This is a genomic window from Eubacterium sp. CAG:156 (assembly GCF_000434315.1).
Lineage (GTDB): Bacteria > Bacillota > Clostridia > Lachnospirales > Lachnospiraceae > Eubacterium_U > Eubacterium_U album.
In genome coordinates this window covers 1-57,671 of record NZ_FR878187.1, presented here as the reverse complement: position 1 = coordinate 57,671, position 57,671 = coordinate 1, and the positions used below count along the sequence as shown (strand labels likewise).

At 32.4% G+C, this 57,671-nt stretch carries 43 protein-coding genes and 1 riboswitch (1 of these 44 running past the window's edge); of the genes, 2 read left to right on the top strand and 41 right to left on the bottom strand.

The features are described 5' to 3' along the window. The 7 genes from ABMA45_RS09760 to ABMA45_RS09730 all read right to left on the bottom strand — a co-directional run. Nucleotides 1–112 carry the 5' portion of an OPT family oligopeptide transporter gene (locus tag ABMA45_RS09760; RefSeq protein ID WP_022089702.1) on the bottom strand. The gene continues 1,835 nt to the left of window position 1, outside the view, so only the first 112 of its 1,947 coding nucleotides appear in the window; the start codon lies at nt 110–112; its stop codon lies beyond the left edge, outside the window. A 171-nt stretch (nt 113–283) separates the two neighbouring features. Continuing rightward, nucleotides 284–2,326: a YgiQ family radical SAM protein gene (locus ABMA45_RS09755; protein ID WP_022089701.1), complete on the bottom strand. Its 2,043-nt coding sequence runs from the start codon at nt 2,324–2,326 to the stop codon at nt 284–286. Nucleotides 2,327–2,342: 16 nt separating this feature from the next. Further along, complete coding sequence (locus tag ABMA45_RS09750; protein ID WP_022089700.1) at nt 2,343–4,769, bottom strand: DUF4125 family protein; 2,427 nt, start codon at nt 4,767–4,769, stop codon at nt 2,343–2,345. A 27-nt stretch (nt 4,770–4,796) separates the two neighbouring features. Then, a complete protein-coding gene (locus tag ABMA45_RS09745) occupies nt 4,797–5,636 on the bottom strand; it encodes a metal ABC transporter permease (RefSeq protein WP_022089699.1) in 840 nt (279 codons plus the stop codon). Next, nucleotides 5,636–6,325 carry a metal ABC transporter ATP-binding protein gene (locus ABMA45_RS09740; RefSeq protein ID WP_022089698.1) on the bottom strand — a complete coding sequence of 230 codons (690 nt, stop codon included), beginning with the start codon at nt 6,323–6,325 and terminating at the stop codon, nt 5,636–5,638. Before ABMA45_RS09740 ends, ABMA45_RS09745 begins: the two co-directional genes overlap by 1 nt. A gap of 15 nt (nt 6,326–6,340) precedes the next feature. Then, on the bottom strand, nt 6,341–7,405 hold the full coding sequence (locus ABMA45_RS09735) for a metal ABC transporter substrate-binding protein (protein WP_347996138.1): 1,065 nt from the start codon (nt 7,403–7,405) through the stop codon (nt 6,341–6,343). Nucleotides 7,406–7,486: 81 nt separating this feature from the next. After that, entirely contained in the window at nt 7,487–7,906 is a 420-nt protein-coding gene (locus ABMA45_RS09730; protein ID WP_022089696.1) for a Fur family transcriptional regulator, read from the bottom strand. A gap of 354 nt (nt 7,907–8,260) precedes the next feature. Here ABMA45_RS09730 and ABMA45_RS09725 point away from each other — a divergent pair, with 354 nt between their 5' ends. Next, nucleotides 8,261–8,797 (top strand): hypothetical protein, encoded by a 537-nt coding sequence (locus ABMA45_RS09725; protein ID WP_347996284.1) that lies wholly within the window; start codon nt 8,261–8,263, stop codon nt 8,795–8,797. A 151-nt stretch (nt 8,798–8,948) separates the two neighbouring features. Here the strand turns inward: ABMA45_RS09725 and ABMA45_RS09720 are convergent, their stop codons facing one another. From ABMA45_RS09720 to ABMA45_RS09580, 29 genes are all read right to left on the bottom strand, one after another. Further along, entirely contained in the window at nt 8,949–10,262 is a 1,314-nt protein-coding gene (locus ABMA45_RS09720; RefSeq protein ID WP_158562624.1) for a HEAT repeat domain-containing protein, read from the bottom strand. 310 nt (nt 10,263–10,572) lie between these two features. Further along, nucleotides 10,573–12,306, bottom strand: coding sequence for a proline--tRNA ligase (locus tag ABMA45_RS09715; RefSeq protein WP_022089693.1), 1,734 nt, complete (start codon nt 12,304–12,306; stop codon nt 10,573–10,575). A 144-nt stretch (nt 12,307–12,450) separates the two neighbouring features. After that, nucleotides 12,451–14,166 carry a S8 family peptidase gene (locus ABMA45_RS09710; RefSeq protein WP_022089692.1) on the bottom strand — a complete coding sequence of 572 codons (1,716 nt, stop codon included), beginning with the start codon at nt 14,164–14,166 and terminating at the stop codon, nt 12,451–12,453. A gap of 283 nt (nt 14,167–14,449) precedes the next feature. Beyond that, entirely contained in the window at nt 14,450–14,809 is a 360-nt protein-coding gene (locus ABMA45_RS09705) for a DUF2304 domain-containing protein (RefSeq protein WP_022089691.1), read from the bottom strand. Nucleotides 14,810–14,812: 3 nt separating this feature from the next. Further along, on the bottom strand, nt 14,813–15,502 hold the full coding sequence (locus ABMA45_RS09700) for a glycosyltransferase family 2 protein (protein ID WP_022089690.1): 690 nt from the start codon (nt 15,500–15,502) through the stop codon (nt 14,813–14,815). A 32-nt stretch (nt 15,503–15,534) separates the two neighbouring features. After that, a complete protein-coding gene (locus ABMA45_RS09695; RefSeq protein ID WP_347996283.1) occupies nt 15,535–16,770 on the bottom strand; it encodes a nucleotide sugar dehydrogenase in 1,236 nt (411 codons plus the stop codon). Next, nucleotides 16,745–18,952: a glycosyltransferase family protein gene (locus tag ABMA45_RS09690; protein WP_022089688.1), complete on the bottom strand. Its 2,208-nt coding sequence runs from the start codon at nt 18,950–18,952 to the stop codon at nt 16,745–16,747. The genes ABMA45_RS09695 and ABMA45_RS09690 overlap by 26 nt, the downstream gene beginning before the upstream one ends. A 217-nt stretch (nt 18,953–19,169) precedes the next feature. Beyond that, on the bottom strand, nt 19,170–20,711 hold the full coding sequence (gene clpX, locus ABMA45_RS09685) for an ATP-dependent Clp protease ATP-binding subunit ClpX (protein WP_022089687.1): 1,542 nt from the start codon (nt 20,709–20,711) through the stop codon (nt 19,170–19,172). Between the two features lie 337 nt (nt 20,712–21,048). Next, nucleotides 21,049–22,671 carry a S1C family serine protease gene (locus ABMA45_RS09680; protein ID WP_022089686.1) on the bottom strand — a complete coding sequence of 541 codons (1,623 nt, stop codon included), beginning with the start codon at nt 22,669–22,671 and terminating at the stop codon, nt 21,049–21,051. Between the two features lie 239 nt (nt 22,672–22,910). After that, a complete protein-coding gene (locus ABMA45_RS09675) occupies nt 22,911–24,224 on the bottom strand; it encodes an LCP family protein (protein WP_022089685.1) in 1,314 nt (437 codons plus the stop codon). Nucleotides 24,225–24,239: 15 nt separating this feature from the next. Further along, entirely contained in the window at nt 24,240–25,265 is a 1,026-nt protein-coding gene (galE, locus tag ABMA45_RS09670; protein WP_022089684.1) for a UDP-glucose 4-epimerase GalE, read from the bottom strand. A gap of 15 nt (nt 25,266–25,280) precedes the next feature. Beyond that, on the bottom strand, nt 25,281–26,534 hold the full coding sequence (locus ABMA45_RS09665; RefSeq protein WP_022089683.1) for a CdaR family protein: 1,254 nt from the start codon (nt 26,532–26,534) through the stop codon (nt 25,281–25,283). Continuing rightward, nucleotides 26,491–27,387 (bottom strand): diadenylate cyclase CdaA, encoded by an 897-nt coding sequence (cdaA, locus tag ABMA45_RS09660; RefSeq protein ID WP_022089682.1) that lies wholly within the window; start codon nt 27,385–27,387, stop codon nt 26,491–26,493. Before cdaA ends, ABMA45_RS09665 begins: the two co-directional genes overlap by 44 nt. A 37-nt stretch (nt 27,388–27,424) precedes the next feature. Continuing rightward, the gene (locus ABMA45_RS09655; RefSeq protein WP_022089681.1) at nt 27,425–28,399 is read right to left on the bottom strand and encodes a hypothetical protein; all 975 of its coding nucleotides are present in this window, start codon (nt 28,397–28,399) and stop codon (nt 27,425–27,427) included. After that, nucleotides 28,399–28,833, bottom strand: coding sequence for a hypothetical protein (locus ABMA45_RS09650; RefSeq protein WP_022089680.1), 435 nt, complete (start codon nt 28,831–28,833; stop codon nt 28,399–28,401). Before ABMA45_RS09650 ends, ABMA45_RS09655 begins: the two co-directional genes overlap by 1 nt. A 162-nt stretch (nt 28,834–28,995) precedes the next feature. Next, nucleotides 28,996–29,952 carry a glycosyltransferase family 2 protein gene (locus ABMA45_RS09645; protein WP_022089679.1) on the bottom strand — a complete coding sequence of 319 codons (957 nt, stop codon included), beginning with the start codon at nt 29,950–29,952 and terminating at the stop codon, nt 28,996–28,998. A gap of 64 nt (nt 29,953–30,016) precedes the next feature. Then, entirely contained in the window at nt 30,017–31,054 is a 1,038-nt protein-coding gene (locus ABMA45_RS09640) for a leucine-rich repeat domain-containing protein (RefSeq protein ID WP_022089678.1), read from the bottom strand. A gap of 29 nt (nt 31,055–31,083) precedes the next feature. Continuing rightward, on the bottom strand, nt 31,084–31,923 hold the full coding sequence (locus ABMA45_RS09635) for a polysaccharide deacetylase family protein (RefSeq protein ID WP_347993910.1): 840 nt from the start codon (nt 31,921–31,923) through the stop codon (nt 31,084–31,086). 91 nt (nt 31,924–32,014) lie between these two features. Further along, nucleotides 32,015–33,076 carry a leucine-rich repeat domain-containing protein gene (locus ABMA45_RS09630; RefSeq protein ID WP_022089676.1) on the bottom strand — a complete coding sequence of 354 codons (1,062 nt, stop codon included), beginning with the start codon at nt 33,074–33,076 and terminating at the stop codon, nt 32,015–32,017. A gap of 534 nt (nt 33,077–33,610) precedes the next feature. Continuing rightward, entirely contained in the window at nt 33,611–35,749 is a 2,139-nt protein-coding gene (locus ABMA45_RS09625) for a hypothetical protein (RefSeq protein WP_022089675.1), read from the bottom strand. A 63-nt stretch (nt 35,750–35,812) separates the two neighbouring features. Beyond that, complete coding sequence (locus ABMA45_RS09620) at nt 35,813–37,987, bottom strand: hypothetical protein (protein WP_022089674.1); 2,175 nt, start codon at nt 37,985–37,987, stop codon at nt 35,813–35,815. 15 nt (nt 37,988–38,002) lie between these two features. Next, nucleotides 38,003–39,406, bottom strand: a complete 1,404-nt coding sequence (locus ABMA45_RS09615) for a glycosyltransferase family 2 protein (RefSeq protein WP_022089673.1) — start codon at nt 39,404–39,406, stop codon at nt 38,003–38,005. Then, on the bottom strand, nt 39,403–40,488 hold the full coding sequence (locus ABMA45_RS09610) for a HEAT repeat domain-containing protein (RefSeq protein WP_022089672.1): 1,086 nt from the start codon (nt 40,486–40,488) through the stop codon (nt 39,403–39,405). Before ABMA45_RS09610 ends, ABMA45_RS09615 begins: the two co-directional genes overlap by 4 nt. Before the next feature lie 1,324 nt (nt 40,489–41,812). Beyond that, entirely contained in the window at nt 41,813–44,830 is a 3,018-nt protein-coding gene (locus tag ABMA45_RS09605; protein ID WP_022089671.1) for a hypothetical protein, read from the bottom strand. A 142-nt stretch (nt 44,831–44,972) separates the two neighbouring features. Further along, nucleotides 44,973–47,363 carry an HD domain-containing phosphohydrolase gene (locus ABMA45_RS09600; protein WP_022089670.1) on the bottom strand — a complete coding sequence of 797 codons (2,391 nt, stop codon included), beginning with the start codon at nt 47,361–47,363 and terminating at the stop codon, nt 44,973–44,975. An 18-nt stretch (nt 47,364–47,381) separates the two neighbouring features. Beyond that, entirely contained in the window at nt 47,382–47,747 is a 366-nt protein-coding gene (locus ABMA45_RS09595) for a hypothetical protein (protein WP_022089669.1), read from the bottom strand. A gap of 16 nt (nt 47,748–47,763) precedes the next feature. Further along, nucleotides 47,764–48,393 (bottom strand): hypothetical protein, encoded by a 630-nt coding sequence (locus ABMA45_RS09590; RefSeq protein WP_022089668.1) that lies wholly within the window; start codon nt 48,391–48,393, stop codon nt 47,764–47,766. Nucleotides 48,394–48,563: 170 nt separating this feature from the next. Continuing rightward, entirely contained in the window at nt 48,564–50,234 is a 1,671-nt protein-coding gene (locus ABMA45_RS09585) for a polymer-forming cytoskeletal protein (protein ID WP_022089667.1), read from the bottom strand. A gap of 77 nt (nt 50,235–50,311) precedes the next feature. Further along, nucleotides 50,312–50,397, bottom strand: a riboswitch (cyclic di-GMP riboswitch). Nucleotides 50,398–50,544: 147 nt separating this feature from the next. After that, nucleotides 50,545–52,302, bottom strand: a complete 1,758-nt coding sequence (locus ABMA45_RS09580; protein ID WP_022089666.1) for a 1-deoxy-D-xylulose-5-phosphate synthase — start codon at nt 52,300–52,302, stop codon at nt 50,545–50,547. Between the two features lie 272 nt (nt 52,303–52,574). Between ABMA45_RS09580 and ABMA45_RS09575 the strand changes: the two genes are divergently transcribed. Next, the gene (locus ABMA45_RS09575; protein WP_022089665.1) at nt 52,575–53,027 is read left to right on the top strand and encodes a MerR family transcriptional regulator; all 453 of its coding nucleotides are present in this window, start codon (nt 52,575–52,577) and stop codon (nt 53,025–53,027) included. Nucleotides 53,028–53,141: 114 nt separating this feature from the next. On the opposite strand, the gene ABMA45_RS09570 is transcribed toward ABMA45_RS09575, so the two are convergent. The 5 genes from ABMA45_RS09570 to ABMA45_RS09550 form a co-directional block, all read right to left on the bottom strand. Next, the gene (locus ABMA45_RS09570; protein ID WP_022089664.1) at nt 53,142–53,498 is read right to left on the bottom strand and encodes a P-II family nitrogen regulator; all 357 of its coding nucleotides are present in this window, start codon (nt 53,496–53,498) and stop codon (nt 53,142–53,144) included. Between the two features lie 123 nt (nt 53,499–53,621). Next, nucleotides 53,622–54,863, bottom strand: a complete 1,242-nt coding sequence (locus ABMA45_RS09565) for an ammonium transporter (protein WP_022089663.1) — start codon at nt 54,861–54,863, stop codon at nt 53,622–53,624. Between the two features lie 330 nt (nt 54,864–55,193). Continuing rightward, nucleotides 55,194–56,114: a thioredoxin-disulfide reductase gene (trxB, locus tag ABMA45_RS09560; RefSeq protein ID WP_022089662.1), complete on the bottom strand. Its 921-nt coding sequence runs from the start codon at nt 56,112–56,114 to the stop codon at nt 55,194–55,196. A gap of 17 nt (nt 56,115–56,131) precedes the next feature. Beyond that, nucleotides 56,132–56,332 (bottom strand): hypothetical protein, encoded by a 201-nt coding sequence (locus ABMA45_RS09555; RefSeq protein WP_348030250.1) that lies wholly within the window; start codon nt 56,330–56,332, stop codon nt 56,132–56,134. A 160-nt stretch (nt 56,333–56,492) separates the two neighbouring features. Beyond that, on the bottom strand, nt 56,493–57,671 hold a 1,179-nt coding region (locus tag ABMA45_RS09550; protein WP_348030248.1), incomplete at its 5' end, for a tyrosine-type recombinase/integrase.

The window sequence follows — 57,671 nt, the reverse complement described above, 5'->3', positions numbered from 1 at the left end:
CTCCACCAAAGATTACTGCTAAAATAACACCAAGAATAACAGATGTCACTGTAAATTCAGGCACAATTTTGTCTGCAGGAATAAATGGTTTAAACTCATTCTTTTTTTCCATGTTTTATCTCCTGTTCTTTTTTTTATAGCAAAGCTATAATATCAGATGATGATACTAATCTCATATATCATGCATCTTTATATATATATTACTCGAAACTATAGTATACTAAAAATTCATTAAACAAGCCACCTGTTTTATTGTTTTTTATTACTTTTATTTACATTTTTTTTACTTTTTAGTGCGGTTTTTATTTTTTTTTGGTGATTTTATACTGTTTTTTAATGATTTTTTATTACTTTTATCTAATTTCTTTATTTTATCCCTATTAGTATTTTTACCATTTGAGCTGTTATTATTTTGTTTTTCACCTTTTTTGTTTCTTAAATTTCTGCTATTTGTACCCTTATCATTCTTTCCACTATTTTGTCTTTTATTTTTATTTGCACCATTCTTACCATACATCTGTTTTTCCTTAGAAAATTGTCTTGGTCTGATAAGACATTCTGGTCCAAATCCAATTAAATCTTCTCTGCCTGCTATTTGCAACGCTTCCTTTACCAATTCATAGTTAGCAGGATTTCTATATTGCATTAATGCTCTTTGCATTGCTTTTTCATGTGGATTTTTAGGCACATACACCGGTTCCATTGTTCTAGGGTCAACTCCTGTGTAATACATTACTGTTGACATTGTTGACGGTGTTGGATAAAAATCCTGAACCTGTTGTGGATTATAATTTATATCTCTTAAATATTCTGCAAGTTTTACTGCCTCTTTCATATCTGAACCGGGATGAGAGCTCATAAGATAAGGAACTACGAACTGATCTTTCCCTGCAGCTTTATTTAATTTCTTATATTTATCTATAAATTTTTCATACACAGCATTCTTTGGCTTACCCATTTTCTGTAAAACTTTATCCGAAATATGCTCAGGTGCAACCTTTAACTGTCCGCTAATATGATAATCTACCAATTCCTTAAAAAACGTATCATCCTTATCTGCAATAAGATAGTCAAATCTTATTCCTGAACGTACAAATACTTTCTTTACTTTTGGCAGACTTCTTAATTTTCTAAGAAGCGACAAATAATCTTTATGGTCTACATTTAAATTCTTACAAGGTTCCGGGAAAAGACACTGCTTATTTTTACATACGCCACATTTTAACTGTTTTTTACATGAAGGATGTCTGAAATTTGCTGTAGGTCCTCCTACATCATGTATATATCCTTTAAAGTTTGGCATCTCAATTATTTTTTTTGCTTCATTTATAATTGATTCATGACTTCTTGTCTGTATAATTCTTCCCTGATGAAATGTAAGTGCGCAAAAGCTACATCCGCCAAAACATCCTCTACAACTTATAAGTGAAAACTGTATTTCCTGAATTGCCGGAATTCCACCCATTCCTTCATACATCGGATGATAAGTTCTCATATAAGGCAAATCATACACATCATCCATTTCCTGCTGAGTTAAAGGCTCCTGTGGTGGATTCTGTACTACAAAATTTCCATTCGGATATTCCTCTACTAAAGTTTTACCATTAAATGGGTCAGTATTCTCAGACTGAATTTTAAAACTCTTAGCATATTCTAATTTGTCATTTTTCATATCTTCATAAGTTGGAAGAATAATCGGTTCATATACTGAATCTAAATTCTTTGTCTTATATACTGTTCCCGGTATAAAAGTAATGTCATTTACGTCTAAGCCACTATCTAAGGCATCAGCTATCTGAACAATAGATTTTTCACCCATTCCATAAGATATGAGATTTGCCTGACTATCTAACAAAATAGACCTCTTAAAACTATTACTCCAATAATCATAATGAGCCATTCTTCTTAAAGAAGCTTCAATTCCGCCAATTATAATTGGCTTATTTTTATATGTGTGACGTATAAGATTACAATATACTACCGTTGCATGGTCCGGTCTTTTTCCGATTTCACCACCCGGCGTATATGCATCCATTGTTCTATGTTTTTTAGATACATAATAATGATTAACCATAGAATCCATATTTCCGCCCATTACTAAAAATCCCAGTCTTGGTTCTCCTAATATGTTAATACTATTATCATCTTTCCAGTCCGGTTGTGAAATAATTCCAACTGTATATCCGTGAGATTCTAAAACTCTGCTTATTATTGCGTGTCCAAATGAAGGATGGTCAACATACGCATCCCCTATTACATAGATAAAGTCTAACTGCTCTATTCCTCTGTCTATCATATCCTGTTTTGATACCGGTAAAAAACTCATACTTTTATTCCTTATACTAATTGTTTTTCTCTGCTTCATCTAACGATTTATAGCCTGACAGTAAGGCTGTATTTTTTATTGTCATTTCCGCAAGATTTTTGCCTTCTTTTGCAAGATTAATTACAAACTGCCCATACAATTTTAATAATTTTTCTGAATATGTCAACAACTCACCTTTTAAATATGTTTCATAAGATGTGTTATATAAATTATCAGAATCGCTGGTTATGTCTCTTGCATTGTTTGCAAGTTTTGGATATTCTTTTGAAAACTCTTCCATCCAATCAACCTGAATCTTTGCAATTTCATCCACAATTTTTCTTGTCTGCTCTGTTTTTTCAGGAAGCTTATCTGCAAATTCAGCATATTCATCAGGTGCAGTGCTTTCCATCATCCTTGCATATTTTTCCGTAATCATATTCAGACCTTTTTCTTTATTTTCCGTCCACAACTCAAGTATGCATGAAAGCATTTCATTTGTCCATGTCAAATACTGGCTTTTACGCATAATGTAAAACATTGGGAAATTATTTTGACATTCTGCTCTTCCGCCTACATTTTGTACTTTGTCAAATGCTTCAAACTCCAAATCTATAATTTTATCTATTACTTTTTCTCTGTCAAAGGCGTTTTCTTTATTTTTCAAAGTCAGATTCTCCATAATTATTCTTGAATAATTATTTAAAAATGTTGTTGTGCAACTGCCTTCTTCGATAATATTTTGTTTAATAAGCTGCTCTATTATCATCTTGCTGATTATTTCAATTGCTGCAACTTTCATATCATTTTCGTTCTTATCACGACTTGAATATGAATAATCTTTCCAGTTTTCTCTTTGGTCAGGCAAGTCAGCTAAAGCCTTTAATACCGCAGATACCTCCGGCAAAATTTCCAGTTCTTTCATTCCCTTAAGCATCCATTTGTAATATGGAGCATATTTTCTGTTAAGCAAATAAACAATTTTCATTGTATGTTGCATAAATTCTGAAATACAAATATTCGCAGTAACAAAATCTTTTCTTGCCATTGCCCTTTCGTAATTACTCTGACCCGTCTGTGCCATTGCAGCCAATTCTCTTGAAATTTTAACTCTTCTTACTGTTTCCGGAATGTTCGCGAACTCACTTCTTATTGTTGAGAACTTATCTTCATTATCCTTAAATACAGCTCCATTAGTTACTGTCGCTAATTTGTAATCATCAATTTCTATCCATTCTCCTACAGTCTTTGGTGGTAACTTATATCCCGTATATTTTTCATAAAAATCACCTATTTTTGATACGCCACATCTTCCATCAGCTGTTGGTGTTTTATATAATTTTTCATTTTCACTTAAGAACCCATATTTTTTCATAAATTCTTCTTCGTGTTCAGAAATTATTTTTTCATATTCTTCTTCTAATTCTTTGCCTATTGCATCATATGTAGATGTGCTAACCCACATACAAAAACCTGCACCAAAATCATGGTCTCTTGAATATTTGTCATCGAATCCAAACCTCTCCGAGCCCTCACCAACAAGACCTACTGCGATTTTATTTTCGTAGTCAGAAAATTTTTCGTGAATCATCGGTTCTCCATATGTCTCATAAAATTTTCTGCTTAATTCAATTCCATTTTCTATTTTATCTGAATCTAAATTTGTATGAACTCCTAAAATACTGTAAATCTGTCGTAAATTATCTTCTGTTATTTTATATGCAGTTCCTTTGCCCATATTAATTCTTATCTCATCTAAGGCTTCCTCATATAATTTGGCTGCTGTTTCATATTCTCCTATCTGAGCTTTTAATGATGCCATCGCTGATAAAGCAGCACTGTAATGAAAATCTTTTACCTCATCCTGCCTAAAAAGTGCTAATGCTTTATTCAAATGTTTTACAGCTTCATCAATTCTTCCTAACTGAACCAAAGATGCTCCAAGATTAGAATGTGTAACTGCCACCTCTATTCTGGAATCGCTTAGTTGTTCAATAATACACAATGCCATTTTCAAATGCGCTACTGCATTTACATAATCTCCCATTTCCTGATATAGAAGGGCTATATTGTTATTTATGCTTGCCATTCTAAAATCATTTGGTTCAATATTTTTCTCATAAATTTTCATTGCCTCATTGTAAAACATAAGCGACTGTTCAAGTTTACCTGCAGCACGATGGGCATTTGCTATATTTTGCAAAGAAGTAGCATAATCAACCGTTCCTTCAATATTCATTTCTTTCATTAAAGAAAGGCACTGGTTACAGGCTTTTATAGACTTGTCATACTGACTTGTATCTCTGAAGAATCCCATCATTTCATTTAATATGGTAAACTGAGCTGATTTGTCATTTTCTTTTTTTGCATTTTCCATACTTTCGTTTAAAAATGGCTCTACCTCATCTATCGCCTTTTTTGCAAATAATTTATCTAACCCATTTAAAAATGCCTGAATATCCATAGCTCGTCCTTTCCTTTCTTTTCTATTTTATTTACTATATTTTCTCAATCGAATTACATTTAATATATTTCCAACAATAATGAACGCAACAAACATAATTAAATTTGCCACTACTACACTTGCACCTGCCGGTATTGATAATACATATGATGCAATAAGTCCTGCAATAAAATTAATCATCGCTATTACAGCTGAACATATTGTTACACTTAAAAAACTTTTATATACTCTCATTGATGTAAGGGAAGGAAATATTATTAAGCTTGAAATAAGCATCGCTCCCATCATTTTTACACCTATTACTACTGTAACTGCTGTAAAGATAGAAATCAATGTATTATAAAAATTTACTGTAACTCCTGAAGCTTTTGAAAAATTTTCGTCAAATGTAACTGCGAATATTTTGTGATAGCAAAATACAAATACTGTTAATACGATAATCGAAAGTATTACACTCATTTCCACATCATCTTTTGACATTGCAAGAACACTTCCGAACATATAACTGTATACATCTGTGCTTAAACCTGTTGTAAGACTTGTAACAATTACACCAATTGCAAGTGCTGACGCTGAAACAACTGCAATTGCCGCATCACTGTGCATTTTTCCATTTTCAGCCATTCTAAGAAGAAAGAAGGCTGCAATAATTACTACAGGTATCGAAAATTTTATTGGTGCAAATCCGCATGCTACCGCAATTGAAAGTGCCCCAAATGATACATGAGATAATCCGTCTCCAATCATTGAATATCTCTTTAATACAAGACTCACTCCTAAAAGTGCAGCACATAATGCCACTAATAATCCACCTATAAATGCCCTTTGCATAAATGGATATGACATCATTTCTATAATTACTGACATTATTCATTACCTCCTAAAAAAGCATCTGATGTATTTGATTTTTCATATTCTTCTACAGTTCCGTAAAAATATTTCTTTCGTCCTAAATGCAATATTTTATTAGCATAATTTACTGCATTTTCAATATCATGTGTTACCATAATTATCGTAACATTGTCTTTCACATTTAATTCTTTTATTAATTCATACATTTCCTTTGTTGCTGTAGGATCAAGTCCTGTAACAGGTTCATCTAAAATAAGTACATTGCTCATTGCACATAATGCTCTAGCTAAAAGTACTCTTTGCTGTTGCCCTCCTGAAAGTTCTCCGTAACATGTCTTTTTTAAATTAGTTATCCCAAGTTTTTCCATATTTTTCATTGCTTCCTGTCGGTCTGCTTTTGTGTAAAATGGAATTTTTCTTTTATTATTTAAGTTTCCGGATAATACAACTTCCCATACACTTGCCGGGAAATCCTTCTGTATCATTGTCTGCTGCGGAAGATAACCAATCTTTCCTTCTTTTAAATTCATTTTTCCTTCAAGAGGTTTTATAAGACCAAGAATTGTTTTTACTAATGTACTTTTTCCTGTTCCATTTTCACCTACAATACACACATAATCTCCTTTATCAATTGTAAATGATAAATTCGATGTAACTATTTTATTCTCATAACCTAACGTTACGTTTTCACATTCAAATATCATATCAATCCCTGCTCTCTATTTTTTTAATACTTCAAGATTTTTTGTCATCAGGTCTACATAAGTAACTCCACTTTGAAACTGTTTTTCCGTTATATTATGACAACTGTTAAACTCATATGCCTTTGCTCCTGTGTCTTCGCATATTGTATTTGCCACTGCCTTACTGCTTAATTCCAAATAGTAAACCTTATTAATTTTATCTTCGTTTATTTTGTCTATAAGAAACGCTATTGTTCTTGCACTTGGCTCTGTGTCTTCGGCACATCCCGGAAATGCTGCATAATAACTTAATCCATATTCTTTTGCAAAATATAATAATGGAAATTTGTCTGCAAATATAATTTCTTTTTTGTCCATCTTATTTACAATTTTCCTTATCTGTGTATCAATGTTTTGTATTTTTCCTATATATTCATTCGCATTTGCTTTATATATTTCTGCATTATCAGGGTCAATCTTTATCATTTCATCACATATATACCCAACCATCTTCATTGCATTTACAGGTGATGTCCAAATATGCTCATCGTATTCTTTGTCATCATGTGAATGTTCACTTTCTTCGTCATGTGACTGTTCACTTTCTTCGTCATGTGAATGTTCATTTTCTTCATCATGTGAATGCTCACTTTCTTCACTATGACTATGCATTTCTTCACTATGGTCATGGGAATGCTCATATCTCAAATCCATTCCTTCTACCGTTTCTTCTTCCATAACATCAACATAGTCCATCATTCGCATAACTTGTTCATCATTTGACAATGCCCCTAAAACAGAGTCAACCCATGTTTCTAAAGTGCCTCCGTTATATATAAACAAATCCGCATCTTCAATTTTTATTATGTCTTTTGGAGTTGGTTCAAAGGAATGGCTATCTTGTCCCGGTGCCACTGTCATTGTTATAGAAATTCCATCTACTCCTTTTATAACTGCTCTTACAAAATCATAATATGGAAATAATGTAGTTACTATCTTTATTCTTGCATCATCCTGTGGTTCTGTATTCTGTGTAGCTTTACATCCGTTAAACGATACTGCCACAATTATAGATAAGATAATTGTTAATATTTTTTTCATTTTCATTAATCTGCTTACCTGCTTTCCGGCTTTTTTATTAGATTCAATAATTCTTTCTGCCTTCCGGTTTTTTATATAACTCTATTTATCTGACTTTTGACATTTTTCACATTTCCCATAAAATACAGTCTTTTTAGGATTTATTCTGAAATTATGGTCATCACCAATATGTCTGTAAATTTCTTCTAAATGATGGCATTCCATTCTTGTAACTTCCCCACATTCTTCGCATTTTATGTAAAATCCATCTTCAATCTTTTCTTGAGGATTCAAATATTTATAGCATGCTCCTGCCTGTCCTTCTACTTTTAATCTTGTTACAATTCCTGCCTCTTCCATTTTATCTAAATGTCTGTATATTGTAGTCTGTCCAACTGAGTAATTATGTTCTTTTAAGTAATTCCATATATCGTTAACTGTTACATAACCATTAGCATTTGTCTTTATACAATCCATAATGGCACTTTGCTGTTTAGTTTTATAATTTTTATTTCCACTCATTTTATATTCCTGCCTTTCAGAAAATATATATATTTGGTACATTATATTATCATCCAATTTGAAAATCTTTTTCATTTTACTCTTATTTTTTGTTTTAGTCAACGAATTTGAAAATCTTTTTCATTTTGTCTTCGTTTTTTTCGTGTTATATTTTGAAGTATAATTTGCTATCTTGTAATTTAATTTGATGCCAGGGCAAAAGTTCTTTCACTCACTCATAATCAAACTTATGTGAGCTTAAACTTTTTGACCATGACATCTTTAATATGTTATAATCTTTATTAAGTTTTGGCGAAGTGTTATTTATTTAATAATTCTTCACCGACCTGTTACTAAATGATATGAGGTGATTTTATGCGATACGTAAATCTCGAGGCTAATATGCCCTTAAACACTTTGGTAAACCGACTAAAAAAAGCAGAACATTATAATGACGAAGAGCCTTTCGGATATTGGTCTATTGAGACATTTGAAGGTAAAGAACCAGGTGTTCATGTTTCTTATGATGAAGAAAAGAAAAAATTATGCACTTATTACATAAGTGGCAATGAACAAAAGGATTTTATTACATCAATCAACAATGTTTTTACTGGTAAGATTATCGAAAAAGATGGTTTATGTTTTATAAAAGGATTTACTTTTATGTCAGCAATTTTTAATATTGTTGTTATTTTATCCATTGTATCTTTATTGCTAATGTTTTGGTTTATGGATAAGAATCCTAACATAATGATAATTGGAGTAATTTTCTTCATATACTTTTTGTTCGTGAAGGAACACTATAAAGAAAATGGGCGAAAAATTATTTATTTCTTTGGCGAATGTACTCAGAAAAAACAAAAGAAGATTAATCCTAATAAGAAAAAAGGAAAATATGCCAGAAGAAGATAATTTTATAACAAAAAAGGATTGGACCTATATAAATTATAGAATCAATCCTTTTTTAGTTCATTATTCTTTTATATTTATGCTATGGAATTTCGAAATTTTCAGGAAAAGACCACCAAAACAGATTACCGTTGCCAAATAATAACTTCTTGTTTTATTCATCCCAATCTCTTTCTATCTGTTCAAGTACTTCATTAATTTCAGAAATAACTGAACATTTAGTCTCAATTTTCTTATGTTCAATTAATGTTGTACGTATCACTTCTTTATTACTATCATTTACAATTTCACTTAAGTTTTCAACTACTGTCTGTCTGTTTTGATATCTTTTTGAATTTAACATTGATAATAAATTCGCTAAATATTCTTCTATACCTAAACTATATAAAACACTAAATATATATATTCTCGCAAACTCAACTTTTTCATTTAACAATCTACGTTTCAAAAATTCAATTAAATCATGCTGCTGATTTATCTCAATCGCTACATCTCCCAATGATGCTATTGCATATCCTCGTACCAAACCACTTGTATCTTTTTCTCCTATATTCTTTAGTAATTTATAGGTTTTTAAGGATTTACCATTACATAATGAATCACATGCTTCCATTCTCACAAATAGATCATTATCATGAGCTAATCGTTGCAATATTTTTTCTCCTTCTTTCAAATTCGAATTAACTAATACTCTAGCAGCGAAACCTCTATTATTACAACTTCCCTCGACTGAAATCTCTTTCAATCTACAAAAATCTTTCTCATCAATGCCTTTCTCATCTGACTTTTCCTTTAAATCAATTAAGAATATTTCCTCAATTATATCATTAATTCTATAAATTACTGACCCCGCTGTTTCAACTTTCTTATGCTCTAATAAGGCTGTAATAATCTCATTTTTATTGCTATCATCAAAAATTTCATGTAAACTTTCAACTACCGAATGTCTATTCTCATATTTTTTTGAATTAAACATAGATAATAAATTTTTCAAATATTTCTCTCGTCCCAATTTATATAAAGCAGTATATGTATTTATTCTTGTAAACTGAACTTTTTCCTTTATTATCCTTTCTTCCAAAAATTCAATCAACTCATTTTCCCTATTAATTCTATTTGCAATATTTTCTAATGACAATATTGCATATCCCCGCACCAAACCACTTGTATCTTTCTTTGCAATTTCTTTTAACAGATTATATGTATCAACAGATTCACTTATGCACAATGAATCACATGCATCTGTCCTTACCAGCCAATCATGGTCTTTAGTTAATCGTAACAATATCTGTTCGCCTTTTTCATCACTAGACTCTACTAGAGTTTCTGCAACAACAGCTCTAATATAGGCATCTTCATCATAAGATAATTCACTTAATATACTATAATCTTTTTCATCAAAATCTTCCACGTATGATTTTTCTTGTAGATATGTCAACAGCTCACATTTTTCTTTAAAATTCATCATTGTTCCTTCCTCAACCATTAGAATTTCATTACATTCTCCTGTAAAAAAATCCCCAAACAACATCATATTGAAATGTCAGATTCTATCTGATACATCAATCTGGTTCTGTTCAGAGATTAAGTCATTTATTAATGTTTTTCACAATACAATTTATCATTTATTTTAAATTTATTGTATCATCAACTATATTAATTCACAATAAAAAAAGTAAAATGTAGCATAGTAGCTATAATATAAAAAAAGGTTAAAATGATGTTATACATCATTCTAACCTTTTTAATTACTAACAATCAAGTTACATTTCTCAATGCTATTTTACATGTGAATAAATCTGTTCTTTTAACTGTGCAATAATGTTTTCAACTTCTGTTACTGCATCATCTGTAGGTGTCTTCTGCTGAATGCTCTTATCTCTTGTTGAGATTTCTACAACACCTTCTCCCATATTTCTTGGACTTACTACAACACGTACAGGCACTCCAAGTAAGTCAGCATCTGCGAACATAGCTCCCGGTCTTGCTTTTCTGTCATCATATATTACTTCAATGCCTTTATTCTGAAGTGTTTCATATAAATTATCTGCATAAGCCTTACATTCTTCATCATCACTTCTTAAGCAACAAATGTGTACCTGCCATGGAGCAATTGTAATTGGCCAGATTGGTCCGAAGTCATCATGTCTTACTTCGCAAATTGAAGCTGCCATACGACCTACACCAATACCATAGCATCCCATGATAGGATACTGTGTTTCTCCATTTTCATCAGTATATGTAAAGTTCATAGCCTTTGAATACTTTGTTCCTAACTGGAATATATTACCAACTTCAATTCCTCTTGAAATTGTAATTGTTTTCTTTCCACACTGTGGGCAGATTCCACCTTCGGCAATTTTTGCCAAATCATAATATTCAACATCTCCACAGTCTCTTTCAACATTAAATCCTGTATAATGAGTGTCAACTTTATTAGCACCTGTTACAAGATAATCAATTCCTTTTAATGAACTGTCAAAGAACACAGTTACTTTATCAGAAATACCAACAGGTCCGATAAATCCTGCTGTTAATACACTGTCATCAACAATATCAGCCGGATGAATGTCACAACCTACTACCTTTGTAAGTTTAGCTTCATTTATATCTAAATCTCCTCTTATAAACGCAACAACAAATGTGTCATCTTCATTTCTCTGATATACAACAGCCTTTGCAGTATTTTCTGCAGGTATTTTTAAGAAATCACAAAGTTCTTCTATTGTTCCTGCATGAGGTGTTGAAACTTCCTTCAATTCTTCTTTTGGAAGTTTGTTTTCATTTTCTACAATTGATTCTGCTGCTTCTACATTTGCACTGTATCCACATTCAGGACAAATTGCTATTGAATCTTCCCCTGCCGGTGTAAGAAGCATATATTCATGAGAAATATTTCCACCCATCATACCTGAATCAGATTTTACAACTGCTACTTCAGGAATTCCGCATCTTGCAAAAATTCTGCAGTATGCATCATAGCACTTGTGATAGTACTGTTCCAAATCCTCCTGTGATGTATGGAATGAATATGCATCTTTCATTGTAAATTCACGTACACGGATAAGTCCTGCTCTAGGTCTTGCCTCATCACGGAATTTTGTCTGTATCTGATAAATCATAAATGGATATTTTGCATAACTGTTAGCGTATTCTCTTACTAACTGAACTGATGCTTCTTCGTGTGTCATTCCAAGAACCATCTTACTTCCTGTTCTGTCTGTAAATCTTAAGAGTTCTGAACCTACACTTTCATATCTTCCTGATTCTTCCCAAAGACTACCCGGTAATGCAACAGGGAATAAAACTTCCTGTCCATCAATCTTATCCATTTCGTCTCTGATAATTGCTTCTATTTTCTGTGAAATTCTCTTCATCGGCGGAAACTGTGAATAAATTCCATTTGCTACATTTTTAATATAGCCTCCTCTAACCATAAGTGCATGACTGTCAATCTGACAATTTGCAGGTCTTTCTTTAAATCTGTCGCCAACTAATTTTGATAATTTCATCGTTCTCTCCTTCACTAATGTAAATTCTGGCACAATGTGCTATGTCTTTAACTGCTTTATTTTAATATATATTTATAAAAAAATCAATGGGAGAGAACAGTTAGTACACTTTATTCTATGGGTGATGAGAATTAGTATACTTTATTATTTATTTCTAAGTATGCTAAAGGCTTCATATACATTTACTTTACCATATCCCCATTCTTTAGATGGATAAACTATGTTTCTATCCCTTATTGCCCCTCTTATTAAAAAGTTTTTTATATAATTTGTTTTCATTTGAGTTTCATTTTTTTCCACTATTCCCCACTGCATAAGTTGTGCACAGTTTCCTGCAACTAAAGCTGCTGCAACCGATGTTCCTGACTTTCGCACATAATTATTGTTTATTCCGGGTCCATAGACATTTACACCAGGTGCAGTAATATCCGGCTTAATTTCATTTGTTCTGGTAAAACCTCTGCTTGAATCTGTAAATAACGCATTTGTCATATTATCATATGCCGCTACCGTTATTGTAGCCTGAGTTGTCGAAGGAACTGTCAAAGTTATATCAGGATTTGGTTTTAAGAAATATGTTTCTTTGTCTATAAATTGCTTTATGGGAAGCCAGATATTGTAATCACCTTCTAATATATTATTTCCATATACCCTGATTATCCACACTCCGGGCGTAGGGTCTATAAATCTCATAAATATTAGTTCAACACCACCGCCTGCTTCAACAAGACTATAACTGATATCTATTTTACTTTTTTCAAGCAAAAATTCTACCGTATCACTTTGCCCTACTCTTGCCGGAATCCTTGATATCATTTCTCCCGAAGGCGAAATAAAAGCAACCGATATTATATCCGGTGAATTTCCCCAAAGTTCCATTGTAAATCCATTTGTTCCTTCGCCCACCCTAAGTTCTACATCTTCATATTCTTTATTTAACACGCTGCCTTTATAATGAAGTCTTGCATTTCCTTCATTTCCTGCGCAAGTAACTACGCAACATCCAATCATTTCACCCAAATCATTTAATTGTTGGGATAAAGCTGAACCTCCGGACCTTTGACCACTTCCTGTACCTAAACCTAAAACCAAAACAAGTGGTTTGCTTTCTCTTCTTGACAGATTTCTCAAATATGTCACTGCCTGCATAATATCATTTTCCTGATATACATCCTGAACATTTTCCTCTATGAGATAGAAATCCCTAAGATATTTCTTTGCTTTTTTTAATTTTACAACCGCAATCTGACTTTCATTTGCTGCACCAATAAAATTATTTTCCACATCCTCACTTCCACATGCCACTCCTGCCATAAATGTTCCGTGCCCCTGTGTATCTTTAGTTGGAACAATCGAATACGGATTTTCACTTTGCAATGCCCTGTCAATATCTTCCCTTGTATACTCACTCCCAAATTCTATTCCTTGCGGGTGAGTTCCACTCTGATCACTTTGATCCCATATAGATAAAATTCTCGTCCTACCCGTAACATTTTTAAATATGTCATTTGTATAATCAATTCCGGTATCTATAAAACCAACTATTACACCATTTCCTGTTAAAGATGTGCCTCTTACTCTTTGCAGTCGCAATGCTCCCGTTGCTTCGACTGCAGACGTATCCATAAGTCCAAAAAGTTTGGGAATTGCAATATATGTATCCTCACCCACACTTATCGGATTTATTTCAGATAATGGATAATATATGGCGGAAAATTTATACCCTATATCCTGTATGCACAAATCTTTATATTCCTGCCGTGCTTCATTTTCCCTAAATCCAATCTCTATTATAAAATCAGCATAATCTTCCGATATAATTCTTTCCGCACATTCACTCATCATATTTTCTGATGCCATTGCCTAATGGCTTTGGTCATCTTCCTCTCCAATATTATTTTATAAAGTATATGATTATTTTCTCTTTAAAATTCAATCTATTGTATATTTCACAAAAGCTATTTTTTATTTTTGCTCAATAAAAAAATATCAGATAGTGACCACACTCACCGTTCGGTTATAAACTTTGATTTCCCATGCCTGGCAAGAAACAATTTCTTCTTTCACACTTGGCGGGGAAAAAAAAGAATTCACATCAGCATATACCAACACGAATTCTTTTTATTGTGATTAATTTTATTTATTATTTTAATTCATTTTTTTCTATTGAATCTAATTTTTTATTTAATATTCCTACCATCTGTGTTAACTTTCTTACTCGAACAGCTAATCTTGAAACTGTTGTTGTAAGTACAAATATTAAAATTAATGCAAATACAAATCCACATAAGAAAATCATATTTACAGGAGAATATACTCCCATTAAATCTGATATTTTTGCTATTGCATCAGGAATCCAGACTAAAATTATAAGTCCTATTAACACAATAAACCATGGCAATGATAATTTTAAATCAAGTTTTCTCTTTCTGACCATATTATATATAATGCAAAACAACAATAAAAATACTACTGTCATTACAATCTGTAAACGAATTGTCATATTCTACCTCCACTTCTCAACCAAAATTGCTATGGATACTTTTATCATATAGTATACCGAATGTCTAACTGATGAAAGTGATGAAACGCCTTCTGCTCTCTCTCTCATAATTACCGGAACTTCTTCAATCTTTCTCTTATGTCTTATAAGACGAACCGTACTTTCCGGTTCCGGATAATCTATAGGATATTCTTTGGCAAACATTTCAATTGTTCTTCTGTTACACATTCTCATACCTGAAGTAGGGTCTGTTATTGTCTTTCCTGTAAGCAAATGAATTAAAAATGTGAAATATTTTATTCCTACTCTTCTGATAAACGATGACTGAAATCCTTCTTTTTCAATAAATCTTGAACCGATTACCATATCACATTCATTTTTCACAAGATAATCTGCCATCTCATTTAGGTATGCTGCATCATGTTGTCCATCTCCATCAAACTGTACTGCTATATCATATCCATTCTGAAACGCATATAAATATCCGGTCTGTACAGCTCCACCAATTCCCAAATTCAATGGAAGATTAATTACCTTTAATCCATTCTCTACACATACATCATAAGTATTATCTGTTGAGCAATCATTTACAACAATATAATCAAAACCCTGTGCATTGTCTTTAATATCTTTTACAGTATTTACAATACTGTCCTTTTCATTATATGCAGGAATAATTACCAATTTCTTCATGCATCTTTCTCCTTTAATTTAAATACTACCACTTAATCTCTGAAATACAAATCTCTTGTATAAACCTTATCTAAAACATCCTCAAGATCATTATTAAATCTATTTGCAACTATAACGTCACATTTTTCTTTAAATTCATTAACGTCTTTTATTACCTCACTGTTAAAGAATGTTTCTTCTTTTAGCGTAGGTTCATATATAACGACTTTAAGTCCTTTTGCCTTTATTCGTTTCATAACACCTTGAATAGATGACTGTCTGAAATTATCAGAATTTGCCTTCATTGTCAACCTGTAAATTCCTACAACGCCATTCTGGTTCTGTGGAAATCCTGCTTTTTTAAGTATTTGTTCTGCAATAAAATCTTTTCTTGTGTTATTTGCTTCTACTATTGCTCCAATAATGTTATTAGGGACATTCTCATAATTTGCCAAAAGCTGTTTTGTATCTTTTGGCAGACAATATCCACCATATCCAAATGACGGATTGTTATAATAATTTCCGATTCTTGGGTCAAGTCCGATTCCCTCTATAATTTGTTTTGTGTCAAGTCCCCTAACCTCAGCATAAGTATCAAGTTCATTAAAGAATGATACTCTAAGCGCTAAATATGTGTTAGCAAATAATTTGACAGCCTCTGCTTCTGTAGGTTTTGTAAACAAAACGTCTATATTTTCCTTTAATGCTCCTTCCACAAGAAGTTTTGCAAATGTGTGTGCAGCTTGTTTTATTTTTTCATTATTATCAGGTGCACCAACTATTATTCTTGAAGGATACAAATTGTCATATAATGCTCTTCCTTCACGCAAAAATTCCGGTGAAAAAATTATATTTTCCGTATCATATTTTTTTCTGACACTCTCTGTATATCCTACAGGCACTGTTGATTTAATTACAATTATAGCATCCTTATTTACTTTAAGAACGAGTTCAATTACCTGTTCAACTGATGAAGTATCAAAATAATTTTTATCCGGGTCATAATTTGTAGGTGTTGACACAATGACAAATTCAGCATCTTTATAAGCGTTTTCACCATCTAGTGTAGCTTTTAAATTTAATTTCTTTTCTGTAAGGAATTCCTGAATTTCTTTATCTACAATAGGTGATTTCTTATTATTAATCATATTAACTTTTTCTTCAATCACATCTACAGCCACTACGTCATTATGTTGTGCTAACAAAACTGCATTTGATAATCCTACATATCCTGTTCCGGCTATTGCTATTTTACTCAAAATCCTACTCCTTTTTATTTTCCAAATCATAACTGATTTCTTTTGCTCTCGCATCAAATGTATGATTTCTTAATACAATCTTTTTACCTTTCCCTACAATTTCTTTTCTCTCATCTTCATGAGTCAAATAATAATCAATCTTATTTTTCAAATCTTCCCTGTCTCTATAAGTCACCAGACAACCCTCAAAGTATTTATGAAGTTGTGGCATATCATCACTAATTATAAATGCCCCTGCTGCCAATGCATCAAATATACGATTAGATATTATACCATTATCCTTCATGTCATCCCAATGGTCATTTAATAATATTTTTGCATCGTGATAAGCCTGTCCAACCTGCTCATTTGGCATATACTTCGCTTCTACATAATCTTTAACAGGAAATTCATCCCATCCATCTCCATAAACTGTAAGTTTATGTTCTGTAGGAAGTAAATCTTTAAGTATTGTTCTAAATACATTTCTTGAATTTCCAACAAATAAAAGCTCGTATTTCTTTTCTGCCTCTTCATTAACATTAGTCATAACTTCCGGATCAGTACACTGCATAAGTGTTTTTACCGGAACTTTTATTTTTTCCTTTAACTGTTTTTCAATTACATCAGAAGCTGCATAAACCATATCAAAACAATTATACTCTTCTACTTTTACTCTGTCAGGGTGTGAAATATTCCACATAATTGAATACTTCTGTTCTATCTTAGGATAGCATGCATATTTTCCTCTAAGAACAATTGAATACGCATTACGACTTCTCTCATACCATTCATCTCTTGTCTTAACAGTGCAATGATAACCGAGTTTCTCTAAAGATTTAGCAAGTGCTAATGCATAATGATAATCTCCCCAATTATAAATTGCTTCTGTATTTGGCATTGATCCACATATGTCTATTCCCTTTGGATCAACATAATCATTAATTTCATATACTAAATCCTTAAATTTATCAGCATCTAATTTATCAAATTTTTCTATAGGAACTATTATAACACTATCTCTTGTATCTGTATAATCAGAGCTCTCTGTATTATTTGTTCCATCTACAATGACATCAGTATAGATTCCTACTGCATGAGGTAATTTCTCTGCTTCTAAATATTCTACATCATAACCTTTATCACTTAATGATTCGCCTAAATCTCTACACTTTTCATCATTTTCAGGTTCTATTATTGTAATCTTTAATGGATTTTTTGTAAAAATATTATTTTCTTCTATTTTATCCTTAATAACCTGTCTTAGCAAATAGCTCTGCCATACGCATTTAAATACCTTTACATTCTTTCTTATACGCTTTAAGTCCTTTGTTTCATCATCATACAACTTGTTTTCCGTATCACAGAAAAAAGCATTAGATGTAGGAATATAATAATTCTTATACCCTTTGTAAAATCCATGAAGGCATAAATCTGTACTTTCGTAGCCTAAATTATATTTTCTGTCAAAAGGTCCGATTTCATTGAACACTTCTCTGCTCACTAACATCATCGCCCCTGACACTGCTACTCTCTCTTTTATTTCTTTATCCGCTTCACATATTTCTTTTTTATTATCCACATCAAATGGTTGCATAAAATATGCATCTTCAAAAATTGAGCCTTTAATTTCTATTCCTGTACTTTGAATACAGAAACTATTGCCACTATTTTTATTATCTTTTGGCATTGCAGGATATATTAATCTTCCCGACACAATACCTGCCTGCGGTAAATTCTGATAAGCATATAACAATTCATCTAGCCATCTGTCTGAAACAATTACATTATTATCAAGAAATACAAAGTATTCACCCTTTGCTTTCTTTACGCCGGCATTATTCATCATAGAAGTTGTTATTTTCTTTTTATTATTAACAACTGTTAAGGCCATTTTCTTTTTCCATTTTTCAACACATTCTGTCAAATGTCCATCTGATAATGCATCAACGATAATAATTTCATAATTGTCATAAAATTTGCATTTTTGCAAAGATTCTATTAGCTCTTCAAGTTTTTCAGTTTCTCTATTGACAATTATTATGGAAACTAATGGTTTCCCTTTTATTCCCCTGTTAGGAAGTTTTTCTATGTCTGATTTAATTACTTTAAATACTTCTTCTTTTCTTTCATTTTCTTTGTCATTTAAATCATCATCATTTAAATCTAACGCCCATTCTAAGCTATCCTGACCATTTATTATGTTTTTAAAAACAGAATATATATTTTTCACAATAACATCTCCTACCGTTTTCCTCTCATGTCCCTATGTTTTGCTTATATTAACATATGGGTTGCAGATTGTTCTAAATTTACACTCTCATAATCCTACCCATCATATAATAAACTATCAAACATTTATTTTTATTGCATAATTATTAAAATAAACTTAATAAAATAAATCTTCTAAATATTATGTCTATAATTTAATCATTTTGTTCAAGTAATTCCTATCCTCTGAATCCAATTATAGGAGCACCTTTCTTTTCTATGCATTCCTTTGTCACAGTAACTGTTCCAATATTATCATCTTTTGGAATTTCGTACATAATGTCTAGCATGAAGTCCTCAATAATAGACCGCAAAGCTCTTGCTCCTGTATTTTTATTTATCGCTCTTGCAGCTATTTCTTTTAATGCATCTTCTGTAAATCTTAAATCTACTTCATCTATAGCCAGCAACTTTTTGTACTGTTTAATTATAGCATTTTTTGGCTCTGTAAGTATTTTTACAAGCATTTCTTCTGTCAAACCTTCCAATGTAAATATTATTGGAAGACGTCCAATGAATTCCGGTATCATACCAAATTTTCTCAAATCTTCATTTATTACTTTAGATAATATTTTAGCATCTTTATCATATTTGTCTTTCAAATCAGACATAAAACCTATTGTTGCCTGCTTGTTAAGACGTTCCTTAATAATATCTTCCAATCCCGGAAATGCACCGCCACATATAAATAATATATTCTTTGTGTTTACTGTTGCTAAAGGCACCATTGCATTTTTACTTGTTGCTCCAACCGGCACCTCAACTTCACTGCCTTCTAGCAATTTTAACAATCCCTGCTGAACAGATTCTCCGCTTACATCTCTATTTGTTGAATTCTGTTTCTTTGCTAATTTGTCAATTTCATCAATAAATACAATTCCTGTCTCAGCTCTTTCTACATCATTATCTGCTGCTGCCAACAATTTAGAAAGTACACTTTCTATATCATCACCAATATATCCTGCCTCAGTTAATGATGTTGCATCTGCGATTGCCAAAGGCACATCTAATATTTTTGCCAATGTCTTTACAAGAAATGTTTTACCACAACCTGTAGGTCCTATCATAAGCATGTTTGACTTTTCAATTTCAACATCATCCTGTATCGTGTTAGCAACTCTCTTATAGTGATTATAAACACCTACTGACATTACTTTTTTAGCATAGTCCTGACCTACCACATATTCGTCTAACTGCTCTTTAATTTTATGTGGAGCAGGCAAATTTGCCAAATCTATAGTCTTAACTTCTTTTTCTTCTGTTTTTTTCTTTTTCTTTAATTTCTGATTTTTTGGAATTTCTCTATTAAAATCATCACTTGTAACCATTCTTACATTAGGCATTTTTAATAATTTTTCCAAATCCTCTTCACTTATGTTCACATTCATACCATTTAATCCGCCAAATCCCGGGAATCCTGCTAATCCATCATTCATTGTATCAAAACTTCTCTGCAAACAATCTGTACATACATATATGTTTCCCGGCATTGATACCATCTTTCCTGCACGGCTCTCAGGTCTTCTGCAGACATAACAAATTTTTTCATCTTCATCTTCATTATCATCTTTGTCTGTTGAAGTTGTGTCTTCTTTTTTTATATAGTCTTTTTTTGTTTCATTAGTATTGTCTAATGATTCATCTGTCGTTTCTTTATCATTAATGATTTCTTCGTTTTCTTTTATATTCATATCTTCTTTTGTTTCAAATTCTTTATCCATGCTGTTTTCCTTTCAGTTATCACCATAGTACTTTATATAATTTCAGGGGCACCCCAACTTTGATTCTACCCAATATTCGCATATCGTGGGATAGTCTTCCCGCTTTTTGCTCATATTGGCGCGGGTCCTAAGGTCTTTCACCCACTTATGAGCAAGTTCATGTGGGGTTAGCCCTTTTGACTCAGGCATTATATATCTGATTCTTTTAAATCTTGTAACATATTATCACAAAACCATATGCTATGGCAATTTCTTTGAATAAACGACACCAAAAAGCCCATAGAATTGTTTTAAAACAAATCTATAGGCTTCTTATTCACTCTTTATAGTCTATATATTATTTTGTTGTCTGTTCATTTGCTCCGGCTTCGCTTGAAGAACTTAATGTTAAGCTTACATCTTTTTCTTTATAATCTCTTCCGTCTCTGTATGCGACTTTTACAGTAACTGTTTCTCCAGCTTTATAGTATTCCAATATACTCTGTAAATCATCCATTGAATTTACTGTCTGACCGTCAAATCCTACGATTACATCTGTTGCTACGATTCCGGCTTTTGCTGCTGCTGCACCGTCTGTTACTGCGTATACATAAACACCTTCCGGCATTGAATACTGTTCTACTGCATCAGATGTTACAATATATCCCTGGATTCCAAGATATCCTTTTTCATCTGATGAAACCTTTGTTCTTGTTTCTCTCTGTTCCAAATTATTAATAATATCTGTTACTGATGAAATTGGAATTGCAAATCCCATTCCTTCTACGCTTGCTGATGAAGATGTAGAACTTGATGAATATTTAGCTACGTTAATTCCGATTACTTCACCTTTTGCATTAATTAAAGCTCCACCACTGTTACCACCATTAATTGCCGCATCTGTCTGAAGTAATTTCATTGTATTGTTATTATCAAATGTTACTTCTCTATCTTTTGCACTAATAATTCCTGATGTAACTGACTGACCATAGCCTAATGCATTACCAATTGCAATTACACCTTCACCTACTGTTACTTCATCTGAATTCCCAAGTGTTGCTTTCTTAATTGTTTTTAAAGTTGATTCCTTAATATCTGATAATTTAATTGCTACTACAGCAACATCTGCCTTTGTATCTGTACCTTTTACACTACCTTCAACTGATTCACCATCTACAAACTGAATTGATAATGAATCTGCGCCCTCTACTACGTGGTTATTTGTAACTACAAGCAATTCTGTGTCTGTCTGTTCTACGATAATTCCTGAACCTGCTGACTGTTCTTCATATGACTGTCCATTGTTATTTCCATCATTATTTCCAAAACCATAACCATAGAAATAACTAAAATTATCATAATAATTTGATTGAACTAATGTAGTATTTGTAATAGCTACAACTGAATTCATAACGTCTGAAACAACATCAGATACATCTGTTATTACAACTTTTCCATCTGAGCCTGAATTTGTATCTTCAATAACATCTGTTGAGCCGACACTAGGAATATCTTTATTATCTGCTGTTGTTGTCTTTTTGCTGCTGTTATCTGATGATAAAATGTTATTTGTATTATTACCTTTTCCAGCAATAGAACCTGTTATTAACGAAACTCCTACAGCTAAAACAACAACCACACCTGCTATACATGAAATTAAAATTGCAGTCTTATTCTTTTTTGGCTTTTTGTTGTTATCATTATAGTTATTATAACCATTATTATAATTGTTATATCCTGAATTTGAATTATCATATCCGTTGTTCGAATTATTACTCTGATTATAATATGAATTATTTCCACTATTGTAATATGAACCCTGACCATTGTTGTTTGTGTTGCCACTATTATAATATGAGCCACTTTGTTCACTATTACTATTTCCGTTTACGTTACCATTTGTTTCATTGTTACTATTTTGATTATCGTTTACAGTTTCCTCTGTCTGGTTGCTGTTAACATTATTTTCTTCATCGTACATATTGCTTTCCCCTTTCTGTACACATTCTTTGTAACGTCTATCTTTATTACAAGTAACAGTTTAGTTTTAATTTGTGATGTTTTTGTGTTCCCTTTGTTAAAAAGTTTTGAAATCACAGCAATTTTTGATACCAAAGTCTAAAAGTCTAAGCCACATGGGCTTGCTCATAAAAATAGCCGAAAAGTAAATAGTTACACATTTGCTCTCTAAAATACTTCTCAGCTATTTTTTATATTTCTTTAATGAAATTCTGTATCGCCACCATCATCGTAATCATAAAACTCTTCTGTCTGCGATTCCTCTTCATCTGTACTTGTTCCACCCATCTCTGTAGGATTATAACCTGTAGAACTTGAAGAAACACCTGTCTGGCTGACAATACTACTGTCTATTTCTTCAACAGTTGAAGTTGGCTGATAATTTTCTTCTCCATAAAGGAATTCATGCAATGCTGTTACATTCTGGCTTAACCCCTGTGGTAAAACATAACTTGTATTATCTATTGTTCCTGTTGTAAGTTCTGATGGGAATCCTTCACTTCCACTCAATGAAAAGTCAAAAATGATTGGTAACATTCCTACTATCTGATCAAAATCAAAACTTGTAGAAATTATCTTTTCTTTCTTTGTATTTCCATCTAAAACAGTGTTTATCATCTGCTGAAGTTCACTTACACTTGCTTTTTTAGCTCTGTCTACTAATTTCATAATAACAGAACGCTGACGTGCAGCTCTTCCAAAGTCATCCCTTATGGCTTTACCAGTGTCCGGATCATAAAATGTTGCCTTACGGATTCTACAATATGTAGTGGCCTGAATACCATTCAGCTTTATGTTCTTTCCACTTTTGGCTATAGGCTTTGCATATTCTCCTGTAGTACTGATTGTACTCTTCATATGATGATTAAGCTGATTAACCTCATCATCTGTAAGATTAACTTTAATTCCACCAAGAGTATCTATTATCTTTGCTACACCGGCAAAATTAACAGTAACGTAATCTGTAAGCTGTAAATCCAAATTTTTATTTAAAGTATTAATAGCTCCTTCAGCACCACCAACTGAATATGCTGAATTTACTTTGAAATATTTATATGTTCCATCGCTATTATATATTCTCAAAAATGTATCTCTATAAATAGACACCATCTTTACTTCACCTGTAGTATTGTGAACACTTACAATTACCATTGAATCACTGTTTGTACCCTCGTCAAACTGACTTGTTCGTGAATCAATTCCAAATAAAATAAAATTAGTATATTCTTCAGAATAATTGTATTGAAGATTATTTGTTTCTACTTGATTCTTGTTAAAATCACCATCAAATACACTTTTATCATAAGATTTGCTTCCGAACAATTTTATTATATTTTGTCCTACCGGTGTTTTTGTAAGTCCTTCAACAATTGCTCCTTTTACAGCTGGCACAAACATTACCGTGCCCATTAAAATAACACATACTGCAAACAGTACTTCAAAAAATATCAGGACCTTCTTTAATCTTGATAAAGACCTTAACTTCTGCTGCTTTGTTTTATTTTTTGAACTCATTTGTATTCTCCAATATTATACTCCCTTATATCCATTAGGGTTTTTCTTTTGCCAATTCCATGTATCTTCACACATTTCCTTGATTCCATATTCTGCTTCCCAGCCTAACTCTTCTTTTGCAAGGGATGCATTTGCATAACATTCTGCAATATCTCCAGGTCTTCTTTCTGTTATTTCGTAAGGAATCTGTTTTCCACAGGCCTTGCTGAAGTTCTCAATAACATCTAATACACTATATCCGATTCCTGTTCCTAAATTATATGCCTTAACACCTATATCAGGACATTTTTCTAATTTCTGAATTGCCTTTACATGTCCCTTTGCCAAATCAACTACATGAATATAATCTCTTACGCCCGTACCATCTTTTGTAGGATAATCATTGCCAAATACGTTTACCTTTGGAAGCTGACCTGTTGCTACCTTTGCAATGTATGGCATAAGGTTGTTTGGAATTCCGTTAGGATCTTCTCCAATTTCTCCACTCTTATGTGCTCCAATTGGATTGAAATATCTTAATAAAAGAATGTTCCATTCTTTGTCAGCAACATAGAAATCTCTAAAGATTTCTTCCTGCATAAGTTTTGTTCTTCCGTATGGATTTGTTGCTGAAAGTGGGAAATCTTCAGTAATAGGTACTGTAGCCGGGTCACCGTATACTGTAGCTGATGAACTGAATACAATATTCTTTACCCCTTTGTTTCTCATCACATCGCACATATCTAATGTACCTGAAATATTATTTCTGTAATATTCTAATGGTTTTGCAACAGATTCTCCTACTGCCTTTAATCCTGCAAAATGAATTACTGCAAAAATCTTATTTTCATCTAAAATCTTACCTACTAATTCTTTGTCAGCAATATCTCCTTCATAAAATTTCAGGCTTTTTCCTGTAATCTTCTGAACTCTTCTTAAGGATTCTTCTGATGAGTTAGACAAATTATCTAAAACAACTACATCATATCCTGAATTTAATAATTCAACACATGTATGACTTCCAATAAATCCTGCTCCTCCGGTTACTAATATAGTACTCATAATCAAGTCCTCCATTTACTTCTTCGTAACTTTTACCTTTACAGACACTTTGTTCTTTAATGTTGTATTATTAGGTACCGTCAAAGAAACATCAACTGTTTTATTTGAATTAATACCTTTTAAATTTACAACTGCTTTAATATCATCTGGTGTAACTTTATCAAGTTCAGACTTAAGCCCTGTAAGCGATACACTAATTGAGTCACTGGAAATTTCTGCAATATATCCGCTTTCAATATTCTGTAATGATATGTCACTTTTGTTTATTTGAAATTTTTTTGTTTCCAACTTTTCAACTTTAACTGTTATTGTTGCAATAGCATTTGCCGAATCTGACACACTTACACCATCCGGTAAATACTTATTAAGATTTACTTCGACGTTAACCGTATCTTTTGCTCCATCAACAGAGATATCCTCTTTCGGAACTTTGATTGATTCTAGTGAATCTATCAGACTGTGCTTACCAACAAGCGTAACTTTTTGTGGTTCAAATTCTACCCCTGTAACTTCATATCCCTTTGCCGGTTTACCACTATATTCAACATCTACAGGAATTGTATTTCCCTTTAATACTTCAATACTTACTTTTGTCTTATTATAGTTCTTAGTTACATTAGTGTTTTTAATTGTATTTCCATTTTCATCATATAATTTAATTTTATATTTTTCTTCAAAACTCTGGCTTGCATTAGAAACATCTACGATAACTTTTGCTTTGTCAATCTTATGCTGTACTGATTCCGGTGCCGTTACAATAATATTATTTCTTGAGTTGCTATACCCTCCTAAATAATATCCCTTTGCAAGTTCTCCTGTAATTTCTACTTCCACAGGATACTGCTCGTCCACTAAATCTTCAACATCTACTGAAACTGCTTTTACTGACTGATTAACAATTGAAATCTTATTTTCTACATTTTTCTTATTAGCTGAAACTTCTACCTGAACTGAATTGGCAACTGAAATTTCATCTAATGGTGCAACAGCCGTAAAATCATCTGAACTCAACTCTGAAATTACGGATCTCTTTCCGGTTATAGTAACATTTAATGTTAATCTCTGGTCAACTTTATATACTTTATTCTGGTCTGTAATGGCTTCCTCATCTGTCAAATTTATTGGGATTCCATATATTGTTATTGTTTTAGTCGGGTCACTTAAGTTTACAACGGCAAGCCATATAAGTGCCGCGATAAAAACAGCCGCAATTTTTAACATAATATTATTTGTTATTGATTCTCTCAGTTTTTTCGTCACTGACTTCATTGCGCCTCCACCCTTTCTTCTTTTTGCTCTTTACTTCTTCCTTCGCCTGAACTTTTTTAAGTTCATTTTTCAAAGTTGCTGCATCTGCATATCGAATAAGTTTTCCATCTCTTGCAATAGAAATACTTCCTGTTTCTTCAGATACAATTACAACAACACTGTCAGATACTTCACTGATACCAACTCCGGCTCTGTGTCTTGTACCTAAATCTTTACTCAAAGATGTGCTGTTTGACAAAGGCAGATAACAAGTAGCTGCTGTGATTTTATCACCATCAATAATTACTGCTCCATCATGAAGCGGAGTATTCTTTTCAAATATATTAATGAACAACTGTCTGCTTATATCTGCATCAAGTCTTATTCCTGTTTCCTCGTATTCAGTCAAATCCTGCTCTTTTGCAATTACAATTAAGGCTCCTGTTTTTACTTTAGCAAGGTCGACTGTAGCTCTCACAATTTCTTCAATTGATCTGTCACTAAATCTATCATCGCCTGTATTACTTCCAAATTTAAAATATCTGGAAATGACATTTTTCTTACCTAATTCCTCTAATGCCTTTCTAAGTTCAGGCTGGAAAATGATTATAATTGCTATAATTCCAACACTTAACGTCTTATCTGCTATCCATAATATGGTCGTAAGGTTAAACAGTACTGCCGCAAACATAAACAGTACAATAACTATAATTCCCTTAAACAAAGTCCATGCCCTGCTTCTTTGGAACCATATCATAATGTAATATACAAGAACAGCAATAATAAATATTTCCACAATATCACTTGCATAAATCTTAGGCATTGTCAAATATTTGTCAGAAAAAATTCCTAAATATTCTTTTAATATGCTCATTTTATCACTCCTCTCTCATTACATTAACGTACAAATGTTAATTTTTATTGCTCTTTTTCTTAATTTTATTTTTATTGTGTTGTCTTTGGGCATTAATACGTTTTACATTCATCTCCGGTTCCGCAACATTAAGCTTAGGAACTGCTTTTACGTAATAATAATACTCATCATCTTCAAACTGTGTATGTTCAACTCTTGTATAATCCACAGAAAATACAAAGAATTGTAAAATAACTGCGATTACCAATGACAAGGCTGTTCCTATAACAAGCCATAATATTGAAACTTTTGTGTTTAATATTAAACTTCCTACAAGTAACGCTACAAATTCAACTGTTCCACCTATTAATATTGCTTTCATCCAAGCGTGGTCAATTGACTTTCTTCTAATCGCATAAACAATTAATAATACTATAGCAAAAACAACAACAGTTAATATCATTTCTTTATTTCCTGTTATCATGGAAACTACTGTTCCGATTCCTGCTGTAGAAGCTTTATCGGACGATATATTACTTATCGCTGTTTCATTTGTTTCAACTACATTTAAAATATAATAAACTATTGTTCCAAATGATACTGATACTATTGATGCAGGCGAACACATTAATCCTGCCACAATAGGTATGACATATGGAACTCTCAGGTAGAATGCTATAGGTATAAGTAATATAAATATCCCATCTCTTGATGAAAATCTAAAAAATAATAAGAACATTATTATCATTAATACCAATACTACCACTGCAATTTCTAACGTCAAAGCATACAAATTAACAATCACCATACCTGAAAATACAACTACAATTAATGACCATGGTACAAATGAAAGTACTATTGCTGCCACTAACAACATAAGCTGGTTATCTAGTATCTCTAAATATCCTATATGACTATTTATAAGAGTAAAGGCAACAAATGTAACTAAGAACTTAATAACAGGTCTTACCAAAGCTCCGTGTTCATTATAAAAATTTACTATCTTATCCTTTAAAACTAAAAAACCTGTCACTATTCCTCACCTCTCTCTTCCATGCTATTTATAATAGCGTCATATTCTTCTTCCTGAATCTTATGTAATACTTTTAATTCTCCATTATATTTATTAAGATTCTCTCTAATGGCAGAAAATTTCTTTGAATAATAAATATATGTAAATATCATATATACAACCGTAATTAAAATATAAAACATTACAATTAAAATCACTACTGCCATAAATGAATTCGTTGTCTTTAATCTTCCAATAAATGCATCAGCACTAAACATAAGCCATAAAGCCAACATCAGTGCATAGGCAATCGTTACGGCAACAAATGATTTAATCATCTTAATTGCCAAATAGTCGCTTCTATAATATTTACTATATTTTATCTCTGATTTAGCATTCTTCTGTTCATATAATGCTAATTTTGTCATTATGCTTATTTTTTCATTATTTAACATATAACTCTCCTAAATTTGAGTAATAATATCCACGATAAAATCGCCTACAATTATATCATAGTGACAAAATTATAACAACCTTCCTGTCATAGAGAATTTATATTGAGAATCTGTATATTGTTACATTTTCTCCTTCCCTTAGACAAAAAGGTTGTTATTTCATCATTTATCTTCTTCTGTTGTCTCACTAATTATATATCTTGGTCTTGCCTTAACTTCCATATATATCTTTCCTATATATTCGCCAAGAATTCCCACACTTATAAGCTGTACACCGCCTAAAAAACATATTATGCTTGTCATACTTGCCCATCCTGCAACGCCATTACCTATGAAATGTACAATCAACGTCCATATTACTCCAATAAAACTTATTATTGAAACGAACATTCCAAGCGACGTTATTAATCTGATTGGCTTAATTGAAAGACTTGTTATTCCATCAATCGCTAATGCCAACATCTTTGATAACGGATAATGACTGTCTCCTGCAATTCTTTCATTTCTTTCATAAAATACACTTGTACTTTTAAACCCTACTAATGGGAACATTCCTCTTAAGAAAATATTTACCTCTTTAAAATTCTTAAATTCTTTAAGAACTCTATTCGATACAAGTCTGTAATCAGCATGATTGTATACAGTTTCTACGCCCATCCATTTAAGGAACTTATAAAATCCCTGTGCAGTTGCTCTCTTAAATACTGTATCTGTATCTCTCTTACTTCTGACACCATATACAATCTCACAACCATTCTGATATTCTTCTATCATTTCATTCATTGCATTTATATCATCCTGTCCATCGCAGTCAATTGATATAATCATATCGCACTTATCAATAGAATACATCATTCCAGCCAATACTGCATTCTGATGGCCCCTGTTTCTGCTCTGGCAAATTCCCTGATAATGTTCATCTTCTTTAGATAACTGCTTTATTATATCCCAAGTCTTATCTTTACTTCCATCATTTACAAATAAAACCCTGCTTTTATCATCAATATATCCAATCTTAATAAGTTCATATATTTTATCTAAAAAAAGCTTGCTTGTAATTGGTAAAACCTCTTCCTCATTATAACATGGTATTACTATGTTTAATATTGGTTTATTCATTCCCTCTTCTCCTATTATTATTTTGTCATTAAAATATACCACATTATTCCATTATAAACAACGACTAGTCTGTTGGTATTTTCCATATTTCATATATATTTGGCAAACCAATTTTTGTGCTTCTAAAAGTCATGTCATCATATTTTGTATCTTTAGATTTGATTACTACCGTATCGATTGGATTACCTGCAAACGCCACACTTCCTATTTCTTTAACACTTTTAGGTAAGACCACAACATTTAATTTCATTTGGGCAAAAGCATGTGATCCTATTTTTTCTGTTCCTTCTTTTATTTCTAAATTACTAACTCCGGTTCCGCAAAAAGCTCCATCTTCTATTTCTTTTACGTATGACGGAATAATTATACTTTGTGAAAAACTGCTACATCTCCAAAAAGTATATAGAGGAACATACCCCAAATTATAAATAAACTCAATATTGTTTACTTTTTTCAAATTTGAATCCTCAATAAAAACGCTATCTTCCATCTTTCTTAATCCATTTGGTAAAGTTACTTCTTTTAACTGATGCAATTTCCCAAATGCACTTTTCCCTATTATTTCTACTCCATTACCTATATTTACTGATGTTATATATTGATTAACCTTTGTTTTCTCATCTAATATTCTAAAACAGTTCTTTTCTATTTTTTTCACTACTTTTCCTTCAATAAATTCAGGAATATTTACTTTAGAATTATCACATTTGTACTTAACAAGGCTTACATATTCATCTCCATTTTCGTTGCAGATAATATATTTATACTGTCTTTTCATAGGTATTTTATTTTTTACCGTAACCTTTATCGTCTTATCTTTTTTATATTTTCCCTGTCGTTTAACATAAACTGTTACATATGTACTTCCTTTTTTCTTTCCCTTTATAATCACGTTTTCACTACTTTTTGTTGCACTAACGATTTTTTTATTTTCTGTAACAATCTTATAACTTTTCTTTTTATCTAATATAGAGCCTTCAAATCTCATATTTCCTTTTTCAATTGTATATTCTTTATCATATTTAGTATCTGTTCCTGCATTTATAGGAATACACGGAACCATCATACATAAAAACAACATTATAAAAAATCTTTTTTTCATTGTCGTTTCCTCCTCTGTTATCTTTTAATTTACTTTATATCCTGTAACTTTCCAAATTTGTATCCCATGTCTTCCCATTTTTCTAGTAATTCATCTAATATTTCTCCATTCGTTGATGATGTGTTATGGAGAAGAACAATTGCTCCGGGATGTACTCTTGTCAATAGTTTACTAAATGCTTCTTCCTTAGTAGGCTGTGCATCCGTATTCCAATCTACATATGCAAGACTCCAGAAAAATGTTTTATATCCTAATTTCTGTGCCATTTTCAAATTATCAAAACTCAATTTTCCCTGAGGAGCCCTATAAAATCTAGTCATCTCTTTTCCTGTTATTTCTTTAAATTTATCAGACACCATTGAAAGTTCTTTTCCAAATTGTTCTTCTGACATTCCTATAACATTCGGATGATTAAATGTATGATTTCCTACGTTATGGCCCTCTTTTACCATTTGTTTTATCAAATCTTCGTTTTCATTTATGAAATGCCCTACTACAAAAAAAGTTGCCGGTACTTTGTGTTTTTTCAATGCCTTTAATATCGCCGGAGTATTTCCATTTTCGTATCCACAATCGAATGTTAAATACAATATTTTTTCATCACTCTGCGCCATATAATAAGCATCATATTCTTTTAGAGTATCTGCTGATTCCGTTCCTGTTGGTTTTGTTCCTTCAGCACCAAATCCTAATCCCCAATCGCCTGCATTTGCTACAGTTACGCTTTTCTTTGATATAATTCTGTCTTTTACCACCCCTATTCCTACACCAACAAAAAATGCTTCTGTAAATATAATTGCTACCGCTACACACTTAATAAATTTTTTCATAGTCAAATACCATTTTGCCATTATGATTATTTCGTACATTATATGCATTTAACCTTCTCACAATTGGCAAAAATCCTATGCACAATCTTTTATAAATTATACATAGGATTTTGTATTTTTATCACTATTTTTATTTGTAAATAACTTTTACATTTTTATCAAAAGCTGTAGTGCCAACACGTATATCCCCTGACTTAATAGTTACGGTTTTTAATTTACAGTTCTGAAATGCCAATTCACCTATAATTTTCATGGATTCAGGAATTTCTATCTTTGTTACATCAGAAGATGAAAATGCTCCCTGATCAATTATTTCTACGCCTTCCTCTAATATTACTTTTTTTACTCCTGCTCCATCAAACGCATATCTGCCTATTGTTTTTACATTTCCCGGAATAACTAATGGCTTATCGAGATCTAATGCTGATGAAAACATTCCGTCAGGAATTATTCCAAATTTAAATATAACGTTAAAATTTAATTTTTTTAATTGACCACATTCCTTGAAACTTAGACCATCTAACGTTTCTAAAGTCTTTGGCAATCTGATTTCTTTTACATTTTCCATCAACCTTACTACGCACTGTACATATGTAATTCCGTCCTCAATATATAATTTTTCAATATCTTCCGGTACACTTATTCCACTAAATTTGTCTTTTGATTTCCTATCTGTAAGAAATACTGAATCATCTAATTTTTTTACAGGTATTCCATTAATATAAGCCGGAATTGTAACATCTGTCTCACATCCAATATATCTTAAATCACTTATATAATCTGCCCCTGTCTCATCAGTTTTCACTGTATAAGTAAATTTATCATCTATCGGTATTTTTTTCTTTATTGTAACCTTACACTTTTTCAGAATAATTTTTCTTCCTTGTTTATCAGTTTTATATTTTGTGATTACCACAGTTCCTGTTTTTTTGCCCTTTACCAACCCATACTTGTTGACTGTTGCTATTTTAGGATTGCTGCTTTCCAGTTTATTTTTTTTACTATAAACAGTATAAAATCCGTATTGTTTTAAGCTTGCTCTGTTTCCCTTACCTATAACGATTTTATCTTTAACCCATACATAACTCTGTATGTTTTTCACTTTCTTCGCTGCGTATGTATTACCTGAATATAAAATAATTAAGCTTAACATTATTAAAGTATATGTTATTATTTTCCTCGTTTTTTTCATAACAACCTCCTTAATCCGGTATGCTTTTTGCAATTAATGGTGTTCCGTTTGCAAATATGTATAGTTTTGCAGTTGCTCATTTTTATCAAATATTCTTTTATAGTTTTATTAGGAGTTTTTGTTAAGAATTATAATTAGATGTTTTTCACTTCCCTTTAAAACCAGTATTCAAATTTTTATATAATATATACTAGTTACATTTTCATATTAACATTTCATATTATTTGTGTCAATTAAGCATTGTATATTTTGTATATTTTAATATTCTTTATATTTAAATTTTTGTTTAATCCATACTAATCTGCATTAACAAAAAAACATTTGCACAATATTCTATTTAAATTAAGAATAAATATTTGTGCAAATGCTTTTTTATTAAACTATTCTATTTATTTTTGTTTTAAATTTTGTTTTTCACTTAAATATATGCATATTTTATTAAACATTGCATAAACAAAACAATCTATTACAAAACTGCATATATTTAATATGACATCATCTGTATCAACCGAACGATAATTTATTCCAATAGCATTATTTAACCTTTTTCAAATACTCTTTCAGTATTTCATATGACTTTTTCAGTCTTGTGTGATAACTACTTTGTTGTTTTTCTTCAAATGGAATTGATTTTAATTCTATATTATCACCTGTTTTTCCAATACCCATATTTATTTCTTGTACATCTGTAAAATTAATACTCCCTTCACTATAGAAGTCATTAATTACGGTACCTTGTGTACTGTTCATTACATTTAATAAATACCACGGTATTCTAAATTCCATTGTATTATCTGCTATATAATAGTCTGCTGTGTTATCAAATTTATCACTGTCAGGGTCCGTAATTCCTGCTTTCAATAGTCCACTCTCATAAAATTGAGGTTCGATGGTTTTATTGTCATCAGGCAAATACATTTCATTACTAGTAAACATTTGAATGCGAACATACTCTCCTGAATTTTTTACTGAATAATCATTGTCAAAATCAAACACTCCTTTACTGTAACCGTAAATATAATAAAACGTACTGTAATATGCATCTGTAAGAAGTCTTGTTTCTCCATTTTTGTCTATTTCCAATATATAGTCTGTATTTTTGTCAAATGCAATATTTCTTGTATTATCTTTCTGACTTCCTACACCCAATGTTGAGATAGGAACATATATTTTTCCATCCGTTTTGCTTTTTAACTGCACAGCCAAATACAAATAACCTTCATCATATTTTGAATATAATTTGTACTCATCAGAGTCTATAATATTTTCACTATCTGACCATTCATCTAATTTTCCATCTATTTTACATATCTGATTTTCTCCCGGTTCTACTGCCACAATTCCATAGCCCTGCTCTGCCGACATAACATTTGGTGTGCGGCATTCAGGATTTTCAGGTGCATATTTCACTGTGTTCCATGTTTGCTTAAACCATTCTTCCTGCCATGAAAAAATCATACCTCCGGCATAACCTGATTTATAAATTGAAGTCAATAGATTAGTCAGATATTCTCCCTGCTGCTTTTCTGTGAGTCCACCCTGATTGTATCCTACTACACTTTCATGAGCAATTCCTCTTGAAGTTGGAAGCCCCACTTCAGCGACCATAACCGGGACTGTATATTCTTTTTTCAAATCAATCAAATAAGCTTCATACGGATTACTTTGTCCATTTGAATCTTTATAATCAACATATTCTTTTTGATGATTCATAAATTCCGGATAATACGGATATATGTCAAGCGCTGCAAATAAACCTGCTTTATATGATTCATTTGACTTAATATTTTCAGTGTTAACCGATACGCTGTCTTCTTCCTCAAACGGCTCATTACTATGTTTTAGTGCATCTGTTGTCTGCCAGTTAAGAAACGCTACAGGTATCTGCGTTTTATAACTTTGTGTTTCGTAACTTATAAGTTTGTCTCCCATTTCACATAGAAAACTTTCAAATGGTGTAGCATCATTTGTATTTTCCAAATACTCTCCAAAATACGCTTCCCTATCCGTGTGGGAATTTGTATTCTGAACAAATTCTGCCGGCCATTCAAGTCCTAAAATATATCCTGCAACATATTTTGATATATCATTATGATATACTGCATTTTTAATATTTCCATACGAAGTATAATCACTATTTCCATGTATTATATCTATTGTTTCAGTTATGTTTCTCTCAAAAGCATCTGCTACTATGTTATCAGCATCCAGTGCATCTGCCACATCGTACAGATAATCTTCATTAAACCATATTCCCTGAATAAGATATAACGGGCTTTCTGCTTTTTTGTTGTAATCGTAAAATGCCTGATAAAAATCCGGATTCATTATTGTAAATACTTTCACTGTATTTGCATTCATTTCACTTATCTGTTCAAACCATTCCATATAAGTTTCATAACTTACATCCGGATTGTTTAAATTAGTAGTAGCCAGAGTTAGTCCCATATTTACACCCTTAAGAATCACTCTGTTCCATTTCTTATTATCATTGTGATAAAAATAGTCTCCCTGCGCTACAAACTCTATGTTGTTGCCGTTCGTGTCAACATTTTCAATTGCTGTTTCTTTATCAGGGACTATATTTTTCTCACTTTTATTATCATTTTTTGAGCAGGAAACCGTAACTGTCATCATTGCAAATATCAACATTATTGATACTATTTTTTTCATTCAAATACCATATAATCAATATAACTTTAATTATATTTCCTTTCTTACTTATATACTTAACACCTAGTCATTATATTTTTTCAATTTTTTCTGAAGCACATAGTATGCCGGTTTTAATCGTTCGTGGAAAGTTGGTGTTGTCCATGACTGATAATCATAAGTTCCTGTCAATTCTATGTTGCCTGATTTTCCAAGTCCTACTGTTATGCCATTCAAATCTGTTGGTGTAATACTTTGTGCCGTATAAAAATCATCCATTATTTTCTTTGATGAAGGGTCCATGACATTTAATAACTGCCACGGAATTTTTATCTCTAATTTTCCATCTTTATAAATAAAATCTGCTAACGACTGGTAATCATCTGATGTAGGATTTGCATTGCCATAGGTAAGCTTTCCTGTTTCAAATGATTTAAATCCTACTTTTTCTTTCGTTGTTGGAATTTCTAATTCATATCCATAACACATATTCATCGGAATAAATTTTCCTGTATTTTTCTGTTGCAAATCATCAGTAACATCAATCATTCCATATTGCACTCCATACTGATATGTGAATGCATCATAATACTGATCACAAACAATTCTGCTGTTATCTTTCCCATTAATTGAAATCACGAAATCAGCCTGCTTATCAAATGTAATACCTGCATCAGCATAACTATCATTTCCCTGATTATTTTTTATATCTATCGGTATATATAATGTATCTGAATTGAACTTGTAATCCGATGTATCCACCATAAAATATACATACTTTTCATCACTCTTCATATACAATTTCCCTAAGCTGTTTTCAACTATAGGAGTATCATTACCCCATTCTGATACATCACCATCAACATAACTTATGCAGTTATCTGTTCCCGGGTCAAATGTCATTAAACCAAAGCACTGTTCTGTTGTCTGAGGATTTGACCAGAAAGGTCTTTCATCTGCAATGTCAAAATTAACATTATTCCAAGTTCTTTTAAACCATTCATCCTGCCATGTAAACACCAGACCTCCGGCATAATTACATTTGTAAATAGAGTCAAATAAATCTATTAAAATATCACCCTGTTTTGTTTCATCTATTTGTCCCTGATTATATCCCATAACACTTTCATGCCCCATGCCTCTTGAAGTAGGCACACCAAATTCAGCAACTAAAATAGGCATCGAATGTACAGATTTTAAATCTTTTAAATAAGCTTCATAAGTATTTACTTTTCCACTGTCATCGCGGTATGCCAAATAATCTCTCTGATAATTCAAAGAATCCGGATAATATGGATAAATATGATATGAAAGATACATTTTAGATAAAAATGTGTTCTTATATTTTACATTTTCAAAATTTACTGTTACTGAATCTTCATCCGGATGTGGCTCATCTTCATGAGTAAGAGGGTCAGTTGTAACCCAGTTTGAAAAAGCTACAGGTGCCTGCCATTTATACTCTTTTGTTTCTCTTTCAATTACTTTATCTCCAACCTCACAAAGAAATGCTTCAAATGTTGAGGCTCCCTGTGTGTACAAATAATCTCCGTCATAGTTTATGTTATCCGGATTTGAAACATTTGTATTTTCGACTAATTTAGGGTCCCATTCTATACCAATAAGCCATCCTGCAAGCCATCTTGAAACATCAGCAGTATATGTGCCCGAAGCATATCCTGAACGTTCAGGCAAAGTGATATTTCCATGAATTATATCCACCATATTTAACGCATCTTTTGTAAATTCTGTTTTTATTTTTTCATTTTCCGCATAAACATCACCATATGTTTCAATATCTTCTTCGTCCATCCACACACCCTGAATCAGATATAACGGATCATCATTATCAATATTGTAATCATATAATGCTCTGTAAAAATCAGGACTAAGTGCTGTATAAACACGTATTACATTTGCATTCATCTCTTTTATATATTTAAACCATCTTAAATACGTGTCATATGATATTGTCAAGTCTCCCGGGAAAAGTCCCGGTTCAGTAGCACCTATATTTACTCCTGTAATAAATATCTTTTTCCATTCATTATCTTCGTAATGATAAAAATAATCTCCCTGTGTTCTAAAGCTATAGTTTATATTATTTTCACTTGCACATTCAAAATCTAATTTATTCTGTGTATTGTCACTTTTTTCAAATGAAAATCTGTTAATTCCTATCACCTGTAGCCAGCCCATTTGCACCATAAAAGCCAGTACAAGCAATGTTGAAATAACGGAAATTATTACTTTTTTCATATGCCATCCTTTCCATTAATCCCCTACTGTTTTACGCTTTATTGAACCCCATCTGTTTTTAAGCTTTTTATATTTAATCATTCCTTCTACTCTGAAAATTGTAATAGCCTGACGGTATCCGAAATTTTCCAAAATACCATAAAGTGCAAGCTGTACGCATTGTTTTGCTGACATTACGCCTCTTTTTGTGTACTGTTCCAATATAAGTCCGCCAAAAGAAATCATAATTCCAAGCATTGATGCCATGAGAAAATACATTACAAAGAAGAATATGTTAAGTTCTCCCATGATAAGTGAAAATGGAATAATAAAATATCCAAAAACTTCTACCACAGCACCTAACAATTCAAAAAGCCAATTATATGGCACTGCCATCATTCCTATCCATTTATATTTAGGATTAAAAATTAATTTCTTGTAATGAAGTAATGTATCCATAAGACCAACCTGCCAACGTCTTCTCTGCGTTCTTACGTCATTTAAGCTCATCGGTCCCTGTGTCCAGCAAATTGCCTGTTCCACAAATTTGACTTTATATTTAATCTTGTTTCTTAGCATATATTCGTGAATTCTGACTACAATCTCCATATCTTCACCAATTGTATCTGTCTTATATCCACCCACATCTATTACAACCTGTTTTTTGAACACACCAAATGCCCCTGAAACAATAAGCATTGAATTTGTCACTCCCCAGCTTGTTCTTCCTGCTAAAAATGATCTGAAATATTCTACAGTCTGAAATCTTTCTATTGCTTTTTCAGGCAAATTGTAAGATTCAAATATTCCATCTTTGATTACACCACCATTTGCAATTCTTACAAGTCCTCCGGCTACTACTGTTGTAGTATCCTTAATAAATTCATTTCCAAGCCTTAACAAAGAATCTCTCTCTAATCTTGAATCTGCATCAAGACAGGCAAATAGCGGATATGATGACGCATTTATACCTGCATTTAAGGCATCTGATTTTCCACCATTTTCCTTATCAACGTAAATCAGATTTGGATATTCCACATTGTAATAAACATTTCTGACCTTTGCTGTTTCAAGCGGTCTCATATGCGCACTTTCTATTGGGTAAAGTTTAAAAGCTTCAATCATTTTATCATGGGTTTTATCCTTTGAGCCGTCATTTACGACTATTAGTTCAAATTCAGGATAATTAAGTTTCATCAGAGATTTTACATTTTGTACAATGTTATCTTCTTCATTATATGCCGGAATAATTAGAGATATCGGAAGCAGATTCTCGGAATCTTTATATTCCATAAAGTCTGATGATTTACCTATCTTTACATCTTCCCTGATTTTTATAAATGAAATAATTATCTGTAAAATATAAATACAGGAAAGAAGAATTGTATACCCCATACAGAAATAGTTAAAAAACAAAATAAAATTTCTTATTATGTTCAATTCTTTTCCTCCATGTTAAGTACCTTATACAGTGAATATTTCACTGCTTCACTTGCGTATCTGTCGTATCCCTTTATTACACTTTCAATGTGTTCAAGAGAATAATCCATTTTAATTAAAGACTCAGCAGCTGTCTGTCGAACCCACCATTGTTCATCCTGAGTTGCCTGTTTAACTGCTTCTATAGCCTCATCAGTATTAAGATTGCCTAATGCCTTTACGGCAAATTCCCTAACTACCCAGTTTTGGTCTTTTGACAATCTTATTAAAGTTAAAATATGTTCTTTTTCAGCGCAAAAGCACATTGCTTTCGTCGCCGCAATTTTTATATTTATATCAGTGTCATTTGTACACTCAAGTACATATGGCACCAATTCTTTAATCTTATATTTTCCTATACTTTTTATAACTGTTGCTTTTAAATACGAATCTCCCTTTTCAATCAAATCCTTTGATATTTCATACAAATCACCTGTATATCTGTCAATAACTTCATTAATTACTCTGTATGAATATTTATAATCATCCTGAAAACCTAATATAAATTCTTCAACTCCCTCTTTATCTCCTAATGCTGCAAGTGAATTACCTGCTGCATATCTTAACTGTCTGTTTCGACTCTTAAGCAATTCTCTTATTCCCTCTATGTCATTTGCTGCCCCTAAAGCTGCTAATCTTTGGCATGCATAACATTTTTTTACTACATCATTTTCTTTAATCATATTTTCGTAGTAAGTTATAGGGTTTACTTTTTCTATTATTTTCCCGATTATTTTTTTGTCTTTTTCGCTCATTTCTTCATACTTTTCAAGACTTTCCATAAAAACGTCTGTAAGTATCTCCATATAGCTATCATCTTTATCTACAAGATTTACTAATTCATTTATTTCGCATTCCCAAGCGGATTGAGTTGGTGCACATATTATCGCCTCGAGAATTCTTCTGCATCTTGCTTCTTTTTTATTTAATTTTGCTTTGCTTTCTTCTTGATTGTCTGCAAGTAAATACAGCCACAGAAGTTCTGCGCATATTAGTAATATGCTTAAGAAAAATATCATTACTAAGAATAGTTCAAAGCGCATATCCACACCTCCTTTTTTCTTAATGCCCTACACTACGCTTTCACTTGTGGAGTCCTGTTTAGTTTATCTCTAGGACGCTTTCGCTGCTTGTGGGGCCCTGTTTAGTTTATCTCTAGGACGCTTTCGCTGCTTGTCCCTCGTAACGGTTCTGAAACTCCAACGCATAGTTTTTGCAAAACTATGCGCTGTCGTTTTGAACCGACGGGGACAAATGCCCTATCGATAAACTAAACAGGTTTCACAAACTACGAAGTGTCTGAGTGATAAACTAAACAGGTTCATCTAGCAGTGAAGTGTCTAACTATAAGCTAAACAGGTTTCACAAGCTGTAAAGTGTCTGAGTGATAAGTTAAACAGATTCCTCTAACGGTGAATTGTCTAACAATAAACCGGACAGATGTCCCTAGCGATTAATCGCCTGAGTTGTAAGCTTTACAGTTTTCTCTAATTTTCTACGCAGTTCTATGAATGCGTATCCTACCTGCTTTTAACCATAGCCTGGTTTTATTAAACTACATCATCCATGCTTATACTCATAACACAATCCTATAAAGCTCTATTTTGCTTGACGCTATCTATCCAACAAAATTCTATAAACCTTATTCCACTTGACGCTATCTACCCAACAAAATTCTATAAAACCTTATTCCGCTTGACGCTATCTACCCAACAAAATTCTATAAAACCTTATTCCGCTTGACGCTGGTATAGACATAATTAAAATAAAGGGCATTTGGCGCCGTCGGTACGAAACGACAGCGCATAGTTTGGCTTAATAGTCAAACTATGTGATGGAGTTTCAGTACCGCTACGAGCGACAAGCAGCGAAAGCGGTCTTTATTTTAATTATGTCGTATATAGCTACAAGCAGCGAAAGCAATCTTTATTTTAATTATGTCGTATATAGCTACAAGCAGCGAAAGCAATCTTTATTTTAATTATGTCGTATATAGCTACAAGCAGCGAAAGCAATCTTTATTTTAATTATGTCGTATATAGCTACAAGCAGCGAAAGCAATCTTTATTTTAATTATGTCGTATATAGCGACAAGCAGCGAAAGCGACCCAACAAAATTCTATAAAACCTTATTCCGCTTGACGCTGGTATAGACATAATTAAAATAAAGGGCATTTGGCGCCGTCGGTACGAAACGACAGCGCATAGTTTGGCTTAATAGTCAAACTATGTGATGGAGTTTCAGTACCGCTACGAGCGACAAGCAGCGAAAGCGGTCTTTATTTTAATTATGTCGTATATAGCTACAAGCAACGAAAGCGACCTTTATTTTAATTATGTCATATACAACGGCAAGTAGCGAAAAGGTTAATTATAGCTTTTGAGATAAGCTTGGATTGTTCCAAACGAACCTTTTCGCTCAACCGTATAATCCACCTCTTTCCAAGTTTCATACTTATAAGTCTTATATCCAACTGCATCCTTTGAAAGTGGGAAAATATATTCTGTATCTCCACTTTCTCTATTACCAACAAATAATGACGGAATAAATCCATTTGTGATTGTTGTCTTATATTGAATTCCATCAAACGGTGTTTTCTGTTCAATTACAACTCTTTGTGACGGATCAGTTACATTTAATGCTGTCCATGGAATTCTAATTCTAACATTTGTACTTCCTATAAAAAATTGTGATGTACTTGTTGAGAAGTTGCCATATGTCAAGTCCATTACCTTTGTCCAATTGCCATCATAACTTTCTGTAGAAGATACTGTCTCCTGACCTCTTGCATATGATGAGCATACATATAATGCTGCATCTTTCGCACTGGTAATTTTTATTATATATTCCATTCCTGATAAACTATTTGCAAAATATCCTTTATTATAAAAATATTCTCCGTTGTTTCTTTCGTAAGTATCTAATCCTACAATAAGTTCATTTGCTGTATAATCTATTTCTTTTTCTAACGCAACCGTCACATATAAATATTCAGGATTTACGCTTAACTGCATTTTTCTCATTACTTCGAAGTCTTTTAACTCAAGACCGACATCTTCTTTTTCTTCTGCTTTCACTGCAAGAATTCCTGTTGTCTGTGCAGGATCTCCCAAATCATGCCAAAGTGGGTTATTTGTCAACGGTACAATTGATGCCTTTGCTTCATCTGAAACTGCTGACCATGAATCATTTAAATCAGAAATTATTCCTCCCATGCATCCATTAGTAAGAATTGCATCCAACATTCTGACAACTATTTCTCCCTGCTGCGTTTCATCCAATCCTGAATAAATGCCATTTGTCGCATATATATTTGCATTTGTAGAAATTCCAAATCCGTCTATCATAAGTCCATATGGTGAAACTTTTTCTTTCACGTATTCAACGTAGCTTCCATAATTAAAATTACCCTGAGAATCAGTAAATCCAACAAATTTATTAAGGTTATTATTTAAAATATTATCTGTCACATTTAACTTGGTTGAAACATAATAATACTGCTGTACATCCTGATTTAACTGTAAACTGCTTAATTTGACAACTCCATTGTAATTGTCTTCATTCCAAAACGCACTTTCAAGATTTTCAACATTTACATGCATTCCGACCGGAACTAATCCGCCATAGTTTTCACTACATTTTTTATAAATATAGTCCAGACGTTTTGCATATAAACTTCCTATTCCTTCCATTGATGAAACATAATTTCCATCGTATGTTTCACCCTGATTGCTTAATGTCTGCAATTCTTCACCTGATGGCGATATATCTAAAACATATGACAAAAGATACTCTGACACATCATGTCGATATTTTAAAATATCTTCCTGCCCTTCATCAGTTGAATCATTCTTGGTTTCACCATTTCCGTGAATTGAACTCATAATTGTGTCGATTGTTTTTTGCCATTCTTCCTGTGTATCTGCTACCATACCTTTTATAGTCTGAATAAGATATAATTTATCATCGCTGTTCTGGTTAATTTCAAATAAAGCCCTGTAAAATTCAGGTGGTGCAAGTTCATATACTCTAACGGTATTTACTCCCATTTCCACTGCCTGCTCTAACAGTTCTTTGTAATATCCGTAATTTCTTGTTGCATTAGCACTTCCCGGTTCATCAAGATTTACATTTACCGCTTTTAAATTAAGGTTTTCATAATCATCATTTTTCTTAATCTGAAATTTGTTTTCATTTACACGGACTGCAAGTTGTTTTTCATTTTCAGACTGTTTTTCATTTTTCTCATCTAATCCCTTATAAGTATCTTTCAAAATTTTCTTCATTAATGGATTGTAAAATTTCCAATAAAATTGGTTAAGGTCTCCTTCTTTATCAAATGATAAAGCTTTGAAAAATTTGTCTGCTGCTAGAAATCTATATATTCTGCTATCACTTGTACAGTCATTAAAATCTCCTGCAAAATAGTAAGTGTCACCGCTGTTATTACTTCTTTTTCTTATTATTGCCGCAAATTTATTTGTAGATGAAATTTCCTTTATCTTTTCCATTCCTGTTGCATTTACATTAATTTTAAAATTTGCAATAGTATCCGTTCCATTTTCTGCTTCAACTAACTCAAACCAATTGTAAAAATTGCTTTTTTTAGAGCCTGAAAATTCTTTTTTAAATTCATCACTTATACTTATGCTTACTAAATTTTTGCTTTTAAAATCTGTCTTTTCTTCTAAAACAATTATTTCGCCTTCTGATGATGCAAGTATAAGCCCCGGACCTGAGAACTGCCATTTCACACCATACTGATTTTCATATGTAGACGGTGCCCATTTAGGCACATCTGAAAAATCATTTAAATCAACAACATATCTTCCGCTCCATGATGTTGTTGTAAATCCAAACATTGATTTGATTTCATTGCATACGGTTTCGTCTGTTGTTGAGCCTAAAAGTTCGGTTTCAGCTACAACCGTTCCGCCTGTACTATAAGTAAGGGAAACTATGTTCATATCCTTCGATGAAAGCCCTGAATATTTATTGTCATATAATTCAGAACCATAAACATCAGCCAAATATAGAAAATCCGGCACTTTATCAAAGTCAGCTAGCTGATTTTCTCCTGTGTATTCCCCATTTTCATTTATCTGTGGTCCAAAATAATCCTTTTTATAGTTATATTTTTTTCCATTTGATTTAACATATTTTTGTTGATTTAAAAGCCAGAAAAATCCACTATGTTTTCTATAATACCTGTCAGTCTGATTTACTCCCTGTCCATCTGTCGCAGGAACAGTAGTATCCAAAACAGCTATGTTCATTTTCTTAGCCGGCTTTACAATCCATCCTATAAAAGAAATAGCCAAAACCAACAAAATTATTAATGGTATTATAAGTAATAACTTTTTCTTACCTTTTGTCTTTTTCATTTTATCCCTTTCAATTCAAAACCATACTGCTTATACCTGTAGATTTAAAGCTATGTTATCATTATCTTTGGTAATTTAGATCTGCATTATTCCCATATAAATTTTATACGGTTTTCGTATGTTTTTTCATACACTTTATCTTCTATCTATACTTTTGTCTTGCAGTCTTTGATACTTCAACTGCTTCATCAAATACTTTATCAAATACTTTAACTATTGCCGGGTCAAATTCAATTCCCGATTTTTCTAATATATATTCTCTAACCTTTTGCGGTGGCCATGCTTTTTTATAAGTTCTTTTTTCCATTAACGCATCAAATACATCTGCCACTTTTACAATTCTTGCATACAAATGAATATTTTCGCCTGAAAGCCCTAAATATCCTGTTCCATCATAATTTTCATGATGTTGATATGCTATTACTGCTGCGGCTTCCATAAAGTCACCACTGTTTTTTGACAAAATGTTATATCCATATACAACATGTTTTTTCATTATTTCATACTCTTTATCAGTCAATGGTTTATCTCCATTTAATATATCATTTGGAATTGCTATCTTTCCAATATCGTGAGCGATAGCCGCCATAGAAATAATACGTGTTTCTTCTTCTGACAATCCTAATGCTTTACAAATAACTTTTGTTACTGCACTTACAGAATATAAATGTACTTTATTTTGCTTTCCTCTGAATTCTACCATTTCAGCTAATGATATAATGGCATCTTCCTGTACAGTTTTTATTCTGCTTTTTAAATTGTAATTTGAAAAAGCAATTTCCATTATGTGATGTATCATCATTGCCGTACTTTGGAATGTTTCTGATAATCCATCTTTATAATTTTCTATATGAAAAATAATCTGAACCTGATCAATTCTTACAAATATTAAGTCCATGTATGTCTGTGCAAACTTTACTTTCGATTTTTCTGTTCCATCATACATTGACATTATTTTTTCATAATCACACCCCTCTATTCCACCCTGATTAAATACTTCTTCAAAAGTTCCATCTTCACGACGGACTGCTGCACAGGAAGGAATAACTATTTTTTCATTTGTTTCATCATCTGTAACAACATTTGATGCTGCTAATTCATTTCTCTTTATCACATCCGTAAAAATCTGACATGTATAGCTTGCAAACTGTTTATCTGTAAGGGCATCAGCAACATCTGATAAAATTGTTGCCATTCTCTGTATACTTACAGCACTTTCAAGTTGTTGATTGGCTCGCTCTTTAATAAGTATTGTGTGATTTACTGATTGTTTAAATAAAACAATGTACATTGCTATTTCATATATGGCAATACCTGTTACTACTACAGTTCGGCTTAACCCATTTGAACCTGCAGTAAGTGAAATTAAATTATAGATATTTACTAAAGAAATATAAACAAATGCAATTCCTACCAGACTCATATATGGAGTTTTATTTTCGATTAAATTTGCTACCTCAATTATAAACAAACCTATTAGTACACATATTGCCATCGAAAAAATAACTGCCGCAATAAGGAGTACTGTTCTGTTTTCTATAAGCAAAAGCCCTAAGCTGATTACAAATACTCCTATGATAAATATGTTCTGCCATAGTTTAAATTTATAATTAATGCTACAAAGACTGCATACTAACACAGATGTTGCAAAATATATTGTTAATATCAATTGCAAACTAAAGAACACACTTTCAGATATAAGAGTGCTACCTAAACTTAACTGATAGAGCATAAGATATAATGCTCCCATAAATAATGTCAGGCTTAGAAGTAATACTTTTATTATATTTTTATCTTTTATTGAAATGGCAATTGTCATAATTACAAATATAATTGCCAACATTAATATTCCAAATGTAAATGCAATTCCAAGTCCACTTGCATTTGAAAGTAATTCTGTACCATTTGTACTTTTTACTAATCTAAATTGAAAACCTATTGGAGAATAAATATAAATTTCCATTATTCTTGAAACTGTAGAAGATTCCAGTTCCACTTTGTTACAACGGTTCCCAACTACATTTTCTTTATCATATCCATTGTCATAAATCTTCTTGCCATCAACAAGAACTTTAGACGGTGCATAATTTGTATAATAAGTATAATATTCCTGATTGCTCTGTGCAGGTATGTCTACTTTAATGCATACATAATCCTGACCTTTCCCAATCTTTTGTATTTTATTTTCATCTGTTGCCTGTTTCCATACAGCGTCTTCTCTATCCAAATCATTATTTGATGTTCCCCATAGAAACTGGACTTCATTTATTTCATTTGCCATACTAAAGTTAGGATACACTACTTTGCTGACTATGGTATGCATCATTAATGTTATTAAAAACAATGCTATTGCCACTCCTGCAACAGTAATTATAGCATGTATTCTTTTGTCTGACATTTCTTCCGAAAACTGCAAAGAAACAACCCCCTTTTTTTCAGAGGTTGTTTCTCTTTTATTTTCCTGATTCTCTATTTTTAAATCTTCTGACTTATTTTCTTCAACCTGTTCTTTAGACTTCTTAAAAATATTCATAGAGACGTCCTTTCTGTATTAAAATCCCTGAGTATTTTCTTTTAGTATTTCTCTTAATCCGTTTCTACGTGCCTTTTGTGCTTCGCTATTAGTTTCTATTACCGTAGAATCTATATGTTTTACCGTTTCATGCACAATTTTATCCTCTCCCTTAAGAATATCAAGGATTCCTTTAAGACTTTGTTGTAAAGCCACAATGTCTCGTTCATAAGATTCAATCTTATCCTTTAATTGTTTATTTTCTAACAGAAGATTATCTCTTTCACGCTCTATAACCAATTTTTCTTTAAGGATTTCCTGCATTTCATTTTTTGAAGCATCGCCTTTTATTAGTTTAGATTCTTCTTCAATCTTTTTAATCAATAAATCAATATCCTTATTCATTTTAACATCTCACTAACTAATGCAAACTTTTTATATAATATAAATCCCCTTCTTTAGCTACATTAATAGTTGCTTCACTCTTAACTTTTGAGCGTACCTCATCTTCATAGTATACCACATTTATTGTAAGATTGTCTCCATTATCCGTCACAGTATAATCATATGTAATCTGCTGTGAATAATTTGGAACCCACATCTCAAATTTCTGCTCTGCCTTATTGTAAATATCGCTTTCTTCCAAATTAAGGCCCTCAACATTAAACTGGCTTTTAAGCACCGCTTCAATATCTTTTTTTGATGCATCTCTATACTCAAGTTCATCACTTGCAGGTACATCTAATAAGCTATTATAGTATAAATGACACAAACCATATTGTGCTAATTTGTTTACGGATACCGTACTTATGTCATCAAATTCATTTATAGCAAATATATATCTTAATTCATAACAGCATTTTATTATTGTTTCTTCCATAAAAGTATTGCTGCTATCATTTGCCTTAGTAGATTCCTCTACCGTAGTTGTCACCTGCACATCTTCAAATTCTTTTTTATCATCTTTATTTATTATCACCAGCACTATTGCCATTGCAATTATGATAACTATTAAAGAAACTCCTAATATTAATTCTTTCTTTTTTTTCACTTCTATATCCCTTTAACGCCGCAAAAATCAAATTTCTGCGGCGTTATTACTGTATTTTCACACAAATTAAAAATATAATCATTTTTAATCTGTGGCAGTGAATTTATTAACATTTTTATGTAAAATTTCACTATTTATTAACTTATCTCTATACTTATTGGTACTAATTATTAATATTCCCAATAATAATCCTTATAACAGATTGTTTTATCATCTGCTGTTTCAATAAATACATCAGCGCTATCAATCTGGCTATATGCCTTATAAGCATCACATGTAATTGTTGAACCTAATGGAAGGTTAACTGATAAACTTTCTAACGGTGTGTTTACTACACTATTAATTCCTGTCTGTTTATTATAATTACCCTTCTTAAAATAAAATCTATATGCCATAAAGCAATTGTTTGTATCTGTTCTTAATACTTTATCACCTTTCGCAATTGTAAATGTACGGCTTGCTGCATCATAAGTGTTCTTCTTTGCTGTAGAACTTACAACTGCTGTATACACAACTGTTCCTGCAATACCATTTCCATTGTCATCATATGTATCGTTGTCCCAGTTATTTGAACACATCTGGAATTTAACTTCTTTATCAAGTTCCATTTTGAAACTGCTCTTATTGTTCAATACAGTTCCATCCTGTAATCTGATTGACATTTTTAAAGGTACTATTACAGATACTTCTACTGATTCTTTATCTGAATCATCACCTTTATTATCATTTCCTGAATCAGGCTTTGTTGTATCTGAAGGTTTTGTTGTTTCTGAAGGTTTTGTTGTTTCTTCCGGTTTAGTCACTTCTTCTTTTTTAGTTGTTTCTTCTTTTCCGTCTTCTGTCTTTCCATTTTCTGTATCAAGATTTCCTACTACCTTTTCAACCTCTGAAGGTAATCCATTAGTAGCTTTATATGAAACAACTGCTCCACCTGAAATATTTAATGTATCTGTTATTAACTGTCCGTAAATCTTTGTACTTCCTGTTAATACTGTTTTTGAGTCAGGTGCATAAATCTTACCTGTTATAGAACTATCGCCACTAAATTCAAGATTTCCACTTGTATATACATTTCCTGCAAATATTCCATTTACCTGTGTATACTTTGTAGCATTCATTGCAATTGTGTTGGCATTTACTTCTTTAAAATTATTGTATCCTGCATTTTTTCCTGTAAATACAACTGTAAGCTTGCTACTGTCTCCGCCTGCATTAAATGAACCCGGATTTCCACCTGATAATTCATCTACATATAAAACTACGTATCCGTCACCGCTTACTTTAACTTCACCACCAACGTTTAAATGTTTAACTCTGACAACTGTTGTCTGATTTTTATCTGCATGAATTTCAAATGTCTGTCCATTGTAAAATGATACAGTATCTAAATATGCATTATCAGTTAAATCAAATCTGTTTGTCTGCCATCCAATGTAAACACTCTGTGTACCGTCTTTGTATTCTGAAGTAGATTTTTTAAAATATTCTGAATTTTCATCAGGATAATTATTTGTATTGAATAATCCTGAATATAATTCCTTGCCCATTTCACTAACTTCAATTGGAATATATCCCTGTGCGGGTTCATCTACTTTAACCTCCGGTGCTACATGTGCAGTTCCTGTAACATGCTTTGTTGCACTGTTTGAATACTTAAAAGTACCATTGTTAATTACAATATCTCCAATTATCTGTCCGCTTCCTGAAAAATTTGCTCCGTTTTTTGCAAGTACCCCATATTCATTTGTGTTTTCTTTTGCCAAAACCCCTATTGGCATTACCACATTAAATACCATCGTCATGACTGTAGCCATAGCTACCATTTTCTTTACTCTTTTCATTGCATCCTCCTTCCAATTTTATCGCAGCCTTTTATACACGTATTTACGTATAAAAAAAACTGCAACTCCTTAAAAAGAATTGCAGCCAGACGACCATTGCAAATGTTGCTTTAGGCTCATAGCTTTGTGCCCTATTTTTTCAAATAGTTTACCCTCGTCATTTGTAATATATGTCTTTATTTTATAAATTTTTATTTTATATGTCAACCCAAATAAAACTATTTTTTATATTTTCAAGCTATAAAATAGGAATTTCTAATTTTCCAAGCTGATTTATAAAAATATTTTTAGTTTTTTCCCGGCATTTATTTTATTTCATTAACGCCATCACATCTTCAACAATCTGTTCTTTTGTCAAATGATTTTCTTTAAGAACTTCATTTACATCATATCTGTCTAAGAATTCTTTTTTCAATCCAAAATTTATTACTTTCATATCTGTTGGTCCATAGAATCTTGAAATTTTTTCACCGAATCCTCCGTCTAAAATTCCATCCTCTATTGTGATTACAACATCATGCTCTTTCTTTAACTCTTCAAGTAATTCACTATCGATTCCTGTTATATAATATGGATTAATTAAAGTTGCCTGCGTATCTAATTTATCAGATAAATCATCTACAACTTCTTTTCCTAACTGATAGAATGTTCCTAAAGCAATAACTGCAACCCTGCTTCCTTTTTCAGTTACTTCATATTTATTTAATTTAGAGAAATCTTTTGTTACTTCTTTACCGTCAGATATCATTTCTCCACCCGGCAATCTTATTGCTACAGGATGTTCATTCTGCTCTATACTCCAATCAAGCATTGCAATATATTCTTCTTTTGTCGTAGGTGCCATGTAAACAAGGTTAGGAATATTTGCCATCATTGGAATATCATATAATCCTAAATGTGTTACGTCATTCATTCCAAATACACTTCCCCAGAATGTAACTATTGTTGCAGGTGCATTATTAATACACAAATCCTGTGATAACTGGTCATATGTTCTTTGTACAAATGTGCTATATACACCATATACCGGCTTTCCACCATTTGAAGCAATTCCTGCTGCCATTGCAACTGCTGTCTCCTCTGCAATTCCTACATCAACAAATTGTTTTCCTGCTTCTTTTCGCTTGTCCTCTGTAAATCCCATAACAGTTGGTGTTGCAGAAGTAATTGCAACTACTGATTTGTCTTCTTTCATTTTCTTTAACAAATAATCACAAGTTACACTTGAATAATCTTCTCCACCTTCAGCATACAATGATTTTCCTGTCTTTATGTCAAACGGTCCACTGTAATGCCACTGTTCTTTATGCTGTTCAGCAGGTGCATATCCTTTTCCTTTTAATGTATTAATATGAACAACTACCGGCTTACTACTGTCTTTTACTTTATTAAATGCATCGATAAGGCTTGCTACATCATTTCCTTCATTTACATAAACATAATCAAGTCCCATTGCCTTAAATAAATTGCATTCTGCCTGTCCATTTGTTTCACGAAGAAGTTTTAAATTGCCATACAAACCACCATGGTTTTCTGCAATTGACATATCATTGTCATTTACAACAATTATAAGATTTCCTTCTAATTCTACAGCATAATCAAATCCTTCTAATGCTTCACCACCACTTAATGAGCCATCTCCTATTACAGCAATAACATTTCCTTTTTCACCATTTAAATCTCTTGCTTTTGCCAAACCACAGGCAAGACTTACTGATGTTGATGTATGTCCTATGATGAAATGATCATGCTCGCTTTCATGAGGATTACTGTATCCTGAAACATCATCATAATGTTCTTCATAAAGATATGCATCCTTTCTTCCTGTAAGCATTTTATGTGGGTATGTCTGATGTGAAACATCATAAACTATTTTATCTTTTGGTGAGTCAAATACATAATGAAGAGCAATTGTTGCTTCTACCATTCCAAAATTAGGTCCAAAATGACCACCATGAATGCTGGCTCTCTTTAATAATGCAGTTCTCATTTCCTCTGCTAATGAGGTCATCTCCTTAACTGTTAATTTCTTAACATCTTCCGGTCCGTTAATCTTTTCTAAATACATTTCAAAGTCCTCCATTAATATTTTTTAATACAGCGTTTACAAACTCATAACCGTATATTGTGTATTCTAAACCATAAACCTAACTTTAGGTCAATATTTATTTTTTCATAAACTTATATGAACCAATTTACGAAAAATATAATATAATGAAGTCAGATTAATGATTTTATTGTATTACAACTTAAATATATAAATTTATAATACGAAGAAAGGAAAATGAAATGTTCTCCTTCAATTGAATTTAACAGGAAATCATTTTATGGTGGTTAATTATGGATACAAATTATTACAATATTGGCGAAGTTTCTAAAATGTTTAATCTTCCAATCTCTACTTTGCATTATTATGATAGAGAAGGGTTATTTCCTAACCTTAACCGTTCAGAATCAGGTGCAAGAAGATTTGATGACGGGACTGTTGAAACATTACGCCTTATTGAATGTTTGAAAAAAACAGGAATGGAAATTAAAGACATCAAGGAATTTATGATGTGGTGTCAGCAGGGACCTGCCACCTATGGAAAGCGTAAGGAAATGTTTGCAAAACAGAAGGAGACTGTTGAAGCTGAAATTGAGCATTTAAAGAAGGTTCTTGATATGATTAATTTTAAATGCTGGTATTACGATACAGCTATAGCCGACGGAAATGAAGACAGACTTAAGAATCTTTCTCCTGATGATATGCCACCTGAAATAAAAGCTGCGTGGATTAACGCTCATACATAAATACATAAAAGCCACAATTATGATATTTTATTTGTCTTCGATACAATTTTTCATAATTGTGGCTTTATATTTAATCTAAACCTTTAGTCTTTTATTTCTTACAATCCTGTTTCTTTATTCCTGACACTGTACCGCATCATATCCTGTTTCGCCTGTTCTGATTTTTGTTGCACTTGCTACAGGATAACTGAAAATTTTCCCATCACCAAATTCTCCTGTATAAGCGGCTTTTTTAATTGCTTCTATTGTTTTTTCGGCCCATTCTTCTGAAGAAACAACTATTTCAAATTTAATCTTTGGCTGCATCTGAGGTTCTACTTCCATACCTCTGACTATTTCCTTATAGCCTCTTTGTAATCCACAGCCCATAACCTGCGACACTGTAAGTCCGTTAACTTCTATTTCCATTAATGCATTTTTTACATCTTCAAATTTTTCTTCTCTTACAATTGCATCTATTTTCATTATCATAGAATTTTCATCTCCTAATCTCATCTAAAAATTTTTAATTAACAAATATTAAATTTGATACTATTTACTTTATAATCTTTATATCATTTTACTTTGACAAATAAGTTTATTATTCAAGGCTTTTTACTGATCCATACCGTTAAAACTTGGATAAGCACTTTCGCCGTGCTGTGATATATCAAGTCCGATTTTTTCTTCTCTATCAGTTACTCTTAATGGAGTAAATATTCTAACTATGGCTACACAGATTAAAGTTCCTACAACGGCTATTGCTATTGTAATAAGTATTCCTTCTATCTGAGCTATAAATAATCTCCATTCACCATAAATTAAACCATCCCATTTTGCTACCGGGTTAATTGAACTTTTTCCAAATATTCCTGTTGCGATTCCGCCCCAGATTCCTCCGATTCCATGACATCCAAATGCATCTAATGCATCATCTATTTTTAATTTTTTCTTAATAAGAATAACTCCATAATAGCATATCGGACTTACGAGTGCACCTATTATAAATGATGACCAGATTGGAACAAATCCTGCTCCCGGGGTAATTGCAACCAAACCGATAACCAAACCTGTTGATGCACCTACCAATGTTGTTTTTTTGTCATTTATCACATCTAAAAACATCCATGATAAAAGTGCTGATGCTGATGCAATTGCTGAAGTCATAAATGCATGTGCAGCAAGTCCGTCTGCCTTTAATGCACTTCCCGCATTAAATCCGAACCATCCAAACCAAAGTATTGTAGCTCCTAATACAACAAATGGAATGTTATGGATTCTGTATGTTGCTCTTTCATAACCTTTTCTTTTTCCAAGAATAATAGCGAGTACCAAAGCTGTTATTCCTGAACTTATATGTACAACGTCGCCTCCTGCGAAGTCGACAGAACCTAACTCTGCTAAAAGTCCTCCCTGACCCCATACCATATGTGCTAATGGATAATATACAATTACTGACCAAATGGCTACAAATATAAAGAGTGCCTTAAACTTCATTCTTCCTACAACTGATCCTGTAATTAGTGCCGGTGTTATAATTGCAAACATCATCTGAAATGCACAAAATACTAAATTAGGAATTGAATCTGAATAAGGTCCAATATCCCAGCCTACTCCTTCTAAACCAAACCATCTGAAATCTCCTATTATTCCACCATGGTTTCCACCAAATGCCAATGAGTACCCCAATAATGCCCACATAACAACTGACAATCCCATTATCATGACTATTGCCATCATAGTGTTAACTACATTTTTTCGCCTTACAAGACCTCCATAAAAAAATGCTAACCCCGGTGTCATAAAAAATACCAAAGCAGCACAAATCAACATAAAACCTGTGTCTCCTGAGTTCATACAATAATACCTCCTGCTCTTTTAACATATTTTTCTCAATCTCTTTAGTGTATATGTTATAAATATGGCTTCTACACGTATATCTCTTTGAATTTACTTCTTAGGGATTATACATTTGCCAAATTTTCTACATTTGGCTTTGCCATATATAACGCAAAAAGGACGTGTGGCAAATAAATGCCAAACGCCCTTGTTTGATGAAGCGAAGTCTATCATTTATTAATCATAAACGCAAGTATATAATTAGTTTTTTTAATTATATTATGGATTTACTTTATTTCTTAAAGACTTGCTTTAACTTATTTTGTTTTTGCATAAAATAAGTAAGTTCTACTTTGTGTCCTGCTCTATTGATGTAATTGCAACTGCTCCATCTGCAACAGCAGTTACCACCTGTCTAAGACTTTTTGTTCTTATATCACCAACTGCATAAACTTTGTCCATACTTGTTCGGCAGTCTTCAGTAGCAATTATATAACCTGTCTTATCAGTATCGACAAGTCCTTTTATAAATTCACTTTGTGGTTCCATACCAACTGCAATGAATACAGCTGAAAGAGAAAGTTCCTCTTCTTCTCCTGTCTTCTTATTAAGTAACTTTGCTCCTGTTACAATATCTTCTCCGTAGATTTCACTTACTTCATAACTAGGTTTAAATTCTATATTTTTTGTTTCAAATATTCTGCTCTGAAGTATTTTTGCACCTCGAAGTTCATCTCTTCTATGAACTAAATATACTTTTTCACAAATATGAGAAAGATATAATGCATCTTCCAAAGCTACATCTCCACCACCTACAACTGCAACCGTCTTATTTTTAAAGAATGCTCCATCACATGTAGCACAATATGACACACCTGCACCCGTAAATTCTTTTTCACCCTTTACATTCAGTAATCTGTGTTTAGCTCCTGTAGCTATAATTACAGCCTTAGCATCAACTGTCGCTCCATCTTCTAAATGAATTTCTTTATATTCACCCTTATCTTCAATGGATTCAACTTTTCCTTCTACAAATGGAACTTCTAAAGCATCTGCATGTTCTCTGAATTTTACTGCAAGGTCATAGCCGTTTTCGCCATACAATCCTAAATAATTATCAATTCTGTCAGTGTTTATTATCTGTCCGCCACTAAACATTTCTTTCTCTATAACAATCTGGTCTAGCATAGCTCTTTGAGCATATATTGCTGCTGAAAGTCCTGCCGGTCCACTTCCTATTATTACTAAATCCTTTAAATTTTTATTCATATCTATCTCCCTTTCTTTTATTTAAAATTTTCTATTACTTTTGCTGTTGCCTCTAAATCTTTCTGAGTATGAGTTGCTGATACAAACATTGCTTCAAATTGAGACGGTGCAAGGTTAATTCCTGACTCTAACATATATCTAAAGTATTCGGCATATTTTTCTGTATCAGAAGAAAGTGCTGTATCATAATCTACTACTTTTTTAGAGAAAAAACTCACTAATTTTCTGATTATCTTTTCATAAGCTGGTAAATGTCGGTATAGCCTGTATTTTAGGGCTTTATCGGCATTTTCCTTTTGGAAGATACTCTGCATAAGCTGGCATTTACCAGCATGAAAATGCAACCAAAAGTAGTAAATGAGTAGTACAATCACCGATTTAAGAAGCAAGAGCCAGCCTTTCAAGTTCTGCTTTTGCTGAATTCAAAGTACCGTGTGCGTAGTACCCTAATGTCATGGTGATGTTTGCGTGTCCCATGATATATTGCAGGGTGTTCGGGTTCATTCCTTTGTTTGCCATGTTCGTACAGTAGGTATGTCTGAATGAGTGTGGTGTGATGTTGGGTAGCTGGTCTTTATGTGTCTTGTTGTATTTCTTCACAAGCCCACGCAACATACTCTCATAGTTTCCAGCCACTTTAGGGAAGCCCTTTTGGTTTAGGAACAGGAAATTGCTGTAACCGCCTATGATGATAGGCTCTGCCTTTCCTCTGTTCTGTAACACTCGCTTAAAGGCTTGATAGGCTCTTTCTGTCATTGGAAGCTGACGTTCTCCTTTTTTGGTCTTAGGTGTTTCAATGTAGTAGCCGATTTCGCTGTCTTTCAATAGCTGGTGGTCTACATTGATGATACGGTTCGCCATATCAATATGGACTGTCAGACCGCAAAATTCAGAAATACGAAGCCCCGTTTCCAGAAGAATAACCACTTCATCATAATACTTGCTGTACGTCTTGTCCTGTTCCATAAAGGCAAGCATTTTTTCTTCCTGCTCTGGCGTGAGAATGACTTTAGGCTCTGAATTATCTTCCAGAACGTCACTCAATTTGAAGCTGAAAGGATTTTTTCTGATACAGTCGTCCTCAATCGCCATATAGAATGACGCTTTCAGTGAACGCTTGTAATTGCTAATCGTCTTGTAGGAAAAGCCATTCTCATACATTCGCATAGCCCATTCCTTACCGTCTAATAGCTTCACTGTATCAATGCTCCTTGCACCCAGAGGGTCGTTTTCCAGAATTTTCATAAGGTACTGGCGACCTTTTTCTGTGTTGCGTTTCACATTTTTTCTCTGGCTGTTCTTCTTTGCGTAGAGCTGGCAGACTGTCATTTTCCCGCCTATGGTATTGATACCGTCGGCAAGGTCTTTCTTAATCTGCTTTTCTTTTTCTCTCAACGACAAATCTTCACGTTTCCCTGCAGGTGTCTTGTCTGTCGGAACAAGTTTCCAAGCATACTTAAACTGTGGGTTCCCGTATATATCGGTATATTTGTAAACGTATCTTCCGTCTTTTCTCTGGCTCTCTCCAAGTCGTAAATTGCGTCCCTTATTGTCTTT

Bases quoted from the DNA above. Each gene is read 5' to 3' on its own strand.
- ABMA45_RS09755 (WP_022089701.1), bottom strand. From the start codon at position 2,326: ATGAGTTTTTTACCGGTATCAAAACAGGATATGATAGACAGAGGAATA.
- ABMA45_RS09750 (WP_022089700.1), bottom strand. From the start codon at position 4,769: ATGGATATTCAGGCATTTTTAAATGGGTTAGATAAATTATTTGCAAAA.
- ABMA45_RS09745 (WP_022089699.1), bottom strand. From the start codon at position 5,636: ATGTCAGTAATTATAGAAATGATGTCATATCCATTTATGCAAAGGGCA.
- ABMA45_RS09740 (WP_022089698.1), bottom strand. From the start codon at position 6,325: ATGATATTTGAATGTGAAAACGTAACGTTAGGTTATGAGAATAAAATA.
- ABMA45_RS09735 (WP_347996138.1), bottom strand. From the start codon at position 7,405: ATGAAAAAAATATTAACAATTATCTTATCTATAATTGTGGCAGTATCG.
- ABMA45_RS09730 (WP_022089696.1), bottom strand. From the start codon at position 7,906: ATGAGTGGAAATAAAAATTATAAAACTAAACAGCAAAGTGCCATTATG.
- ABMA45_RS09725 (WP_347996284.1), top strand. From the start codon at position 8,261: ATGCGATACGTAAATCTCGAGGCTAATATGCCCTTAAACACTTTGGTA.
- ABMA45_RS09720 (WP_158562624.1), bottom strand. From the start codon at position 10,262: ATGATGAATTTTAAAGAAAAATGTGAGCTGTTGACATATCTACAAGAA.
- ABMA45_RS09715 (WP_022089693.1), bottom strand. From the start codon at position 12,306: ATGAAATTATCAAAATTAGTTGGCGACAGATTTAAAGAAAGACCTGCA.
- ABMA45_RS09710 (WP_022089692.1), bottom strand. From the start codon at position 14,166: ATGGCATCAGAAAATATGATGAGTGAATGTGCGGAAAGAATTATATCG.
- ABMA45_RS09705 (WP_022089691.1), bottom strand. From the start codon at position 14,809: ATGACAATTCGTTTACAGATTGTAATGACAGTAGTATTTTTATTGTTG.
- ABMA45_RS09700 (WP_022089690.1), bottom strand. From the start codon at position 15,502: ATGAAGAAATTGGTAATTATTCCTGCATATAATGAAAAGGACAGTATT.
- ABMA45_RS09695 (WP_347996283.1), bottom strand. From the start codon at position 16,770: ATGATTTGGAAAATAAAAAGGAGTAGGATTTTGAGTAAAATAGCAATA.
- clpX (WP_022089687.1), bottom strand. From the start codon at position 20,711: ATGGATAAAGAATTTGAAACAAAAGAAGATATGAATATAAAAGAAAAC.
- ABMA45_RS09680 (WP_022089686.1), bottom strand. From the start codon at position 22,671: ATGTACGATGAAGAAAATAATGTTAACAGCAACCAGACAGAGGAAACT.
- ABMA45_RS09675 (WP_022089685.1), bottom strand. From the start codon at position 24,224: ATGAGTTCAAAAAATAAAACAAAGCAGCAGAAGTTAAGGTCTTTATCA.
- galE (WP_022089684.1), bottom strand. From the start codon at position 25,265: ATGAGTACTATATTAGTAACCGGAGGAGCAGGATTTATTGGAAGTCAT.
- ABMA45_RS09665 (WP_022089683.1), bottom strand. From the start codon at position 26,534: ATGAAGTCAGTGACGAAAAAACTGAGAGAATCAATAACAAATAATATT.
- cdaA (WP_022089682.1), bottom strand. From the start codon at position 27,387: ATGAGCATATTAAAAGAATATTTAGGAATTTTTTCTGACAAATATTTG.
- ABMA45_RS09650 (WP_022089680.1), bottom strand. From the start codon at position 28,833: ATGTTAAATAATGAAAAAATAAGCATAATGACAAAATTAGCATTATAT.
- ABMA45_RS09645 (WP_022089679.1), bottom strand. From the start codon at position 29,952: ATGAATAAACCAATATTAAACATAGTAATACCATGTTATAATGAGGAA.
- ABMA45_RS09640 (WP_022089678.1), bottom strand. From the start codon at position 31,054: ATGAAAAAAAGATTTTTTATAATGTTGTTTTTATGTATGATGGTTCCG.
- ABMA45_RS09635 (WP_347993910.1), bottom strand. From the start codon at position 31,923: ATGTACGAAATAATCATAATGGCAAAATGGTATTTGACTATGAAAAAA.
- ABMA45_RS09630 (WP_022089676.1), bottom strand. From the start codon at position 33,076: ATGAAAAAAACGAGGAAAATAATAACATATACTTTAATAATGTTAAGC.
- ABMA45_RS09625 (WP_022089675.1), bottom strand. From the start codon at position 35,749: ATGAAAAAAATAGTATCAATAATGTTGATATTTGCAATGATGACAGTT.
- ABMA45_RS09620 (WP_022089674.1), bottom strand. From the start codon at position 37,987: ATGAAAAAAGTAATAATTTCCGTTATTTCAACATTGCTTGTACTGGCT.
- ABMA45_RS09610 (WP_022089672.1), bottom strand. From the start codon at position 40,488: ATGCGCTTTGAACTATTCTTAGTAATGATATTTTTCTTAAGCATATTA.
- ABMA45_RS09605 (WP_022089671.1), bottom strand. From the start codon at position 44,830: ATGAAAAAGACAAAAGGTAAGAAAAAGTTATTACTTATAATACCATTA.
- ABMA45_RS09600 (WP_022089670.1), bottom strand. From the start codon at position 47,363: ATGAATATTTTTAAGAAGTCTAAAGAACAGGTTGAAGAAAATAAGTCA.
- ABMA45_RS09595 (WP_022089669.1), bottom strand. From the start codon at position 47,747: ATGAATAAGGATATTGATTTATTGATTAAAAAGATTGAAGAAGAATCT.
- ABMA45_RS09585 (WP_022089667.1), bottom strand. From the start codon at position 50,234: ATGAAAAGAGTAAAGAAAATGGTAGCTATGGCTACAGTCATGACGATG.
- ABMA45_RS09580 (WP_022089666.1), bottom strand. From the start codon at position 52,302: ATGTATTTAGAAAAGATTAACGGACCGGAAGATGTTAAGAAATTAACA.
- ABMA45_RS09575 (WP_022089665.1), top strand. From the start codon at position 52,575: ATGGATACAAATTATTACAATATTGGCGAAGTTTCTAAAATGTTTAAT.
- ABMA45_RS09570 (WP_022089664.1), bottom strand. From the start codon at position 53,498: ATGATAATGAAAATAGATGCAATTGTAAGAGAAGAAAAATTTGAAGAT.
- ABMA45_RS09565 (WP_022089663.1), bottom strand. From the start codon at position 54,863: ATGAACTCAGGAGACACAGGTTTTATGTTGATTTGTGCTGCTTTGGTA.
- trxB (WP_022089662.1), bottom strand. From the start codon at position 56,114: ATGAATAAAAATTTAAAGGATTTAGTAATAATAGGAAGTGGACCGGCA.